Genomic DNA, 57,105 nt, shown 5'->3' on the forward strand with positions numbered 1-57,105 from the left:
ACCCTCCCGCCGCCCCACGTCTTCAGGGGCGGCCGGCCGCGGGGCGACGGGCCGCCGGTGGATCAGCCGATGTCCCGCCGCCGCAGGCCCGCCAGGCCCAGGACGGCGAAGAGGGCGGACAGCGCGAGCAGCCAGAGGAACGGGGCGGCGGTGACGTCGGCGCCGGGCAGCTTGGGCAGCTGGCTGTACGGCGAGAGATTCATCGCCCACGCGGGGAGCTCGAGCGAGGGTCCGAGCCAGCCGAGGGCCAGGCAGCCGCCGACGAGCGCCCAGACGGCGGGGGTGGCTTTCGGGAGCAGGCCGAAGACGAGCACCGCCAGACCGGTGAGCGTCCAGACCGCCGGGACCTGGGAGAGCGCCGCGGCCAGCACCGGGCCCAATTGGCCACCGGGGTCGTCGACCGAGAGGCCGTAGGCCAGGCCCAGGGCCAGTCCGCCGGCGGCCAGGATGACGACGGTGCCCCCGTACGCGAACGCCAGATGGCTGCCGGCCCAGCGGAGCCGGCCCACCGCACCGGCCAGCACCGGCTCCGCGCGCTCCGCGGTCTCCTCACCGCGCAGCCGGAGCACCGCACCGGCCGCGTAGAGCGCCGCGACCATGCCGAGCAGCCCGGTCATGGTGGCCAGGAAGGCTTCGGTCAGGCCCGGTTGGCCGCCCATCCGCTCGACGATCTCGCGGGTCTGCTGATTGCCGCCGACCAGGTCGGCGGCGCCCTTGGCGATCCCGCCGAACAGCGCGCCGACGCCCAGGAAGCCGCCCGTCCAGCCCAGCAGGGTGGTCCGCTGGAGGCGCCAGGCCAGGCCGAAGGGGCCGCTCAGGGAGCGCGGTGCGACAGCCGGTCCGGGACGGGCGGGCAGGAAGCTCATCCCGAGGTCGCGGCGGGCGGTCAGGGCGTAGGCGGCGGAGGCGGCCAGGGCGGTGGCCGCGAGGAACAGCAGGAGGATCCACCAGCGTTCGCCGGCGTACGGGCGGAGGTTCTCCGCCCAGCCGACCGGCGAGGCCCAGGTGAGCGGGGAGCCGGCCCCGGCTGTCGCGGCGTCGCCCGCGGCCCGCACCGCGAAAGCGAGGCCCAGGACCGCGCCGGTCAGCCCCTTCGCCAGCCGTGCGCTCTCGGTGAGTTGGGCGGCGACGGCGGCCAGCGCGGCGAAGAGCATGCCGGTGCCGCCGAGGGCCAGGCCGAGCGCGAGCGAGCCGGCGGCCGGCCGACCGGACAGCGCCGAGCCGCCCGCGATCAGCGCCGCCAGCAGGGCGTTGGCGAGCAGGGCGGTCAGCAGGGCCGCGGTCAGCGGCGCCCGGCGGCCCACCACGGCGGCGGAGAGCAGTTCCTGACGGCCCGTCTCCTCCTCCTCGCGGGTGTGCCGGACCACGATCAGCAGGCTCATCACCGCGGCGAGGACGGCACCGAAGCCGGCCATCCGCCAGGCGACCAGGCCGCCGACGGAGTCGCCGAAGACCGGCCCGTACAGCGCGCGCATCGAGCCGTTGTGATTCATCGAGGCGGCCAGTCCGGCGCGCTGGGCGGCGGTGTCGTAGACCGCCTCGAAGGACGCGCCCATCCCGGCGACGGACAGGCCCAGGGCCAGCACCCAGGCCGGGATCAGCAACCGGTCGCGGCGCAGTGCGAGGCGCAACAGGGCGCCGGTGCCCGCCAGATGACGGGGGCGGGCGGCGCGGACAGCCGGGGCCGCGGTCAGGGCGGTCATCGCGCGACCGTCCCGGCGGTGCGGGCGTCGTCCTGGTAGTGCCGCAGAAAGAGCTCTTCCAGGGTGGGCGGGGTGCTGGTGAGGCTGCGGACGCCGGTGGTGCCGAGCGAGCGGAGTACGGCGTCGAGCTTGTCGGTGTCGACCTGGAGGCGGACACGGTGCCCCTGGCTCCCCCGGAGCGGCCGGCTGGACAGGCCGTGGACGCCCGGGAGCGTGGCCAGCCCGTTGGGCGGGCCGGTGAGTTCGGCGGTGACCGAGGTGCGGGTCAGATGCCGCAGCTCGCCCAGGGAGCCGGCTTCGACGGTCCGTCCCTTGCGGATGATGCTGACGCGGTCGCAGAGCGCCTCGACCTCGGACAGCACATGGCTGGAGAGCAGGACCGTACGGCCGCGGTCGCGCTCCTCGGCGACACAGCTCTGGAAGACCTCCTCCATCAGCGGGTCGAGCCCGGAGGTCGGCTCGTCGAGGATCAGCAGCTCGACGTCGGAGGCGAAGGCGGCGACCAGGGCGACCTTCTGGCGGTTGCCCTTGGAGTACGTCCGCCCCTTCTTGGTGGGGTCGAGTTCGAACCGCTCCAGGAGCTCGGCCCGGCGCGCGGCGCCGCTCCTCCCCGCGCGCTTCGCGCCGCCGCCTTGATGCAGCCGCCCGTAGAGGTCGATGACCTCACCGCCGGACAGATTGCGCCACAGGGTCACATCGCCCGGCACATACGCGATCCGGCGGTGCAGCTCGACGGCGTCCTGCCAGGGGTCCTTGCCCAGCAGCCGGGCCGTGCCGCCGTCGGCGCGCAGCAGGCCGAGCAGCACGCGGATGGTCGTGGACTTGCCGGCGCCGTTGGGGCCGAGGAAGCCGTGTACCTCACCGGCCGACACCCGGAGATCGAGGCCGTCCAGCGCAGGGGTGCGGCCGAAGGACTTGCGAAGACCGTCGACCCGGATCACGGGGGCGGTGGAGATTGCCTTGGTCATGTTTTGAAAGCTACGCTAGTTTCACAAATTTGTGAAGTTAAGAAACCGTATAAACTTGGGTGGGTGGCTCTGAACAGGGGAGATGATGCGGATATGAGTGAGCAGCCAGCGCAGAGCGCACACCGGACCGACGACGCCCGCCGGGAGAGCGGCGAGGACACCCGTGACGACGGAGCGGTCTCGCAGTTCGTCGAGCGGTTCGCCTCCCAGCTGGTCGACGCCGGGATGCAGCGGATGTCCGCCCGGGTCTTCGCCTGTCTGCTGGCCTCCGACTCCGGTGTGCTGACCTCGGCCGAACTCGGCGAGCGCCTCCAGGTCAGCCCCGCTGCCGTCTCCGGCGCGATCCGCTACCTCTCCCAGGTCGACATGGTCAGCCGGGAGCGCGAGCCCGGCTCCCGCCGCGACCGCTACCGCGTGCACAGCGACCAGTGGTACGAGGCGCTGGCCCGCCGGGACAACGCCCTCACCCGCTGGGAGGGCACCCTGCGCGAGGGCGTAGAGAGCCTCGGCGAGGACTCCCCGGCCGGCCGCCGGATCACCGAGACGCTGGTCTTCTTCGAGTTCCTCCAGGAGGAGCTCGCCGGGCTGCTCCAGCGCTGGCGCGAGCACCGCGACCAGCTGCGGGCCGACCTGGAAAGCGCCGGCCGCTGAGCCTCAGCCCCGCGGGAGCTGGAGCCGCCAGGCGGCCGGCTGCACGGTCCACGTACGGGTCCTGACCGGCCCGCCGACCAGGGCGTCCGCCCGGTAGTGGAAGTCCGCGCCGGACACCGTCACGGCCCGGGCCCGGGCCCGCACCGGCCGGCCGCCGCCGGGCCAGTGCACCACGACCTCGGCCAGCTCACGGCCGTCCGCGGCACCCGTCCGCGGCGCCTGGGCGCCGGTCCGTCCGCCGGGCACCACCGACACCCCGCGCACCGGCCGGTCCAGATCCGCCAGCAGCACCCCGTCCGCCTCGATCCGCAGCCGCTGCCCCGGCACCCGGGCCCGCCGGGCGCCCAGTCCCGCCGCCGGCGCGGCCAGCATCGCCAGCGCCGTACGGGCCGTCTTGGCGGCGGGCTTCCACCACGGCCGGGGCCCGTCCAGGCCGTCCGCCGGACCACCCCGGCCGCCCAGCGCCTCGGCCGGGTCCACCGGGGCCGGCGGCGGGGCCGGGGCCGGCACATACGCCCCGTGGCCCAGCCGGGTCGCCGCGCTCCCGCAGGGGATGCGCAGGCCGCCCAGCACGATGCCGTCGCTGTCGTCCGTGAGCAGATCCATCGGCCGCTCCCCGCCGTCCAGGACGGCCCGCGCGGCGGCCACGGTGTCCGTGGGGACGCCCAGCGCGCGGCTCAGCGCGACCGCGGCCGGCGCCCCCACCGGGACCATCGACAGCGGCACCGCGGCCAGCTCGCGTTCCTTGTGCAGCAGGCCCACCACCCGCAGCAGCGTCCGGTCGTCACCGATCACCACCGGCCGCCGGTGGCCGCGCCGGGCGAGAATCCGGGCGAATTCCTCGGGCCCCTCGGGAAGGCAGATTTTCGCTCCCGCGCCCGCGCACAGGACATCCTTCGCGATCCGCACGGACTCGCCGTCCGTACTGCGGGCGACCGGGTCGATGACCACGAGCAGGGGGTACCCCCGTACGGAGTCCACGGGAGAGTGCCCAGAAGGCTGCGCCGACACCTCGGTCCTTCCTCAGGTAGCATCTCGGTGCAAGAGCCCCTTGCGCTATTGCGCCAGGGGCTTCGTCTATTCCGGGGCACCGGTCCGACGGCTCTAGCGATGACGTACGCGTGAACAGGCACGCCGACGCCATCCACGCACGTTGGACATGCCCCGCCCGGAAGGGGTGTACGCCTGTGCCCGCACTTGTGCTGCTCGGTGCTCAGTGGGGTGATGAGGGCAAGGGAAAGGCCACCGACCTGCTCGGTGGATCCGTGGACTATGTGGTGCGCTACCAGGGCGGCAACAACGCCGGCCACACGGTCGTCGTCGGCGACCAGAAGTACGCGCTGCACCTTCTCCCTTCCGGAATCCTCTCGCCGGGGTGCACCCCGGTCATCGGCAACGGTGTCGTCGTGGACCCGGCGGTCCTGCTCTCCGAGCTGAGCGGACTCAACGAGCGCGGCGTCGACACGTCCAAGCTGCTGCTCAGCGGTAACGCGCATCTGATCACGCCGTACAACATCACCGTCGACAAGGTGACGGAACGGTTCCTCGGCAAGCGGAAGATCGGCACCACCGGCCGCGGCATCGGCCCGACCTACGCCGACAAGATCAACCGCGTCGGCATCCGCGTCCAGGACCTCTACGACGAGTCGATCCTCATCCAGAAGGTCGAGGCGGCCCTCGAGGTCAAGAACCAGCTGCTGACCAAGCTCTACAACCGCCGCGCCATCGAGGCCGGCCAGGTCGTCGAGGAGCTGCTGGGCTACGCCGACCAGATCAAGGGCTATGTCGCCGACACCACCCTGATCCTCAACAAGGCGCTCGACGACGACAAGGTCGTGCTCTTCGAGGGCGGCCAGGGCACGCTGCTGGACATCGACCACGGCACGTACCCCTTCGTCACGTCCTCGAACCCGACCGCGGGCGGCGCCTGCACGGGCGCGGGCGTCGGTCCCACGAAGATCAGCCGCGTCATCGGCATCCTCAAGGCCTATACGACGCGCGTCGGCGCCGGTCCGTTCCCGACCGAGCTCTTCGACGAGGACGGCGAGGCGCTGCGCCGCATCGGCGGCGAGCGCGGCGTCACCACCGGCCGGGACCGCCGCTGCGGCTGGTTCGACGCGGTCATCGCCCGCTACGCCACCCGCGTCAACGGTCTGACGGACTTCTTCCTCACCAAGCTCGACGTGCTCACCGGCTGGGAGCAGATCCCGGTCTGTGTCGCGTACGAGATCGACGGCAAGCGCGTCGAGGAGCTGCCGTACTCGCAGAGCGACTTCCACCACGCGAAGCCGGTCTACGAGATGCTGCCGGGCTGGTCCGAGGACATCACCAAGGCCAAGACCTTCTCCGACCTGCCGAAGAACGCCCAGGCGTACGTCAAGGCGCTGGAGGAGATGTCCGGCGCCCCGATCTCCGCCATCGGCGTCGGCCCCGGCCGCGACGAGACGATCGAGATCAACTCGTTCCTGTCGTAGGACACCGGCCGGGGCCCGCAGCGGCCCCCGGCACCTCGCAGCCGCGCGGCTACTTCACCCTGGAGTAGCCGCGCGGCTGTTTGTCGTCGCCCAGGAACTCGCGGTGCAGGGTGCCGTCGCCGCCCAGGCTGAGCACGGAGGTGCTGCTCGGTGAGCATCCGGGCGCGGCCCGGTCGACGACCGACGGGCCGACGGTCAGCTTGCCGCCCTGGGCCGCATAGAGGGAGGCGTGTGCGGTGCAGCGGCCGCCGCGGCCCACGGCGACGCTGGTGAGGACCGTGCTGCCCGCCGGGGCCTGCCGGACGGTCAGCTGCTGGCTGCCGTAGCCGTCGTCGTTCGGCCGCCGCCAGGTGCCGAGGAAGCCATCGGGGACGGTGCCGTCGGACGGGGCGACGCGGTGCAGGGTCGCGGTGCGCCCGGCCGCGGACCAGGTCAGGGTGCCGGCGCCGCCCTCCTCCAGGGTGTGCTCGCCCAGCGCGGCGCAGCGGCCGGCCGGCACGGACCGGACGACCGTGGTGTCCAGCCGCAGCGCCGGGTGCCCGTCCTGCCGGGTCACCGACACCAGCTTGCCGTCGCTGCGGCATTCGTAGGTCGCGCCGAGGCTGGTGCTGTTCGCGACCACCTCGCCGACCTTGCCGCGGGTGATCACGAACCGCCGCTGCTGGCCGGTGGGTTCGCCGTCCCGCAGCACCGGCCCCGACCAGGTGCCGAGATAGCCGGCCGGGATGTCGGACGCGCTGTCCTCGGCGCCCGCGCCCTCGCTCAGCAGCGGCACCGCGGCGGCGGCCGTGGCGGCCGCGAACACGGCGGTGGCGATGACGGGCAGCCACCGGCGGCGGCGCCGCCGCTCGGTCGCGGTGGGCGGCGGGAGCACCGCCGGAGCGGGCGCGGCCCTGGTGGTCACCACCGTCGGCGACTGGCCTCCGGGCGGGGTGTCGGTGTCCAGGAGGAGGACGGCGTGCTGCCCCAGGCGCGCGATCAGCTCGGCCGGCAGCCAGGGCGCGGCCGGCCGGCCGCCGGGCACCGGCCCGAGGCGCTCGGCGAGCTCCCCGGGGGTGGGCCGCGCCGCCGGGTCCTTGGCCAGGCAGTCCAGGATCAGCCCGCGGATCCCGTCCGGTGTCCCGGTCAGATCGGGCTCCTCCTGCGCGATCTTGAACATCACCGCGTGCACGCCCGAGGCGGGATTGCCGAACGGCTGCCGCCCGGTGGCCGCGTACGCCAGCACCGAGCCCACACAGAAGACATCACTCGCCGGGCTCACGCGGTGCCCCTGGACCTGCTCGGGCGACATGAAGCTGGGCGAGCCGACCACCGTGCCGGCCCGGGTCTGGGTGTGCTCCCCGACCGCGTCCAGGGCCCGCGCGATCCCGAAGTCGATGACCCGCGGCCCGTCGATGGTGAGCAGCACGTTGGACGGTTTGAGGTCGCGGTGCACCAGCCCGACGCCGTGGATGTCCACCAGCGCGCAGGCCAGCCCGTACGCCAGCCGCCGCAGCGAGTCCTCCGGCAGCGGGCCGTAGTCGCCCTGGCGGACGTACGACCCGACCACCTGGCTCAGGGTCGGGCCCGCGATGTAGCCGGTGGCGACCCAGGGGACCGCGGCCTCGGTGTCGGCGTCCAGCACCGGCGCGGTCCACCGCCCGCCGACCCGCCGCGCGGCCGCGACCTCGGCGCGGAAGCGGTCCCGGAACTCCTCCTCCGCGGCGAGCTCGGCCTTCACCAGCTTCACGGCGACGGTCCTGCCGCCCTCGGAACGGGCGAGGTAGACCCGCCCCATCCCGCCACTGCCGAGACGGCTGAGCAGCCGGTAGTCCCCGATCCACGACGGATCGTCGGCGGTCAGCCCGCGCAGGCCGTCCATCGGTGCGCATCCCCCCGTCTCGTTGCTGTGCCTGTGGCGCTCTCCGGCGGCAGGCGTCCCGACCCACACGAGGGTAGGCGGCGCGGGCCGTGCAACGGGCGCCAGACCGTTACGAGGGGGGAACGATCTGGGTGGCTGCACGGGCCTGCACCGTCACCCCCGTCCTCCGGTACGACAGTGCTGAGACTGACCAGGGGGCCCGGGCTGATGTAGGTGACCGCCTGTGTAAAGCGGCCCCCGCCCCTGCGGACAACAGAGACGGGGCCGTCTATCTGTCTTCTGGTCAGCCGTGAACCCTCGTGCAGGCATAGTCGGCGTCCCTGGACTTTACGCCTGCGTTTTTCAAGAGCTTTATGCACGTATCGCGGCGATTGCCGTCAGCGGGGTCTCCCGCATAATCGCAAGCATTGATGGCCTTAGGGCCTATCGGGTAGCCCTTTTTGGAAAGCTTCTTTATGCACCAGTATGCGTTGTCAGAATCCGCTGCGACGGCCTTTGCTGACGTTGTCAGCGGCTTGAACTGCTGGTTTTCTGCCGCAGCGTTTCCAGCAGCCGCGACCGGAGTTGCGAGTGCGGTCACGGTAACTGCCACTGCGGCAAGTAAGCGCTTCGCCTTTGAACTATTCATGTTCGCCGCTCCTCGTGTGATGATGACGAATTGTCATACGCGGGCGATTCTAGCAGTGTTGTGACAGCCCCGGTCAGGCTTTTTGCTGATCGCTGACGCCGCGGTGGGTGTCGCCGAAGGAAAGCGGGGCGAACGTCTCGCATAATTCAAAGGAGATATCTCACCTCGCTGCAGTCATCATCTGGACCTGCAGTGACCGAAGAGGCAGTTGGCGCACCCGACCCTCAACTGGTTCCGGGGCGTCCTTGAACCGGCCGCTCCCAGCGTTCGTGGCCTGGCGATGACCCCATACGTCTTGACGTCCTACGGGTAGCTGGCGGGACGCCTGGCGAGACCATGAAAACCCACTTGGCCAGAGGGCGGACCGGGGGCGGTGGCCCCTTTAACTATGCGCTGGGGCTCGCTCAACCCGGCGGTCTCCACGTTCATGGTGTACCGGGAAGCGGCATTCTGCGGCCCGCCTCGAAATGGGCGATGAGGCGGTCCGAGCAGATCGCCTGCTCGCCCAGTGCGTCCTGGGTCAACCCGGCTTCCGCGCGCCGGAACTGGCGCTCATCGAGGGGTGACGGGTGAACGACGGACACGTGACCAGGAGGCACGGCCGAACTGCCGGCGCCGCCGCCGGACGCTGCGTCACCCTGGCGGCCATCACCCCGTCTTGTCGGCCGGTACCCCGGTCCTGCGGTACGTCAGCGCCTTCCCGTCGTCGGAGATGCGGCGCAGGGTGTCGCCCACCAGCTCCAGGGTGCTCGACTCGCCAGGGCTGCAGCCGCCCGGCCCGGACACCACCGTGGACGGGCCGAGGCGGACCGGGGGGCCCGCATTGGTCAGGGTGGCCGCGAAGGTGCAGCGGTAGTTCGCCCCGGTCGCCGTCATGGTCAGTACGGTGTCGCCGGTCGTGCCCTGGGTGAGCGTGAGGCGCCGGCCGTTGAGGGCGGAGCCGCCGACCGTCGTCTCCCAGGTGCCCAAGTAGGCCGCGGGAAGGCCCCCGTGCGCGGCGGACTGCGACGTGGCGTCCCCGTCCTCCGTCCGCAAGCCGTCACCGTCGTTGAGCACCGCATACGCGGTGACCGCACCGGTCCCGGCCAGCGCCAGCGCGACCGCGGTGACCAGCGCGGCCCGGGCACCCCGGCGGCGGCGCGGCGCCGCGGCGGATGCCGGGGCCGCTGCCGCGTGGTCGTGCGGCCCGTGGGAGCCCTGCGGCGAGTACGACGCCGACCGCGCCGCGACCGGCCCCGGCGCGCCGCGGTCCGCCGCGCCGGTACGCGAGACGGCGGTGGGCAGCGCATGCGCCCCGGGGGCCTCGGAGGCGGGCGACGGCGCTGCGGCCGCCGCGCCGTCCGCCGCCGTGAGCTCCTGCGGATCCTCCGCCTCCAGCAGCTCCACGGCATGCCGTCCCAGCCGGGCGATCAGCGCCCCCGGCAGCCAGGGCTCGCCGTCCGCGCACGGCCCGTCCGCGGCGCCGGCCTCCGCCTGTGCCACCAACTCCGCGGGCGTGGGCCGCCGTTCCGGATCCTTGGCCAGGCACCCGGAGATCAGCGCGCGCAGCCCCTCGGGCACTCCGGAGAGGTCGGGCTCCTCCTGGGCGATGCGGTACATCATGGCGGCCGCGATGCTGTCGGCCGTGCCGAACGGCTGCCGCCCGGTCGCCGCGTAGGCCAGTACGGACCCGAGGCAGAAGACATCGCAGGCCGGGGTCAGCGGCTTGCCGCGTACCTGCTCCGGCGACATGAAGCCCGGCGAGCCGACCGAGGCGCCGGTACGCGTCACCCCGCTGCCGGTGACCGCGTCCAGGGCCCGCGCGATCCCGAAGTCGATGACCCGCGGCCCGTCGATGGTGAGCAGCACATTGGACGGTTTGAGGTCGCGGTGGATGATCCCGGCCGCATGGATCGCGCTCAGCGCACGGGCCAGCCCGGCGGCCAGGATCCGCACACTCCGCTCGGGCAGCGGAGTGCCGCTGCCGCCGACGACCTGCTGGAGCGAGGGGCCCGCGATATACCCCGTGGCGACCCAGGGAGTCTCGGCCTCGGTGTCCGCGTCCAGGACGGGCGCCGTCCACTCCCCGCCGACCTGCTGCGCGGCCCGAACCTCCCGCCGGAAGCGGGCCCGGAACTCCTCCTGGCCGGCCAGCTCCGCCCGCACCAGCTTGACCGCGACCGTCCGGCCACGGTCCGAACGGGCCAGAAACACCCGGCCCATCCCGCCCTCACCGAGCCGCCCCAGCAGCCGGTAGTCCCCGATCCGCCCCGGATCCTGCGCCCGCAGCGGCCGCAGGCCCCTGGTCCGCCCGGCCCGTCCCTGCTGCTCTGCCCGTATCAGCCGTTCCATCGTCCCGTCGCCCTTTCCCCCGAAGCCGCCCCACGGGTGCGTGGACGCCGGTGCCTTTGCACCCGCTGCCCGCGACCCGCTCCCCCGCGGTGGAGGATACCGAGCGCCCCCCGCGCCCCCACAGGCCGTCGGCCCTTACGCCCCGGCGTCCGGCGGGAGTTCGGGCGCGCCGGACAGCTCGTCCAGCGCCGCCGACAGCTCCTCCAGCGCCGCCGTGACCCGCCGGAACCCGTCCGTCCCGCCGAGCTGTTCGCGCAGCCGGCCGGCGAACTCCGAGTGGCCGGGGGTGATCCGGGCGACGGCGGCCCGGCCCTCCTCGGTCGGGGCGAGGAGTTTGGCGCGGCGGTGCGCCGGGTTCGGCCGGTAGGCGGCCAGGCCACGGGCCACCAGGAGATCGGCGATGCGCTGCACGCTCTGGCGGGTGATGCCCATGACGCGGGCGATACCGGCGACGGGCAGCGGCTCGGGCAGCACGGCGCCCAGAACCTGCCACCAGGCCGCGGTCAGCCCCGCGGGACCGGCGAGACCGTCCGCGACCGAGAGGAACTGGCCGTTGAGCCGGAAGACGGTGAGGGCGGTACGGCTGAGGAGCTCCGGAGCCTGGGGACCCTCGGGCTCCGGGGACGCATCGGCCCCCCGGTTCCCGCTCATACGGACCCGGCCTCGGAGCCGTCCTCGGACCCGGCCGTTCCCGCCGTCATCAGAACGGGGAAGGCATCCGCGTCGGAGCGGGCGAACAGCCGGTACCAGGCGTCCAGGATCCGCGGCTCCATCACGTCGAGTTCGGCGAAGATCTCCCGGGCGAAGGCCACCGGCTCGGTCGGCCCCGCGGTGATCAGACCGCGGGCGCGCACCGCATCGGCCTCGCGGTAGTGCTCGCCGCCCTGGTAACCGGGCTGCGCGGCGAGGTACGGGGCGGCGCCGCTGGTGTGCGGACGGTCGTCCAGCAGCCCTTCCCGGGCCAGCCCCGCGGTCGCGCCGCAGATCGCCGCGACCGGCACCCCGGCGGCCAGGAATTCCCGGGCCTTGGCGGCGAACGGCAGCAACTCCACGCCGGAGTCCCACAGTTGGGCGCCCGGAAGGATCAGCAGCGCACTGTCCTCGGGACGCAGGGCGTCGAGCGCGAGACCCGGCACGATCCGCTGCCCGCCCATGGTCGTCACCGGCCGTCCGGTGGTGGCCGCGACGGTGACCACGTCGTACGGGCCCTGGGCTGCACGGAAGTAACTGCCGCTGCGGAGATGGCTGATGGCGTGGCCGCACTCCCAGTCCGCAAGCGTGTCGTAGGCGGCGAGATGCACGGTGCGCGGATTCATGAGAGCTCCCTCGGCCGACGGCGGACACCCGGCCCACCGTTCCCTGTTCTCTATTCCCTCTACGACAGCATCCTGTCCTTACGACAGCATGCTGTCAACAGGAACCCGAAGCGCACCATCCCGACTTTGGCCGGGATGCACCGCCCCGATGGATGTCCCTTTCCACGACCCGGAACTTCCCGGAGGTACAGCACGTACAACGCCTACCGAGCCACCCACCCAAGGAGCCCGTGTGATCCCCGCCGTACGTGCCCTCGCCCGTGCCGCCATGGCCGCGCGCCCCGTGCCGCTCGCCGAGGTCCAGGCCCGCGCCGAACTCCGCACCCGCTTCGACCGCAGCTACCTCGTCCCATTCGAGGTCTTCACCGCCTTCGCGGCCGAACTCACCGGCCGCCGCGGGCCGGACGGCCCGTTCGCGGCGCTGTGCATCAACGGACGCCGCTGGTTCCGCTACCACTCCGTCCACTACGACACCCCCGATCTGCGCTCCTTCCACGACGCCCGGCAGGGCCGCGGCCGGCGCTACCGGATCCGTGAGCGGCGCTACGCGGACACCGGGGAGCGGCAGTTCGAGATCAAGCTGACGGGGCGGCACGGCGAAACGGTCACCCACCGGCAGCCGCTGCTGCCGGACGCCGGGGCCCTCGACGCGGCCCCGCGCGGCTTCCTCGCCGCCGTACTGGACCGCTACGGCTTCGCGGCCCCCGCCCACCTGCTCCGCACCGTCGAGACCGAGTACCTCCGGGCCACCTTCGTCGCGGACGGCCGGCGCATCACCTGCGATGCCGCGCTGCTCTGCCGGGATCCGGCGACCGGCCGGACGTTACGGGCCGACGGCGGGCTGCTCCTCGTCGGGACCCGGACCGCCGGCCGGCCGACGGAGGCGGACCGGCTGCTGGCGGGCCTCGGCATACCGGCCGCCGGATTCACCAAGTACTGCGGGGGGTTGTCGGCGCTGCGCCCGGATCTGGTCGACGGGCAGTGGCCGAGCGCGGTACGGACGGCGTTCCCGGCCGCGGCCCGGCGGCTGCCGCCCGGAGCGCCCCCTGGAGTTTCCTCCAGCCCGTAGACACTCTGTCCGTGCGCGTGGTGAGCGCCATACACACTGTCGGTACCGGGCGCCGGGGCCCGCTCCCTAGGCTGAGGAGCGTTCGCCGCGACCGTCCCGCGGCGGCCCCGAGCGACCCGATCCGAGGTACTGACCGTGACCACGACGCCCTCCGCTTCCGCCGCCGACCCCATTGCCGGGGCCGCCGTGAAGGCCGCCGACCGCGCGCACGTCTTCCACTCCTGGTCCGCGCAGGGCCTGATCGACCCGCTGCCGATCGCCGGCGCCGAGGGGTCGTACTTCTGGGACTACGACGGCAACCGCTACCTCGACTTCTCCTCGCAGCTCGTCAACACCAACATCGGCCACCAGCACCCCAAGGTCGTCGCGGCGATCCAGGAGCAGGCCGCGAAGCTGTGCACCATCGCGCCCGGATTCGCCGTGGACGTGCGCTCGGAGGCCGCCCGGCTGGTCGCCGAGCGCACCCCCGGCGACCTCGACAAGATCTTCTTCACCAACGGCGGCGCGGAGGCCGTGGAGAACGCGGTCCGGATGGCCCGGCTGCACACCGGCCGCGCCAAGGTGCTGTCCGCGTACCGCTCGTACCACGGCGCCACCGCCACCGCGATCAACCTGACCGGCGACCCCCGCCGCTGGCCCTCGGACACCGCCTCGGCGGGCGTGATCCACTTCTGGGGCCCGTTCCTCTACCGCTCCGCCTTCCACGCCGAGACCGAGGAGCAGGAGTGCGAGCGCGCCCTCGCGCACCTGGAGCAGACCATCGCCTTCGAGGGCCCGCAGTCGATCGCGGCGATCATCCTGGAGACCGTCCCGGGCACCGCCGGGATCATGGTCCCGCCGGCCGGCTACCTCGCCGGGGTCCGCGAGATCTGTGACCGCCACGGCATCGTCTTCATCCTCGACGAGGTCATGGCGGGCTTCGGCCGCACCGGCCACTGGTTCGCCGCCGACCACTTCGGCGTCACCCCCGACCTGCTGACCTTCGCCAAGGGCGTCAACTCCGGCTATGTCCCGCTGGGCGGCGTCGCGATCAGCGCCGAGATCGCCGCCACCTTCGACCAGCGCCCCTACCCGGGCGGTCTGACCTACTCCGGCCACCCGCTGGCCTGCGCCTCCGCCGTCGCCACCATGAACGCGATGGCCGAGGAGCGGATCGTGGAGAACGCCGCCGACATCGGCGAGCGGGTCATCGGCCCCGCGCTGCGCGAGATCGCCGAACGCCACCCGTCCGTCGGCGAGGTCCGCGGCCTGGGCGTCTTCTGGGCCCTGGACCTGGTCCGCAACAAGGAGACCCGCGAACCGCTGGTCCCCTACAACGCCTCCGGCGCCGCCAACGCTCCGATGGCCGAATTCGCCGCGGCCTGCAAGCGCGGCGGCCTGTGGCCGTTCGTGAACATGAACCGGACGCATGTCGTCCCGGCCTGCACGGTCACCGAGGCCGAGGCCAAGGAGGGCCTGGCCGCCCTCGACGAGGCCCTGACGGCAGCCGACGCCCACACCGTCTGACCGTTCGGCCGGCGGACGGAAGTGCAGGTCACAGACGTGCCATAGGGCATGCTCACGGCAACCTCGGGCAGCGAACCGGAGCGGCCCTCGCCTATCGTGGGCGGGGGCCGCACCCACCTGCGCGGTCAGGCACGTCGAAGGAGACGCACACGATGGCCGCCGGCGGAGACAGCTCAGTCATACGACGCAGCACCCTGCGCCAGCAGATCGCCGACGCCCTGCGCGACGAGGTCCTGGCCGGCCGGCTGCCGTCCGGCCACCCCTTCACCGTCAAGGAGATCGCCGAGCAGTACGGCGTCTCCGCCACACCGGTGCGCGAGGCGCTGCTCGACCTGTGCGCCCAGGGCCTGCTCGACGTCGAACAGCACCGCGGCTTCAAGGTGCACGCCTTCACCGCCGACGACTTCCGGGCCATGGTCGAGGCCCGCACCCTGATCATCGAGGGCATCTTCCGCAGCGGCGCCGACCAGGCCCTGCGCGCCACCGCCGCCGGGGTGCTGATCTCCATCCGGCGCCGCGCCGACGAGGCCGAACGGGCCGCGCGGGCCGGCGACCTGGACGTGCTGATCGGCTACGACCTGCGCTTCTGGCGTGAGCTGAGCGGCATCGTGAACAACGCCTACATCAGCGACTTCCTCGACCGGATCCGCGTACAGACCTGGATGTTCGCGGTCCCGCTGCTGCGCCGCGAAGCCGACCTCAAGGGGCTGCTGTGGCACGACCACAGCGCGCTCGCCGACGCCCTGATCCAGCACGACCTGGCCACCGCCCAGCGGCTGATCGCCGAGTACAACGAGCACTCCCTCGCTCTCGTCGGAACGCGCGGCTAGCACTACGCTGTCTCGACCATCGGCCGTAATGGGCCGTACCCGTAGCTGTACGTGCGCCGGTGTCCCCGTCCCCGACCGGAAGCGAGCCCACACTCGTGGCATGTGACCTGTGGCTGGTACCCCTCGTCGATGTGCTGTGCCACAGCCCCGACAACCCGTTCTCCGAAGAGATCGCCGCCTACGACAAGGCCCTGACGGAAGCGGGCCTGCCACCGGTCCCGGTCTTCAGCTATATGCCCGGCCTCTCCGGCGACGTCGCCCCCGTCGCCGGCTTCGACTACGACGCCCTGCACTTCCTGCGCCGCGCCTACCTGCTGCGGCTGTGCGGCCTGGAGGTGACCCCGGTCGACGAACTGGGCGGCGACTACGAGCAGTTGCTGGAGATGTTCGAGGCCACCGCCCAGCAGTCCCACCTGGTGTGGCACTACGACCACGCGGGCGCGTACGTCCCGGTCGACTTCCCGCACCCCCTGGCCAACGACGAGCTCCTGGAGGGCGGCGGCCCGCTCGGCTCCTCACACGGCCTGCTGCGCGACCTGGAACTGGTCGCGCCATCCCTGGGCATCGATCCGGCCAATCCCCCCGCCGCCCCCGCCCCACCGGCCGGCCCCACCTCCCTGGAGGAACGGGCAACCGCCACCCCCCAGGACAACAGCCCCTTCGCCCGCGAACGCCACGTCTGGCTGGGCCTCCACGCCGCCGCCACCCGAAGCCTCGGCCAAGGCTCCATGATCGTCTTCAGCTAGCACCAGGCTCATTCCTCAACCGACCCCCCGTACCCACCCCACAACCGCCACCACCCACCACGCATTTCCCCACCCACCCACGGGAGGGGACGGGCCGGAGGGGCCTGGTGTGTGGACGTAAAGCGAAGCAGTCCACACACCAGGCCCCGCAGGCCCGTCACCGCACCCCAACAGCCCCGCGCGGCGGCAACGCGCGCCGCAGGCGCAACGGCGGGTGCACCGCGCAAGCGGGCATCAAACGGCGAGCAACACCCACGGCGGGAAAGCCGAAAGCGCGGGCCGAACGCAAAGCGCAGCGGCATTCACTCCGGCGGCCGCTGCCGAGGCATATTCGGCCGCGCCCGATGCGGCACCGCGAACCGCCCGGCCGGAGGCGCCCCCTCCGGCCGGGGAGAAACGGCGGCAGAGCCGCCCCCGTGCGCCGCGGCAAACCGCAGCGAATCCCCCCGGAACTCCGCCATCCAGTCGGCCGTTTCGCCCCGCACCAGCTCGCCGAGGTCCTCGTTGAAGCGCCGCAGGACGCCCAGACAGCGCTCCGCCGCCTCGCCCGCGGTGCCCTCGGCCGGCCCGAGTACCTCCCGTACGCTCTCCGTCGCCCAGTCGAACTGGAGCGCCTCCAGCCGCCGGTGGATCGCCTGCGCGGTCGCCAGGTCCCGCATCCATCCGGCGGTCACCCCGAAGTACCGGTCGCCGCCCACGCACACCGCCGCCAGCAGCAGCGACAGACAGCCCCAGGACGCGCCGCCTTCCCAGACCCCGGCGAGGTCCAGCAGCGGCAGCGCCCCGCCGACCGTCACGGCGGCCGCGGCGCCCAGCCGCAGTGCCCGTGCGCCGCGGCGTTTGGCGACCCGGTCGTGCAGGTACCAGTCGGCGGCGCGCAGCGCGCCCTCCTCGGTCCAGAGATACAGCGCGTCCAGACGGTCGGCCGGTTCGCCCCAGTCGCCGAGCGGGAAGACCCGTCCGGCGAGGTCCCGGCGGCCGGGCCCCCGGCCGCCGCTCTCCCGTTGGGGGCGGCGGCTCTCCCGAGGGGGCCCCTCGGGCTGCATCTCCGGCTGACTCACCCGTGCACTCCCTCTCTACGTTCTTCACAGATACGTGCGGTGCACGCGTGACATCCGGGACGGCCGTTGCGCGCAGTCCCCCTTCCTACCGCCGAACGGCTGGCGTCGGCCGCACGTTCACGCGCTTTCCGCCCGGAAGTGGTGCGGGATCGGGTATAAGGCCGCCGGGCGTCTCACCCGAAAGAGTGGCCAACGCGGTGACGCACAGTTTCCGGCCGCCTCGGCCCCGCCCCGCCCCCGGGCCCGGCCGACGTCGGGACGGCCGCGGCTCTCGTCTAGGCTGCCACCGTGAAGGTCCTCGTCATCGGCGGCGGCGCCCGCGAACACGCCCTGTGCCGCTCTCTGTCCCTCGACCCCGACGTCACCGCGCTGCACTGCGCTCCCGGCAACGCCGGCATCGCCGAGGTGGCCGAATTGCACGGGGTCAATGCCCTCGACGGCCAGGCCGTCGCCGAACTCGCCGCCGGCCTGGAGGCCGATCTGGTCGTGGTCGGTCCGGAGGCCCCCCTGGTGGCGGGCGTCGCGGACGCCGTACGCGACCGCGGCATCCCGGTCTTCGGCCCCTCGGCCCAGGCCGCCGAGCTGGAGGGCTCCAAGGCCTTCGCCAAGGACGTGATGGCCACCGCGGCCGTCCCCACGGCGCGCAGCTATGTCTGCACCACCCCGGAAGAGATCGACGAGGCCCTGGACGCCTTCGGCGCGCCGTACGTCGTCAAGGACGACGGTCTGGCGGCCGGCAAGGGCGTCGTCGTCACCGAGGACGTCGCGGCCGCCCGCGCGCACGCGCTGGCCTGCGACCGGGTCGTCATCGAGGAGTTCCTCGACGGCCCCGAGGTCTCCCTCTTCGCGGTCACCGACGGCGAGACCGTCGTCCCGCTCCAGCCCGCCCAGGACTTCAAGCGGGCCTACGACGGCGACCAGGGCCCCAACACCGGCGGCATGGGCGCGTACAGCCCGCTGCCCTGGGCCGACCCCAAGCTGGTCGACGAGGTCATGGCCACCGTGCTCCAGCCCACCGTCGACGAGCTGCGCCGCCGCGGCACCCCGTTCTCCGGGCTGCTCTACGCGGGCCTGGCGATCACCTCGCGCGGGGTCCGCGTGATCGAGTTCAACGCGCGCTTCGGCGACCCGGAGACCCAGGTCGTCCTCGCCCGCCTCAAGACCCCGCTCGCCGGCCTGCTGCACGCCGCGGCCACCGGCACCCTCGCCACCTTCCCGCCGCTGCGCTGGAGCGACGGCGCGGCGGTCACCGTCGTCATCGCGTCCCACAACTACCCGGACACCCCGCGCACCGGCGACCCGATCGACGGCCTCGCCGAGGTCGTGGCGCAGGACGCCCCCAAGGCGTACGTCCTGCACGCCGGCACCAAGCGCGACGACTCCGGCGCGGTGCTCAGCGCGGGCGGCCGGGTGCTGTCCGTCACCGCCACCGGCTCCGACCTCACCACCGCCCGGCAGCGCGCCTACCGCGCCGTCGGCCGGATCTCCCTGGACGGCTCCCAGCACCGTACGGACATCGCCGCCAAGGTCGCCGACGAGGCCGCGGGCGCCTAGGGCGCAGCGCTGCGACGGCGCGTGGGGCGCCCGGACGTGCCCCTCGCGCCCGTCGCGGCCGGTGACATCTCCCCTGGGACACATGGCACATACCGTGGCATATGCCTCAGGTCTGTGGGCGCAGCCCGGGCCGCGTCATCCATGGCCGGTGAGTGCAAACCGGGCCGAATCGCCCGCGGCCCGCACCCTTCCGACACCGGTTCCCGGCTTTGCCCAAAGCCATTCCATCGAGTGATCGCACCAAGCAACCGGCTGACGAGACGAAAACCCCCAACTAGGGTGCCGCGCAAGCGTCCTGTGGTGGCCGTGCCGGATTCCGGCACGGTGATCACGGCGGCGTCCGGCAAGTGGCTCACCGGCATTGCGATGTCAGTGGCCGGTGCCACAGTGGGTGGGGAGTGAGCTCGCTCCGCACACCGCGCAATTTCTCGTACGTCCGTCCCGTGTTCTCTCCGTCCGGCTCCTTCAGGACAGCAGGGGGTGTACAGGCTCGTGGCAAGTCCGGAAACAGGCGTCCTGGCGGCGCGTGCCCGCGCCCTCGCCGTGCTGCGGATCCGCAGCACCGCATTGGCTGTGGCACTGCTGCCCGCGGCCGTGGCCGTGGTGCTGCTCGCCGGCCGGGCGACCGGCCATCTCGGCGCGGGCCCGGGCTGGGACCTCGCCCGCTGGATCGCCGGCGGCCTCGCGGTGCTCAGCCTGCTGCTGGCCGCGCTGGTCGCCGTGGTCGTCGCGCGCGCCAGACCGGCCCTCAGCCCGTCCGTCCCGATCTCCGAGAAGTCGGCCCCTGATCTCTACCGCCTGGTGCGCGACCTCGCCGACCGCCTGGAGGTCCCCGCGCCCTCCGCCATAGCGCTCACCCCGGACTGCGACAGCTGGCTGGAGGACCGGACACACCGCGCCCACGGCCCGCCCCGCCGCACCAAAGGACGGGCCGACGGGGAACGCCGGGAGCCCGAGGCGCCGGTCCTGGTCATCGGCTCGCCGTTCCTGTGGTGGATGCGGGTCGCCGAGCTGCGCGCCCTGCTGGCCCCCGTCGTCGCGGGCACCGGCCCGTCCGCGCACCCCGACATAGCGGCCGCCCGCCGCTTCATCCGCGGCCTGGACGCCGCGGTCGCGGTCTCCGCCCGCGCCCGGCGGCCGGTGCGGGGCCTCCCGCTCCGCTTCGTCGGCCGAGTGGCGCGGCTGCTGCTGCGAGCCGGCCGCGAACACGCCACGATCATGGAACGGGCCGTCGCGGCCGCCGCCTCCGAGCGCGCCCAGACCGTGGACTACGGCCTGCGGATCGTCGCCCAGGAGCAGGTCGGGCTCGCCTACGCGGGCTGGGACCGGCTGCTGACCCGGGTCGCGCTGCCCGCCTGGCGGATGGGCCGCTGGCCGTCCCGGCTGGACGCCGGGGTGGTCTCCGCGCTCACCGAGCTCTCCCGCCGGGACCGCCTCGCCGACGGCTTCGCCTCCCGTCTCGGCGAGCGCCCCGCCTGCGACCTCCTGGAGGAGCCGGGCGCCATCGACCGCGCCGCCTCGCTGCTGGCCGCCCGCCTCTTCCACGGCGGCCCGGCCGAGCCGGGACCCGACTGGTCACCGGTCGGCTGGAACCAGTACCCGGAAGAGGTCGTGGACCGGAAATGGCGCCTGGAGGCCGCCCGCCTCCACCGCGTGCTCGACAACCTCCCGGCGACCGCGCTCCCGGTGGCCCCGCCCGCACCGGCGGCCCCGGACCCGGCCCCCGCCCCGCCCCTCTCGTACGCCCGCACCGCCGCTCGCACGCCCGTCCACCACCCGGCGGAGCGCCCGCCCGCCGACGAGCCCGCCCTGGGCCCGCCCGCCAGCGGCCGCCGCGACGAGCAGCCGCTGGCCCCGGCCCCCGGCCCGACCCTGGCCCGGGTCATCGACCGGCTCACCCATGACGCGTGCGCGGGCGATCTCGTCGCCGCCCGGCTGGGCGCGGAGGTCGAGCGCGAGGAGCGGGAGGAGGCGGCCCGCCAGGCCGCCCGCGGCACCTCGCCGCAGGACGCCGCCATCGGTGTGGCCTGGGGCGACGGCATGGCCGAGGGCGGCCTCCCGCTGTTCCCGCTCCAGCCGCCCCGTACGGGCCGCGAGCTGCTCGCCGACCACGTCACCGCCATGGTCTGCTGCGCCGCCGTCGACACCGCCGGGGCCACCCCCGGCCTGGACTGGCTCGACGGCCCGGCGCTGCTGGTCGACGGCGCCCGCCGGTCCGACCTGGGCCGCCCGGTGCTCAGCCTGGTCGACGACGGCGATGCGGAGCCGCTGCGCGGCTGGCTGACGACGATCGGCGTACGCCCGGAAAAGCCGGTCCGGCTGGTATGACACCGGTCCGCGGCGGCCGGCGGAGCGCCGGGCGTCCCGGGCGGCTCGCTCCATCGGCTGAATGTTCCCTTCCAGTTCGCATTTCGGGGGCGGTTGCATCTAAATTCACGACGAAGGGTGACGGAGTGGGTGCGTAATGTGATGTGCTGGGGGACGGCCGGCCGGGTTCGTCCCGCCGGCGCAGCACCGGCCCGAGGGGCCGCGGCCGATGGGGGACGCGGGAGGGGAGTGGAAGGTGGCGACGGATCAGATCAGGCGCTGGGAGTCGGGCGCCCTCGCCCACGCGGTCACGGACCCGTTCGGGCAGGGCCCGCTGCCCTGGCTGCGCGGCAGCGAGAACTACTTCGACTCCGGCCACATCATCCCCTGGTACGTCGACCCCGCCGTCGCCCAGGGTGATCTGAGCGTGCCCGCACCCCACAAGCACAACGGCCCGCGCACCGCCGATGACGTCCACCGCCAGATCAAGGGCTTCGCCGGCCCCGGCGCGGTGGCCCCCGGCGAGGCCATCGACTTCCGGGTCTCGGTCGACCCGCCCCAGCCGTTCAGCATCGACATCTACCGCATCGGCCACTACGGCGGCACCGGCGCCCACAAGGTCACCACCAGCCCGCGGCTGGCCGGCATCGTCCAGCCGCCCCCGCTGACCGCCGAGCGCACGGTCTCCTGCCATCACTGGTGGCTCTCCTGGCGCCTCCAGGTCCCCACCTCCTGGAACCTCGGCGCCTATGTCGCCGTGCTCACCACCGCCGACGGCCGCTACCGCTCCCACATCCCCTTCACGGTCCGCGACCACGAGCCCGCCGATCTCCTCCTGCTGCTGCCCGACATCACCTGGCAGGCCTACAACCTCTACCCGGAGGACGGCCGCACCGGCGCCAGCCTCTACCACGCCTGGGACGAGAAGGGCGCCCTGCTCGGCGAGCGGGACGCCGCTACCACCGTCTCCTTCGACCGCCCCTACGCCGGCGCCGGCCTGCCCCTCCATGTCGGCCACGCCTACGACTTCATCCGCTGGGCCGAGCGCTACGGCTACGACCTCGCCTACGCCGACGCCCGCGATCTGCACGCCGGCCGCGTCGACCCGTCCCGCTACCGCGGCCTGGTCTTCCCCGGCCACGACGAATACTGGTCGGTGCCCATGCGCCGCACGGTCGAGGCCGCCCGGGACACCGGCACCTCCCTGGTCTTCCTCTCCGCCAACACCATGTACTGGCAGGTCGACCTCTCCCCGTCGCCCTCCGGCCCGGACTCCCTGCTCCACTGCCGCAAACGCCAGGGCCCCGGCCGCCCCGCCCTCTGGCGGGAGAACGGCGACCCCGAACAGCGGCTGATGGGTATCCAGTACGCCGGCCGGGTCCCCGAACCGGCCCCCCTGGTCGTCCGCAACGGCGGCCACTGGCTGTGGGAGGCCACCGGCGCCCACGAAGGCGATGAGCTCCCCGGCCTGGTCGCCGGTGAGGCCGACCGCTACTTCCCGCGCACCAGCCTCCCCAAGCACACCGAACGCATCCTGCTCGCCCACTCCCCGTACCGCGACAGCGAGGGCACCCGCCGCCATCAAGAGACCTCCCTCTACCGCGCCCCCAGCGGCGCCTGGGTCTTCGCCTCCGGCACCTTCGCCTGGTCACCCGCCCTCGACCGCCCCGGCCACGTCGACCAGCGCATCCAGCGCGCCACCGCCAACCTCCTCGACCGCATCTGCAAACGCGACTGAGCCCGCCGCCGTATGCCCGGGGTGCGGCGGGCGGCGTGCGGCGTGCGGCGTACGGCCCCAACTCCGGTCACGGTCCTGCTCGCCACGGTCCTGCCCGCCGCGATGCTCCTCGCCACGGTCCTGCCCGCCACGGTGCTGCTCACCGCGGTCGTCCCGGCCGCGGCCGGCCTTCGCGCTGATCGCCCGCCGGGGCACCCGCCGCGCCGGCCGGCCACCGGGCTCCGGGGGCGCACCCGGCCCCCGTCCGTCACCTCCGGCGCGCGTGAGGGAGAATCGGTAGGACTCCTGGATCAACCTACGCGGAGGAAGCGTGCCCGGTTTTGTAGAAAAGCCTGAGCCGGTGGAGGTCCCCGGGCTCACCCACCTCCACACCGGCAAGGTGCGCGACCTCTACCGCAACGCCGCCGGTGACCTGGTCATGGTCGCCAGCGACCGGACCTCGGTCTACGACTGGGTGCTGCCCACCGAGATCCCGGACAAGGGCCGCGTCCTCACCCAGCTGTCCCTGTGGTGGTTCGATCAGCTCTCCGACCTGGTCCCGCACCACGTCCTCGGCACCGACGTCCCGGCCGGCGTCCCGGCCGACTGGGCGGGCCGCACCCTGGTCTGCAAGTCGCTGGACATGGTCCCCGTGGAGTGTGTGGCCCGCGGCTACCTCACCGGCTCCGGCCTCGCCGAATACCGGCAGACCCGCACGGTCTGCGGGCTGGCCCTCCCCGAGGGTCTCGTCGACGGCTCCGAGCTCCCGGCGCCGATCTTCACCCCGGCCACCAAGGCCGCCGTCGGCGACCACGACGAGAACGTCTCCTACGAGGAGGTCGCCCACCAGGTCGGCCCGGAGGTCGCCGCCGAGCTGCGGCAGACCACCCTCGCCGTCTACGGCCGGGCCCGCGACGTCGCCCGCGAGCGCGGCATCCTCCTGGCGGACACCAAGTTCGAGTTCGGCTTCGACGGTGGGCAGCTGACCCTGGCCGACGAGGTCCTGACGCCCGACTCCTCGCGCTTCTGGCCGGCCGACCTGTGGCAGCCGGGCCGCGCCCAGCCGTCCTTCGACAAGCAGTTCGTGCGCGACTGGCTGACCTCTCCCGCCGCGGCCTGGGACCGTACGGGCGAGGAGCCGCCGCCCGCCCTCCCGCACGAGATCGTGGAGAGCACCCGCGCCAAGTACATCGAGGCCTACCAGCGCCTCACCGGCCTCAGCTGGGCATAACGGAAAGGACCCCGGTCACCGACCGGGGTCCTTCTTCCTTGAGCGGACGACGAGGCTCGAACTCGCGACCTCAACCTTGGCAAGGTTGCGCTCTACCAACTGAGCTACGTCCGCAGGCTCCGCGCAAAGCTCCTGGAATCAGGCGCCGCCGCGCGGTGCGGAGTCCACTATAGCCAACCCCGCTCGCGGGCGAGGCGCGCCGCCGCATGGCGGTTCTCCGCGCCGAGCTTCGCGGTCGCCGACGAGAGATAGTTCCGCACGGTCCCCGGCGACAGCGACGTCCGCGCCGCGATCTCCGTGACCGGCGCCCCGGCCTCGGCGCATTCCAGGACCTCCGCCTCCCGGACCGTCAGCGGTGACTCCCCAGCGCTTATCGCGTCGGCCGCCAACTCCGGGTCCACATAACGGTTTCCGGCATGCACCGTGCGGATGATCTCCGCCAGCCGCTGCGCCGACACGGTCTTCGGCACGAACCCCCGCACCCCCGCCTCCAGTGCCCGCTTCAGATGCCCGGGCCGCCCGTGACTCGTCACGATCATCGCCCGGCACCCCGGCACCTCACCCCGCAACGATGTGGCCACCGCCACACCGTCCGCCCCCGGCATCTGGAGATCCAGCACCGCCACATCCGGCTCATGCGCCCGCGCCATCGCCCGCGCCTCCGGCCCCGTCGCCGCCTCCGCCACGACCAGCAGATCGTCCTCCAGCGACAACAACGCCGCCAGCGCCCCACGGATCAGATGCTCGTCATCCGCGAGCAACACCCGGATCGCCCGCTCACTCACCCCGCCACCCCGACTCTCCCTCCACCCCGACTCTCCCTCCAACACGGCCCCTTCCGGCACGCTCCCCGCCCCGTCTGCGCTTACCCACTCACCGCCCCCACCGGGAGCTCGACCGTCAGCCGGAAGCTGCCGTTCGGGACCCGGCCCGACGTCAGGCTCCCGCCCAACGGGCGGAGACGTTCCCGGAGTCCCTTGAGGCCGCTGCCGGGGACCGACCCGGCGACCGCCGAGTCCGGCGGGTGGGTGACGCCGTCGTTCTCCATGGTCATCACGAGCACCGCGCGCTGCGGATCGATCCGGGTCCGCACCGCACAGTTCCGCGCCTCCACCGCATGCCGCAGAACGTTGGTGGTGCCTTCGCGGACGACCCAGCCGAGCGCCGACTCCACCTCCGGCGAGAGCTGTGCCCCCTCCTCGCCCTCGATACGGCAGTCCACCCCCGCCGCCCGGAGTATGGAGCGGGCCCCCGCCAACTCCGCCTGGAGATCGGCCTTCCGATAGCCGCGTACCACCTCCCGGACCTCCCGCTGGGCCTCCTGGGCGATCCGCTGCACCTCCACCATCTGGTCCACGGCCTCCGGCCGCTCCCGTCGCGCCAGCTGGACCGCCAGCTCGCCCTTGAGGGCGATCACCGCCAGATTCCGGCCCATCACATCGTGCAGATCCCGGCTGAACCTCAGCCGCTCCTCGGCGACCGCGAGCTGTGTCTCGGTGCTACGGGCCGCATCCAGCTTCCAGATCACGCCGAGCAGCCAGCCCGTGGGCCGCGCCAGCCCGAAGCTCCACAGACCGGCGAAGAGCAGCAGGACCGCCATGGCCCCCGAGCTCAGCCAGGAGTGCGTGACCAGGAAGAGCAGCCCCACGGACGCCACGGCGCTGCCGGCCAGCACGGCCAGAAACTTCCGCTTGGACACCACCAGGCTGTGAGCCATGAAGAACGGTGTGAGGGTCGCGCCGATCGCCAGCCCCGTCGAACCCACACTGTCCTTGCCGGCCGGCCCGTTGACGGTGACCAGCGCGAACAACGCGACCTCGGCGACGAGGGTCAGCACCCCCGAGACCAGCAACAGGGTGCGCGGTGTCGCCCCCCGTTCCAGATACCGGTTCAGCGCGCGGTTCAACAGCGGTACGGCCAGCGCTGCCTGAGTCACGTTCAGCCCCATGGCCACACCTGCCAAGGTGACCGCCAGCGGGCTGCTGCCCGCCCTGCCCATGATGGGCGCCACCCCGCTGAGCACGGGAAGCCAGGGAAGGAGGTACAGACTGCCCCGGAAGTAGGCGTCGATCACGGCCATCTGGCCCCGCCGCCGCCATATCGCCCGTAGCTTGCCGATCATCCGCTGCCCGCCCCCGTCGTCCCGATCGTGCTGCGCTGCTAGCGCCTCGGCTCCCAGCGGAACCACCGCTGGACAGCAAACAACGCGAGCCCGCTCCAGGCCAAGCCGGTGATCAGCTGCCCCACCGTCTCCTTGAGGCCCTCGCCCCCGGTCCAGCCGGCCCGTATCAGCTCCATCGCCGGTGACAGCGGCAGCAGTTCGAGCACGGAGGCCACCCGCTCCGGAAGGATGTCCAGCGGGACCACCATCCCGGACCCGGCCAGCGACACCATCATGAAGGGGAGCACGGCGAGCTGAGCGCCCTCGGCCGACTTGGCGAGAACGGAGGACGCCGCGGCGAACCCCACGGTCGCGGCCATGCCGAGCACCACCCCGGCGATCAGGAGATGCGGCGCGGTCGGCGTTCCGGCATCCAGGAGCAGGCCGCCCAGGACCACTAGAAGGACACACTGCACCAGCCCGAGCAGTACCGCCGGAAGCGCGGTGCCCGCCAGTATTTCCAGGTCCCGCAGCTCACCGGTACGCAGCCGTTTCAGGACCAGTTCCTCACGCCGTGCGGTGTACGCGCCGGTGAGGCTGGAGTAGACGGCGAAGACCAGCACATACCCGAGGGTCGCGGGCAGGAGAGCGGCCCCGACCGACATCCCGGTGCCGGTCACCATGTTCTCGACCGCCCCTTTCATGGCGAACGCCAGGGCGACCGGGATGATCAGCGAGGTCGTCAGCGCGGCCTTGTTGCGGCCGAGAAGGGTCAACTCGGCCCGTCCCAGGGCAAGGAGACGCGCCGCGGCGCCGGTCTCCGCGGGTGTTCCGGCGGGCTCGATACCGGCGGCTTCCCGCACGCTTGCACTCATGAGTTCTCCAGCCCCTTTGCGATGTGCAGAAATGCCTCTTCCAGGGATGCCGACCTGACATCCAGATGGCCCAGCGCTATCCCCTTGTCCCGCGCCCAGACCAGGACGCCGGTCGCGGCCCGCTGGAGGTCGTCGGTCCGCAGCCGGACCGTGCGCCCGTCCGTCTCATGGCCGAGGATGCCCAGCTCTCCCAGCGGCGGGAGATCACCGAGATGGAATCCGTTGGGCAGCTCGAAGGAGAGGTGCGAGGGGTGCGCGGCGACCACGTCCGCGACATGCCCCGCCGCCGCGATCCGCCCCTCGTGCAGGATCGCCAGCCGGTCCGCCAGCTCCTCGGCCTCTTCGAGATAGTGCGTGGTCAGCACGATCGTGGTCCCGGAGTCCCGCAGCTCGCGGACCAATTCCCACGTGGCATGGCGCGCTTCGGTGTCCAGACCGGTCGTCGGCTCGTCCAGGAACAGCACCTCGGGCCTCCCCAGCAGCGCCAGGGCGAGATCCAGCCGCCGGCGCTCGCCGCCGGACAGCTGCTTGACCCGCACATCCCTGCGCCGCTCCAGCCCCACGGAGCCCAGGGCTTCGTCGACCGGGCGCGCCCCGCTGGTGCATCCCGCCCACATCCGCACGGTCTCCGCGGGCGTCAGCTCGGCGGGGAAGCCGCCCTCCTGGAGCATGACGCCCACCCGGGGCCGCACCTTGCGCCGCTCCCGGAACGGGTCATGGCCAAGGATCCGGACCTGCCCGGCCGTGGGCGGGGCCAGGCCCTCCAGCAGTTCGAGAGTGGAGGTTTTGCCCGCCCCGTTGGTCCCCAGAAGCGCGAACAGCTCCCCGCGTTCGACGGAGAAGTCGATACCGCGCACGGCCTCGAAGCTCCGCTGAACGCTCCGCCCCTTTTCCCCGCCGCGGTCCCGCGGACCGCCCGTGCGCCGCCCGTCGGCGCCGTAGCTCCTGCGCAGGCCGGTGACTTCGATCACATCGGCCCCGGAACCGGCGCTCCGTGCGCCGCCGCGGCCGACACCCCCGATGGTTTTCTCCCCGATGTTCATGAGACCAGCGTTCCGCCGGATCAAGGTTCCGGGCAGTGCGGGCTGTCATCACAGCTGATGACAAATGTCAGTTGCCCCCGCGCGGAAGAGGGGAAGGGGGAGAGGCGATGTCACAGAAAGAAGGCCCCGGTCGCAATGACCGGGGCCTTCTTTATCTGAGCGGACGACGAGGCTCGAACTCGCGACCTCAACCTTGGCAAGGTTGCGCTCTACCAACTGAGCTACGTCCGCAGGCATCCACTCGGCTTTCACCGAGCGGCGCGACAGCTACTCTACCTGATCCTTTAGGAAGGTCGAGCAGTCAGAGCGGGTGACAGGGATTGCACACTGCGCCTCCCCCTTGGAAAGGGGGCGCTCTACTACTGAGCTACACCCGCGTGACTCCGTGAGGTCCGGCCTTTCGGCCTCGCCCCTCGGCGTGCTCCAGACTCTAGCTGATCAGTAGGGGTGCTGTGCAAGTCGGCTGCGCGCGGGCCGAGGGATGCCGGCAACTCCGTCAGTGATTGGCGGCGTTGAAGGCCTCGTACACCTTCTTCGGGATCCGGCCGCGCGGCGGGACGTCCATCTGGTTGGAGCGGGCCCAGGCGCGGACGGCCGCGGGGTCAGGGTTCACCGCGGTCCGGTGGTAGGCCTTGCCGGACTTGGCCCGCTTGCGGCCGGCCTCGACGAACGGAGCGAGGGCACCGCGCAGTTTCTTCGCATTGGCGGGATTGAGGTCGATCTCGTACGACTTCCCGTCCAATCCGAAGGTGACCGTCTCTGCGGCTTCTCCTCCGTCGATGTCATCGGAGAGCGTTACTACTACGCGCTGCGCCACGGATATCGGTCCTTTCGGGGAGCAACCCCTTGCTGACATGGGGTGATGCTCCGGATCCGGCTGATTGGGATCAATGCTTTTTCATTTGTACAGCGATGGGCATTGCATTGTGAAGCCCAGTTAATTTCGTCAGCGTGTCTTCCCGCAATCCGGACCCCGGATCTTTTCGAGAATTTTTCCTGCGGTGCACTCCCGCCGATACCGGACCGTGATCCGGGACACTGTATATCTATGCGCGTAGATTTTCGAACACGGTACTGTGAGGACACCGCCTTACGCACCACACCACCGGGAGTGCCAGTGGCACGCGTCGTAGTCGACGTCATGCTCAAGCCGGAGATCCTCGACCCGCAGGGGCAGGCGGTGCAGCGCGCACTGCCACGCCTGGGCTTCGAGGGGATCGCCGACGTCCGTCAGGGCAAGCGTTTCGAACTTGAGGTGGAGGGTCCGGTCGACGAAGCCGCCCTCGCTCGCATCCATGAGATGGCCGAGACCTTCCTCGCCAACACCGTCATCGAAGACTTCACCGTGCGGGTCGACTCATGACCTCGCGGATCGGAGTCATTACCTTCCCCGGCACGCTCGACGACCGCGACACCCAGCGCGCGGTCCGGGTGGCCGGCGCCGAAGCGGTGCCGCTGTGGCACCGTGACAAGGACCTCAAGCAGGTCGACGCCGTGGTGCTGCCCGGCGGCTTCTCGTACGGCGACTATCTGCGGGCCGGGGCCATCTCCCGTTTCTCGCCGGTGATGGAGTCCGTTATCGAGCAGGCCAAGGCCGGTATGCCCGTCCTGGGTATCTGCAATGGCTTCCAGGTGCTCACCGAGAGCCACCTGCTGCCCGGCGCGATGCTGCGCAACAACCATCTGCACTTCATCTGCCGCGACCAGAAGCTGCGGGTGGAGAACGCGGAGACTTCCTGGACCGTGGACTACGAGTCCGGCCAGGAGATCAGCGTTCCGCTGAAGAACATCGACGGCCGGTACGTCGCCGACGAGCGCACGCTCGACATGCTCGAGGCCGAGGGCCGGGTCGCCTTCCGCTACCTGGACGGCAACCCCAACGGTTCGCTCCGCGATATCGCCGGCATCACCAATGAGGCGGGCAATGTCGTCGGCCTCATGCCGCACCCCGAGCACGCCGTGGAGCCGCTGATCGGTACGGGCCGTACCGACGGCCTCGGATTCTTCACCTCGATCCTGAAGAAGCTGGTCAACGCATGATGGCCGAGCGAAGCGAGGGCACCATTAAGCACAGCCTCGACACCGTCAAGCACGCAGCCGAGACGCCGGACACCGACCAGCCGTGGGCCGAACTCGGCCTGAAGCAGGACGAGTACCAGCGCATCCGGGAGATTCTCGGCCGCCGTCCCACCGGCGCCGAACTCGCCATGTATTCGGTCATGTGGTCCGAGCACTGCTCCTACAAGAGCAGCAAGGTCCATCTGAAGCAGTTCGGCGAGAAGGCCCCCGAGAACGACGCGATGCTCGTCGGCATCGGCGAGAACGCGGGTGTCGTCGACGTCGGCCAGGGCTACGCCGTCACCTTCAAGGTGGAGTCCCACAACCACCCCTCGTACATCGAGCCCTACCAGGGCGCGGCCACCGGCGTCGGCGGGATCGTCCGCGACATCCTCGCCATGGGTGCCCGCCCGGTCGCCGTCGTCGACCCGCTGCGGTTCGGCGCCGCCGACCACCCCGACACCAAGCGCGTCCTGCCGGGCGTGGTGGCCGGAATCGGCGGCTACGGCAACTGCCTGGGTCTGCCCAACATCGGCGGCGAGGTCGTCTTCGACGCCTGCTACCAGGGCAACCCGCTGGTGAACGCCGGCTGTATCGGCGTCATGAAGCACGAGGACATCCACCTGGCCAAGGCGTCCGGCGCGGGCAACAAGGTCATCCTCTACGGCGCCCGCACGGGCGGCGACGGCATCGGCGGCGTCTCCGTGCTGGCCTCGGAGACCTTCGACGACTCCAAGCCCACCAAGCGCCCCGCCGTGCAGGTCGGTGACCCCTTCCAGGAGAAGCTGCTCATCGAGTGCACCCTGGAGATCTTCAAGGAAGACCTGGTCGACGGCATCCAGGACCTCGGCGGCGCCGGGCTGTCCTGCGCCACCAGCGAGCTGGCCTCGGCCGGTTCCGGCGGCATGCGCGTCGAGCTGGACACCGTGCCGCTGCGCGACTCCTCCCTCTCGCCCGAGGAAATCCTCATGAGCGAGTCCCAGGAGCGCATGTGCGCGATCGTCGAGCCCGGGAACGTCGACCGCTTCCTGGAGATCTGCGAGAAGTGGGATGTCATCGCGACCGTCATCGGTGAGGTGACGGACGGCTCCCAGCTGGAGATCTTCTGGCACGGCGAGCAGATCGTGGACGTGCCGCCGCGCACCGTCGCCCACGAGGGCCCGGTCTACGAGCGCCCGTATGCCCGGCCCGACTGGCAGGACGCCCTCCAGGCCGACGACGCGGCCAAGCTGGCCCGCCCGGCGACCGCGGAGGAACTGCGGGCGCAGGTCCTGCGGCTGGTGGCCTCGCCCAACCAGGCCTCCAAGGCGTGGATCACCGACCAGTACGACCGGTTCGTGCAGGGCAACACCGTCCTCGCGCAGCCGGAGGACGCCGGTATGGTCCGCATCGACGCCGACAGCAACCTCGGTGTCGCGCTCGCCACCGACGGCAACGGGCGCTACGCCAAGCTCGACCCCTACACGGGCGCGCAGCTGGCGCTGGCCGAGGCGTACCGCAATGTCGCCGCGTCCGGTGCCAAGCCGCTGGCGGTATCCGACTGCCTGAACTTCGGCTCGCCCGAGGACCCGGCCGTGATGTGGCAGTTCGCCGAGGCCACCCGTGGTCTCGCCGACGCCTGCCAGACCCTGGGCACGCCCGTCACCGGCGGCAATGTCTCGCTCTACAACCAGACCGGCGAGGTGGCGATCCACCCGACCCCGGTCGTCGCGGTGCTCGGTGTCATCGACGATGTGAACCGCCGTACGCCGATCGCCTTCGCGGAGGAGGGCCAGCTGGTCTACCTCCTGGGTGACACCCGCGAGGAGCTCGGCGGCTCGGCGTGGTCGCAGGTCGTGCACGACCACCTCGGCGGTCTGCCGCCGAAGGTGGACCTGGAGCGCGAGCGGCTGCTGGCGGAGGTGCTGATCTCGGCCTCCCGTGACGGCATGATCGACGCCGCGCACGACCTCTCCGACGGCGGTCTGATCCAGGCGCTGGTGGAGTCCTGCCTGCGCGGCGGCAAGGGCGCCCGTCTCGTCGTTCCCGACGGGCTGGACCCCTTCGTCCTGCTGTTCTCCGAGTCGGCGGGCCGTGCGGTCGTCGCCGTCCCGCGCAGCGAGGAGCTCCGCTTCACGGACATGTGCGGTGCCCGGGGGCTGCCGGCCACCCGGATCGGTGTGATCGACGGCGCGGAGATCGACGTCCAGGGGCAGTTCAGCATCCCGCTGAGCGAGCTGAAGGAGTCGCACGAGGCGACGATCCCCGGCCTGATCGCCTGAGACCGGACGGGCGGTGCGCACCGCCCCCGTATGACGGTCCGACGGCCCGTCCCCACCACCAGGGGGCGGGCCGTCGCCCTTTTCCCGTAGTGGGCAGCAGCGAAAAACGCCATTGCCAAGAATTACGTAATTACGTAATCTCTCGTCATGGATCTCGAACAGCGGGTGGCCGAGCTGGAGCGGCGGCTGGCCGTTTTGGAGCAGGCCGCCGACCGGCCGGCACCCCCGCCCGAGCGTGAGCCGGACGACGAGCTGTGGGCCCTGCGGGGCCTGAAGTCCCAGCTCGCCGAACTGGGCGCGGACAACGGCGGAGTGCTCTTCACCGGTGCGGTCCGCATTCCGGCCGGGCAGCGCTACGAGTGGCAGTACGGCCTGGTCACCGACACCGTGCTGGACCGTGACTGGGGCGCCGCCGCCGAGTCGTTCGCGGCCCTCGGGCAGCCCGTACGGCTGCGGCTGCTGCGCGAGATCCTCGGTGGCCGCTGCACCGCCGCCGAACTCACCGAGCTCGACGGCACGGGCACCACCGGCCAGATCTACCACCACCTGCGGCAGCTGACCGCCGCCGGCTGGCTGCACACGGCCGCCCGCGGCCGCTACGAGGTACCCGCCGACCGCGTCGTACCGCTGCTGGTGATGCTGACCGCCGCCGGGCGCTGAACACCCGCCCGAGCCGACCCCAGGGGGACCCCATGCCGTCCACGTCCATACGGAAGCTCTCCGCACTCGCCGCCCGCCTCTGCCTGCTGGCCTTCCTCGGGCTGGTCGTCGCGCAGTTCTTCGTCGACCTCTCGTACTGGTGGGCCTGGATTCCGCTCGCCCTGTGGGTGGTGATCGGATTCGGGGTCAACCGCCCGGCGTCCCGCGCACGGTCCGAGGGCGCCACCGGCCCCGCGTCCGAGCCGGTGATGACCGCCGCCCCGGTCACCGGCCGCTGGAAGGCGCAGAACAGCCCCGCCGACAAGGTGCCCAGCCACGGCACCCGGGCCTACGGGCAGGCGTACGCCATCGACATCGTGGCCGAGCCGGCGTCCGGCGCCCGGCCCGGCTTCGGCTGGTGGCCCCTCGCCCGCCGCGGTGCGGACTTCCCGGCGTTCGGCGCGCCGCTGCTCGCCGTCGCCGACGCCACCGTCGTCCGCGCCGACGACCGTCAGCGCGACCATCTCAGCCGTACGTCCTGGCTCGCGCTGGCCTACTTCCTGGTCGTCGAAGGTCTCGTGCGCTCCCTGGGCGGCGCCCGGCGGGTCATCGGCAACCACGTGATCCTCGACCTGGGCGGTGGCACCTACGCGCTCTACGCCCATGTCCGCCGCGGCTCGCTCACCGTCCGTACGGGGGACCGGGTACGGGCCGGGCAGCCGATCGGCCAGTGCGGCAACTCGGGCAACAGCACCGAGCCGCATGTCCACTTCCAGCTGATGGACGCCGCCGACCCGGACGCCGCCGACGGGCTGCCCTTCACCTGGCGGGGCCTCGGCGTCCCGGCCAACGGCAAGATCTTCGAGGCGGCCGCGGCGCCGGTGACGGACTCCGAGGGCGTTGTCAGTGGTCCCGCCTAGGCTGATCACCATGCCTCCCGCCGCCCGGAAGCCGCGCCCCCGTCAGTACGACCCGAAGAAGACCCGCGCCGCCGTCACGGCCCAGCTCGATCACGTCCGGGAGGCCGTACGCGGCCTCCCGCCCGAGCAGTTCGCGCTGCCGACCCGGCTCGGCGACTGGACGGTGCGGGAGCTGGTGGCACATCTGGCCATGGCAGTGGGCGCGGTGGCGCGCAGCCTCGCGCAGCCGGCCCCGCCGCAGCCGGAGGCCACCCTCCTGGAGTGGCCCTCCGCATCCGCCCCGCTCGCCTCCTCGGTCGACGAGCGCACCCGCGCCCTGTCCGCCGCCCACGAGCCCGTGGACCTGCTGGAGCGCACCGCGGCGGAGTACACCGAGGTCGTCGGGCCGGAGCCCGACGACCGGGTGATGGCCGTCGTCCCTGGCGCGATGCGGCTGTCCGACTTCCTGGTCACCCGCTGCCTCGAACTCGTCGTGCACAGCGATGATCTGGCGGCGGCGACCGGCCGGGAGATCCCGTACGACCGCCAGGCCCTGGCCACCACGACCCGGCTGCTGGCCGATGTGCTGGCCGCTCGCGCGCCCGGCGGCTCGGTCGAGGTCCGGGTGCCGCCGTTCGCCGTGGTGCAGTGCGTCGAGGGGCCGCGGCACACCCGCGGCACCCCGCCGAATGTCGTCGAGACCGACCCGCTGACCTGGATACGGCTGGCCACCGGCCGGATGACCTGGGCCGAGGCGGTGGACGCGGCGCGCGTCAGCGCCAGCGGCGAGCGGGCCGACCTCGGCGGCCGGCTGCCCGTCATGAGCTGACCCGGGCGACGGACCGGGCCGGTTTCCGGCCGCGAAGGGCACGTCGCGTATCTCACACGGGAGGGAGAGCACCGACGAGCGACAAATCCGGTGAAAGCGACGCCATGACCGCACAACGGCGGGTGGCGGAGCCACGGGAAGTGGAGCGCCGCAATCCGCTCCGCGGTGAGAAAGCGCAGTTCAGCGGGGCGGCCGTGGTGCCGCACGGCCCCAGGAGGGGGGACGTCCCGGCCGCGCGCCCGCCGGCCCGGTGCCCGCGGCCGCCTCGCGCACTACCGGGGGCGCATTCATGCACTTCTCCAGTTCCGCGGCCATCCCCGGTTCGGATGAATGCGCGACCTGCCCTAGACTCGGTGCCGTGCCACGTGGTGACGGACGACTCAACCACGACCTGCTCCCCGGCGAGAAGGGCCCCCAGGACGCTTGCGGCGTCTTCGGTGTCTGGGCTCCGGGTGAAGAGGTCGCCAAACTCACCTATTTCGGGCTGTATGCGCTGCAGCACCGTGGACAGGAGTCCGCGGGCATCGCGGTGAGCAATGGCTCCCAGATCCTCGTCTTCAAGGACATGGGCCTGGTTTCCCAGGTCTTCGACGAGACTTCGCTCGGCTCCCTCCAGGGCCATATCGCCGTGGGCCATGCCCGCTACTCCACCACCGGTGCCTCGGTGTGGGAGAACGCCCAGCCGACGTTCCGTGCGACCGCGCACGGCTCGATCGCGCTCGGCCACAACGGCAACCTGGTCAACACCGCCGAGCTGGCGGATCTGGTCGCCGCGCTCCCCCGCGAGGGCGGCCGCGCGACCCAGGTCGCGGCCACCAACGACACCGATCTGGTCACGGCCCTGCTGGCCGGCCAGGTCGACGAAGAGGGCAAGCCGCTGACCGTCGAGGAGGCCGCCCCGCGCGTCCTGCCGAAGGTCAAGGGCGCCTTCTCGCTCTGCTTCATGGACGAGCACACGCTCTACGCCGCCCGCGACCCGCAGGGCATCCGCCCGCTGGTCCTCGGCCGCCTGGAGCGCGGCTGGGTGGTGGCCTCCGAGTCCGCCGCCCTGGACATCTGCGGCGCCAGCTTCATCCGGGAGATCGAGCCCGGCGAGATGGTCGCCATCGACGAGGACGGGCTGCGCAGCACCCGCTTCGCCGAGGCCCGCCCCAAGGGCTGTGTCTTCGAGTACGTCTACCTGGCCCGCCCGGACACGGACATCGCCGGCCGCAATGTGTACCTCTCCCGTGTGGAGATGGGCCGCAAGCTGGCCGCCGAGGCGCCGGCCGACGCCGACCTGGTGATAGCGACCCCGGAGTCCGGCACCCCCGCCGCGGTCGGCTACGCCGAGGCCAGCGGCATCCCCTACGGCTCCGGCCTGGTCAAGAACTCCTACGTCGGCCGGACCTTCATCCAGCCCTCGCAGACCATCCGCCAGCTCGGTATCCGCCTCAAGCTCAACCCGCTCAAGGAAGTCATCCGCGGCAAGCGCCTGGTGGTCGTCGACGACTCGATCGTCCGCGGCAACACCCAGCGCGCCCTGGTCCGGATGCTGCGCGAGGCCGGCGCCGCCGAGGTCCACATCCGGATCTCGTCCCCGCCGATCAAGTGGCCGTGCTTCTTCGGCATCGACTTCGCCACCCGCGCGGAGCTGATCGCCAACGGGCTGAGCGTGGCGGAGATCGGCAAGTCTCTGGGCGCCGATTCCCTCGCGTACATCTCCATCGACGGCATGATCGAGGCGACCACGATCGCCAAGCCGAATCTGTGCCGCGCCTGCTTCGACGGCGAGTACCCGATGGAGCTGCCCGACCCGGAGCTGCTGGGCAAGCACCTCCTGGAGCCGGGGTCCAAGGCACCGGCGAAGTCCGACGTCGACGGCGTCCAGACGCTCACGGCCGGGGTCGGCGGCGCCGACGCGCTGCGTCGCCCGTAGAGCTCGTACACACACGACACGAAGGTTCTCAGCATGTCCGCTGAATCATCTGAGCGTGCTCCGCACGCGGGCACTGGTGCCAGCTACGCGAGCGCGGGCGTCGACATCGAAGCCGGCGACCGCGCCGTGGACCTGATGAAGGAGTGGGTGAAGAAGGCCACCCGCCCCGAGGTCGTCGGCGGGCTCGGCGGCTTCGCCGGCCTCTTCGACGCCTCGGCGCTGAAGCGGTACGAGCGCCCGCTGCTGGCCTCCGCCACCGACGGCGTCGGCACGAAGGTCGACATCGCCCGCAAGATGGGCGTCTACGACAGCATCGGCCACGACCTCGTCGGCATGGTCGTCGACGACCTGGTCGTCTGCGGCGCCGAACCGCTGTTCATGACCGACTACATCTGCGTGGGCAAGGTCTACCCGGAGCGGGTCGCCGCGATCGTCAAGGGCATCGCCGAGGGCTGTGTGCTGGCCGGCTGCGCGCTGGTCGGCGGCGAGACCGCGGAGCACCCGGGGCTGCTGGGCGCGGACGAGTTCGATGTCGCCGGTGCCGGTACGGGCGTCGTCGAGGCGGACCGGGTCCTGGGCGCGGATCGCATCCGTACGGGGGACGCGGTGATCGCCATGGCGTCCTCCGGCCTTCACTCGAACGGGTACTCGCTGGTCCGCCATGTGCTGTTCGACCGCGCGGGAATGGCCCTGGACCGGGAGATCCCGGAGTTCGGCCGCACCCTGGGCGAGGAGCTCCTGGAGCCCACCAAGATCTACTCGCTGGACTGCCTGGCGCTGACCCGTACGACCGAGGTGCACGCCTTCTCGCACATCACCGGCGGCGGTCTGGCCAACAACCTCGCCCGGGTGATCCCGGACGGTCTGCACGCCACGGTCGACCGCTCGACCTGGACCCCGGGCCCGGTCTTCGACCTGGTCGGCTCGGCCGGCTCGGTCGAGCGCCTGGAGCTGGAGAAGACCCTGAACATGGGCGTCGGCATGATCGCCGTCGTCCCGCAGGGTTCGGTGGAGGCCGCCCTGACCACCCTCGCCGACCGCGGGGTGGACGCCTGGGTCAGCGGCGAGATCGTCGAGCGCGGTGACCACGCCGAGGCAGTGACCCTGACCGGTGACTACGCGAGCTGACGGAGCGAGCCGTCCCCCTGGTCCGGAGCGGGCCAGGGGAGCTGCCGCCCGCGGCGGACAGCCGGCTGGGCGGCGGGCCCGCCCACGGTCATCCGGACAGGCATCCGGGCAGCACAGAACCCGGTCCGGGTATGCCCAGGACCGGGTCCGTGATGCTGTTATGGGTGCCGCGAGCGCACAGCGTGGTCAAGCGCGACGACGCTGGTCCGACGAGTCGCCCTCGTCCTCTTCGTCGTCGTCGCTGTTGTACAGATCTGCGTACCGTGCGTACGGGTCGTCGTCCTCGTCCTCCTCGAACGGCTCTGCGTTCGGAGGCTGCTGGTTCGACGGTGATGCACCCAGCTCGTCGGCCAGTCGTGAGAGATCCGTCCCACCGCTGCTGTACTTCAGCTGGCGGGCGACCTTTGTCTGCTTGGCCTTGGCCCGGCCGCGCCCCATGGGTCGACCCCCTCAATGACGGGGCTCGGTGGCCCCAGAGTCTTGACACGCGTTCATGGATCAGAGCGGGCTCTCGACAGAGAGACCGGCCCGTAGGGCTTTAACGGTACCTGCTTCCGCGGCCATACGGTACGTCGCCCGCATCACCCGCCGCTCGGCACGACCGGCAAGGTGCCCCGTCCCCGCTGGTCAACTGCGATTTTAACCTGTCCTGTACGGCGACCCGCCGACGGGTGGTGAGGGATGTCTCCCTGATCACCCGTGACGGGCCGCGCAAGGCACGCTTTCCGGCCGACAAGGCCGCATTTCCGGCTGCGTCAGGCGCGCCGGGCCTCCGCCATCCGCTGCTCGGCCAGGCGATCGGCGGCCGCGGCGGGCGGAATGCCGTCGGCCTTCGCACGAGCGAATATCGCCAGGGTGGTGTCGAAGATCTTCGCCGCCTTGATCTTGCAGCGGTCGAAGTCGAAGCCGTGCAGCTCGTCGGCCACCTGGATGACACCGCCCGCGTTCACGACGTAATCGGGGGCGTAGAGGATGCCGCGGTCGGACAGATCCTTCTCGATGCCGGGGTGGGCGAGCTGGTTGTTGGCCGCGCCGCACACCACCTTCGCGGTCAGCGCCGGCACCGACTCATCGCTCAGCGCCCCGCCCAGCGCACAGGGCGCATAGACGTCCAGGCCCTCGGTGCGGATCAGCGCCTCGGTGTCCGCGACCGCGGTGACCTGCGGGTACTTGGCGCGGACCCGGTCCACCGACTCGGCCCGGACGTCCGTGATCACGACCTCGGCACCGTCCTGGAGAAGGTGCTCGACGAGGAGGTGGCCGACCTTGCCGACGCCCGCGATGCCCACCTTGCGGCCGCGCAGCGTCGGGTCGCCCCAGGCGTGCTGGGCGGAGGCGCGCATGCCCTGGAAGACGCCGTAGGCGGTCAGGACGGAGGAGTCGCCGGCGCCGCCGTTGGCGGGGGAGCGGCCGGTGGTCCACTTGTTCGTACGGGCGACGACGTCCATGTCCGCGACGTACGTGCCGACGTCGCACGCGGTGACATAGCGGCCCCCGAGGGAGGCCACGAACCGGCCGTAGGCGAGCAGGAGTTCCTCGGTCTTGATCAGGTCGGGGTCACCGATGATCACGGCTTTGCCGCCGCCGTGGTCCAGCCCGGCCAGGGCGTTCTTGTAGGACATGCCGCGCGCCAGGTTCAGAGCGTCCAGCACGGCCTCCTCCTCGGAGGCGTAGGCATGGAAGCGGGTACCGCCGAGGGCGGGGCCCAGGGCGGTGCTGTGGATGGCGATCACGGCCTTCAGGCCGCTGGCACGGTCCTGGCAGAGAACGACCTGCTCATGGCCCCCCTGCTCCGACCGGAACAGGGTGTGCAGAACGCCGCCGTCGGTGCCGGCGGAGGCCGGACGTACGTCAGTCACTGTGGTGACTCCCATAAGTCGCGAAGGGACGCCCTCCTAACGGGTGGGGAGGGCCGGTTGACAAGAGCGTAAGACCTGCCGGGCCGGTTGATCCGTCGGGTGCCGAGGATCACCCTCTCCCGGGGGACGGGCATGGGACGATCTGGTCGTATCGCAGGCCGGCGGGGGCCCTCGGGATCTTCCGGCGGTGACTTCCCGTGGAAGGAGCGGGCGTGGCCCTGGCGTCGTCGGTGAAGGTCCCGTACATGGCATATCTACGGGTCTACGAGCCGCTGGCTGCGTTCCCCGAGCCGGAGCGCTCCCACTGGGCCCGCTATGCCAAGCGGGCGAAGACCCCTACCGCCCAGGACGAGCAGCGCCGGGCCCTGGCGGATCTGCTGCCGACCCCGCCGGTGCCGGTGCCGGTCCACGAGAGCGCGGACGCCTTCGTCGCCGTGGTGGACGAGGTGACCTGCGTCTGCCCCTGGCGCACCCGGCTGCGCGGCTGGCAGGCCCTGGAGTCGCTGGACGAGCTGCTGCCGGCCTCGGTGCTGGACGCGGCGCTGCCCCCGGTGGTGCGCCGGCAGGCGGTCACCGACTACGAGCAGTGGCGGGAGCGCAACCCGGACGCCCGGCCCTGGATCCGCGGGGCGGCCTGGCACGTCCCGGTCCGCTGGTTCGTGCTGTTCTCCGACGGCGAGCGGGAGTACACGAAGGGTGAGCAGGAGCCGGTGATGCGCTACCGGACGCCGATGGTGCAGGCGCGGAGACGGGTCGCCCGGGGGCTGCGGACGCTGCGGGACGCCCTGGAAGAGGGGCCCTTGATCGACGGCCTGGTAGATGTGGGGCGCTGGCTCGAAGAATTCCATCCGCGTTCGCTCGTGGAGCTGGACTACGGAGGGCTGGTGCACGCGGTGCCCGAAGCGCAGCTCGCCGAGGACCGTTCCGCCGCCGAGGTGGCGGAGGGGCTGGCGGCGCTGAGCGAGGGGGACGGCGAGCGGGCCGGAGTCGCGTACGAGAAGCTTTCCGAGCGGTGGCGTGCGGTGCGGGAACGCCAGTTCTCCAGCTGAGGCGCCGGTGCGGTGCGGCAGATCGTGGCGTGGAAGCGTCGTATTCGCTTTTCGGTGGTGGGCCGGTAAGGGACGTAGGTCCTGATCCGGGCGATTGCCTCAAGCGTGACCTAAAGCACTGACATCGGGTCTTGCTCCCAAGCCATACCCTCGTGCCAAAATAGGACAAGGAGCCCGACCTGGGCTCCTTCCGTCCAACTAAGGGCGGATAGATCGGTATTGCGTTCCTTGAGGGGTCTCGTGGCGGCTGATCACGCTGTGACTGATCGTCACGGACGGGTGACTGTCCGCTATGGCACGGTCCATCGGCATCCGCCGAGGTTGAACACCTGAGAGGGCAATTCCATCGGTTTGGCCGACGTGGCTGGACAGATGGTGTAGTTGTAGTGCCGAGGACAAGCCGTTCGTCCTATAACCGACTCGGCCCGCGTCCGCCATTTCGGGCAACGTGGGTCAAGGTGCAGAATTTAGAGGAAAGAACCGTGATGGTTCGGTTCTCCCGAGGAGGCCGCTCATGACCGCTCGCACCCCTGACGCCGAGCCGCTGCTTACCCCTGCTGAGGTCGCCACGATGTTCCGCGTGGACCCGAAGACGGTGACCCGCTGGGCCAAGGCAGGCAAGCTCACGTCCATCCGCACGCTCGGAGGACACCGGCGTTACCGCGAGGCTGAGGTCCGCGCACTGCTCGCGGGCATTCCGCAGCAGCGCAGCGAGGCCTGAACAACCGCATAACCAGGACGTTTTCGGGGCCCCCAACCCGAAAGCGCCCGCTTTGCGCCACATAGCTCGACCGCTCCACCACGCTTCACACAGCTTCATACGACGCGGCGCCTGCCCCACAGGCCCTACGCCCGCTCCCTTTGGGTACGTCGTCGATCGCGCTGGACTCCGCCGGGTCCAGCGCGATTTTTTTGTGTGCGCCCGCTTCAGGGCCCGTCAGGGCGCTCGGGCCGGCCTGGCGCCGGCGCTGTCCCGGACGGCGGCCAGGGGGTCTTCACGGGCCCTGTGAGGGGCTTTCCGCGCAGACCCCGAGCCCCCTCCCGGAAGTCCCCTCGGGGGAGGTGCAATTGCACATATTAAATTGACCGGTTGTAGGGCGGTTGTAAGTTCCTCATCGCGCCAAACTTGTTCGGTGACACCCGTCACACGACGTGGCGCTTGAAGACGATACGTCCGCTGCGATAGAGAACTCCGCCCGCCACACCCAACAGCCTGTCACCGCGCCGCTGGTGACGCAGGCGCCGGTGGTCACCGGTCGGCGGGACCTTCGTCCTCGTCCGCCGGCGGCTCGCAGACGGCCCCGGACGAGGCGGAGGCGGACGCGGGCGCCGCAGGCCCGGAGCGGGCCGTGTGCGGCTCCATGACGAGCCGTTGCAGCTGATGGCAGACAGGGCAGTGCCGCGTCAGATGGCGATAGCCCGTGGCGGCTGACAGATGGGCCCGCAACAGCGCCCTGGTCTCGTGCCGTACCGCAGTCGTCATGCGTATACCTCCCCGGCCCCCACGCCTTCCTCCAGTGAGTACCCGCGGTACGTGCCGCCGTCAATACAGCGGGCGGCAATCCGGCTACGGTCCGCATCCGCCGGGGCCGGAACCGGCCGGTGCTCGGCCGGTGCTTCGGCCGGCGTGCGGCGGGGGGTGGGGAGGGCCGGAAGGTGATCGGCGCCACGCTCCCCGCCGGCGCGCGCCAGGGGCGTGCGGCGTGATCTGACGGGGTGTGGGGGTGCCGGTGGCGGTTCGCGCGAGACGCGGCGTGGTCCGGACAGCAGAACGGCCCGCATCCGATGGGGATGCGGGCCGTTCTCTATGCGGTCCTGACGGGATTTGAACCCGCGGCCTCCACCTTGACAGGGTGGCGAGCACTCCAAACTGCTCCACAGGACCTTGCGTTTCGCTTTCCGCTTGCGGCGGGCTGCGAAGCAAGACTGTACAGCAGGTCAGGGGGTGCGGTCGAACTCGATACCGGCGGGCCGGGTTCCTACGGCGCGGCGGCGTCGACCGCCTTCACGATGCGCTTGTCGGAGACCGGGTACGCGGTCCCCAGCGCGTGGGCGAAGTAGCTCACCCGGAGCTCCTCGATCATCCAGCGGATCTCCAGGGCCGCGGCCGGCACCGGGCGGCCCGGCGGGAACTGCTCCAGCAGCCAGGCGTATTCGTCCTGCATCTCCTTCACCTTCGCCATCCGGGTGCGGTCCCGCTCGGCGTTGGTGGGCAGCTGCTGGAGACGGCGGTCGGCGGCCACCAGATAGCGCATCAGGTCCGGCAGCCGCTTGGCGCCGTGCGCCGTCACGAAGCCCGGCTTGATCAGCGCCGCCAGCTGCTCCCTGATGTCCGTGAGGGACGGCAGCAGCGAGGGGAACGCCGTCTCCTTCAGCCGGCGCTCGCACGCCTGCCAGGCGGCCAGCACCTCCTGGACCTGCTGGATGGTCTTCAGGGTGACGTCCACCAGATCCGCGCGGACCTGGTCGAACAGCTTCCGGAAGGACTCCTCGTCCCAGGCCGGGCCGCCCCGGGCCGCGATCAGCCGGTCCGCGGCGGCGGTGACGCAGTCCTCGAAGAGCGCGGCGATGGAGCCGTGCGGATTACGGGACAGCGCGAGCTTCTGCTGGTTGCTCAGCTTGTCCTGGGCGAACTTGGCCGGATTGGACGGGATGTTGAGCAGGATGAGCCGGCGGGTGCCCGCCCACATCGCCGTGAGCTGTTCGGCCTCGGTGTCGAAGAGGCGTACGGCGACGCTGCTGCCCTCGTCGACCAGCGCCGGGTAGGCCTTGAGCGGCTGGCCCGCGCGGCGGGTCTCGAAGGTGCGCGGCAGCGTGCCGATCGTCCAGGACGTCAGCCCGGTCCGCTGCTCGGGGCCGGCCGCCCCCGGGCTGCCGTCCGCGCCGCCCTTGCGGTCCCTGGCCGGCCGCTCGGCGGCCTGCTCGAAGGCCTTGGAGATGGCCGCCCGGGTCTTCGGCTTGAGCTTCAGCCGCAGCGCCTCCAGGTCCTTGGCCTCGGCGAGCTTGCGGCGCCGCTCGTCGACCACCCGGAAGGTGATCTTGAGGTGGTCCGGGACCTTGGCCGGTTCGAAGTCCGCGGCCTCCACGGGCACGCCCACCATCCGCTGGAGCCCCGCGGCCAGAGACGTCGTCAGGGCGCCCTGAAGGGGGACCGTGGAGTCCAGGAAGCGGGCCGCGAAGTTCGGTGCCGGGACGTAGTTGCGCCGGATCGGCTTGGGCAGGGACCGGATCAGCTCCGTCACCAGTTGCTCGCGCAGGCCCGGGATCTGCCAGTCGAAGCCCTCGGAGGAGACCTGGTTGAGGACCTGGAGGGGGATGTGGACGGTCACACCGTCCGCGTCCGCGCCCGGCTCGAACTGGTAGGTGACCTTGAACTTCAGCTTTCCCTGCCGCCAGGAGTCCGGGTAGTCGTCCTTCGTGACGGCCTCGGCGGACTCGTTGATGAGCATCGAGTGCTCGAAGTTCAGCAGCTCCGGCTCGTCGCGGTGCTTCGTCTTCCACCAGGCGTCGAAATGCGCGCCGGAGACCACGTCCGCCGGAAGGCGCTGGTCGTAGAAGTCGAAGAGGGTCTCGTCGTCGACGAGGATGTCGCGGCGCCGGGCGCGGTGCTCCAACTCCTCGACCTCGCCGAGGAGTTTGCGGTTGTCATGGAAGAACTGGTGATGGGTGCGCCAGTCGCCCTCGACCAGGGCGTTGCGGATGAACAGATCGCGCGAGGTCTCCGGATCGATCCGGCCGTAGGTGATCTTTCGCTGGGCGACGATCGGGACGCCGTAGAGCGTCACCCGCTCGTACGCCATCACCGCGGCCATCTTCTGTTCCCAGTGCGGCTCGCTGTAGGTGCGTTTGACCAGGTGCTGGGCGAGCGGCTCGATCCACTCCGGCTCGATTTTCGCGTTCACCCGCGCCCATAGGCGGGACGTCTCGACCAGCTCGGCGGACATCACCCAGCGCGGTGGCTTCTTGAAGAGCGCGGAGCCGGGGAAGACCGCGAACTTGGCGCTGCGGGCGCCCAGATACTCGTTCTTGGCGTCGGTGTCCTTGATGCCGATGTGCGAAAGCAAACCAGAAAGCAGGGAGGTGTGGATGGGGTCCGGCGCCGCATCCTCCTCGCTGAGGTGGATGCCCATGGTCTTGGCGACCGAACGCAGCTGCGAGTAGATGTCCTGCCACTCGCGTATCCGGAGGTAGTTCAGGAACTCACTGCGGCACATCCGGCGGAAGGCCGAGGAGGACAGCTCTTTCTGCTGTTCGCGGACATAGCGCCAGAGGTTGAGGAAGGCGAGGAAGTCGGAGGTCTCGTCCTTGAAGCGGGCGTGCTGCTGATCGGCCTGCTGCTGCTTGTCCGCGGGCCGCTCGCGCGGGTCCTGGATGGACAGCGCCGCCGCGATGACCATGACCTCGCGGACACAGCCGTTGCGGTCCGCCTCCAGCACCATCCGTGCCAGCCGCGGGTCGACCGGCAGCTGGGAGAGCTTGCGGCCGAGCGGGGTGAGCCGCTTCTTGGGGTCCTTCTGCTGGGTGTCGAGCGCGCCGAGCTCACTCAGCAGATCGACGCCGTCCTTGATGTTGCGGCGGTCCGGCGGGTCGATGAACGGGAACTTCTCGATGTCGCCGAGACCGGCCGCGGTCATCTGGAGGATGACGGAGGCGAGGTTCGTCCGGAGGATCTCCGCGTCCGTGAACTCGGGGCGGGTGAGGAAGTCGTCCTCCGAATAGAGGCGGATGCAGATGCCGTCGCTGGTACGGCCGCAGCGGCCCTTGCGCTGATTGGCGCTGGCCTGCGAGACCGGCTCGATGGGCAGCCGCTGGACCTTGGTGCGGTAGCTGTAGCGGGAGATCCGGGCCATGCCCGGGTCGATGACGTACTTGATGCCCGGGACGGTCAGCGAGGTCTCGGCGACGTTCGTGGCCAGCACGATCCGTCTGCCCGTGTGCCGCTGGAAGACGCGGTGCTGCTCGGCGTGCGACAGCCGCGCGTACAGGGGGAGGACCTCGGTGAACGGGAGGGCCTTCTTGTTGAGCGCGTCGGCGGTGTCGCGGATCTCCCGTTCGCCGGAGAGGAAGACCAGGATGTCGCCGGGGCCGGCGGACTGGAGCTCGTCCACGGCGTCGCAGATCGCGGTGATCTGGTCGCGGTCGGCGTCTTGGCCGCCCTCCTCCAGCAGCGGGCGGTAGCGCACCTCCACCGGATAGGTCCGGCCGGAGACCTCGACGATCGGTGCGCTCGGTTTCGTCTCTTCCTCGCTCCCGGAGGCGCCGTCCCGGGAACCGTCGCGGTCCGGCGCCGCCCCTACGGACGCGAAGCTGCCGAAGTGCCGCGCGAAGCGCTCCGGGTCGATGGTCGCCGAGGTGATGACGATCTTGAGGTCCGGGCGCCGGGGCAGCAGCTGGGCGAGATAGCCGAGGATGAAGTCGATGTTGAGACTGCGCTCGTGCGCCTCGTCGATGATGATCGTGTCGTACTGGCGCAGCTCCCGGTCCGTCTGGATCTCGGCGAGCAGGATGCCGTCCGTCATCAGCTTGACGAGGGTGTCCCCGCCGACCTGGTCGGTGAAGCGGACCTTCCAGCCGACCGCCTCGCCCAACGGGGTCTTCAGCTCCTCGGCCACCCGCTCGGCGACCGTACGGGCCGCGATCCGGCGGGGCTGGGTGTGCCCGATCAGGCCCCGGATACCCCGGCCGAGCTCCAGGCAGATCTTGGGGATCTGGGTCGTCTTGCCGGAGCCGGTCTCCCCGGCGACGATCACGACCTGGTGGTCGCGGATCGCGGCGAGGATCTCGTCCTTCTTCTGGCTGACCGGCAGCTCTTCCGGATACGTGATCTCGGGGACCGCGGCGCGCCGCTGCTCGACCCGCAGCTCCGCCTCGTCGATACCGCCGGCGATCTCCGAGAGCACCGCGGCGCGGGCCTCGGGCTTACGGATACGGCGCGCGCCGTCGAGCCGGCGCCCCAGCCGCTGCTGATCGCGCAGCATCAGCTCGGGAAGACGTTCCAGCAGGTCGGAGAGGCCGGGAGCGGCGGTGCCGGGCAGCGCGGGAGCAGAGCCGTCGGGCAGGGCGGAGGCAGGCTGACTGGACATACGTCCCCCAGGATCTCACCTCGTGCAAACGACTGGCGAACCATTTGCCCGCGCGGGCGCCGTGCGGTGCGGCCCGGCAATGCTTCGGCTGTCCCGGCCGGTTCTCGCACCCACCGACTTCCCGACCGGGCGCCACCGCCATCCGGGTGGCCGCGAGGGGGCGTGCGAGCCGGCGCGGGGGAGTGCGCAGGCGCCCGAAAATGGACCCTGAAGCCCGCGCGCATCCACGAGAATGCCCCTATGGACAAGGGAATACGACGGATCGCGGGCATCGTCATGATGGTCGCCGGTATCGCGCTGGGCGCCTGGCTGGTCTTCGGTGCGCCGCACGACTGGGAAGGCAATGTGCGGCTGGTGAAGATGGCGATGGGCCTGGCGGCGACGGGGATGATCACCGGCGGTGCCCGGCTGATCTTCTGGCAGCCCGAGGGCGGGCCCGCCGAGGCCGTCGGGGAAGCCGGCGTCGGATAACGACGAAGAAGGCCCCGATTCGAGGAATCGGGGCCTTCTCCCAAAGGGTGTGGCTGGGGCCGGGGTCGAACCGGCGACCTATCGCTTTTCAGGCGATCGCTCGTACCAACTGAGCTACCCAGCCGCAGCGGTCCTGACGGGATTTGAACCCGCGGCCTCCACCTTGACAGGGTGGCGAGCACTCCAAACTGCTCCACAGGACCTTGCATTGTGCGAAAGCGGCGTGAGCCAGTCTCGCACACGGTGTTGCGTGCCCCCAACGGGATTCGAACCCGTGCTACCGCCTTGAAAGGGCGGCGTCCTGGGCCACTAGACGATGAGGGCTGGTGGCCACCTTGGCGTCGTTACCGGCGCCGTCGGGGACGTGAGAAGCATATGGGATGGGAGGACCGTTCGCCAAAACGGTTCAGCGGGGGTGGTCGGACGGGCTCCTGGCCGGGGGCGCGGAAGGGTGGGACGAGGGCCCGGAGGACGGGCCGGAGGAGGACGGTGAACCGGACGGCGAAGGCGTGGCGCCGGGTTGGTTCTCATGGGGGAGATGGCGGCTGACCTCGGCCCGGGACAGGCCCAGTCCGCCGAGGGTGATCTCGTCCCACGCCTGGAGCCGTTTCGTCCTCCGGTCCAGATAGAGCACCGAGGCCAGGACCGGCTCGGGCTTCTTGTTGTGCACCGCGCGCAGCCCGCCGCCGCCCGTCGAGCCCTCGACCATCAGCCGGGTGCCCTGGGGGAGCAGGGTGTTCTCCCGGTGGTGGACATGGCCGGCCAGCGCCAGCGGGGCCAGGCCGTCCGCCTCGGTCACCGCGGCGGGGTTGTGGGCCAGCGCGAGGTCGACGGGGGTGCCGGCCAGCCGCTGGGTGCGCAGCGCGTCGGCGAGGCGGCCGCCGGCGGTGCGCTCGGCGGGGTCGCCGGCCGCCACCACGGAGCGGTCCGGGGTGAACTGCGGGTCGCCGACGCCCGCGATACGTACCCCTGCGACCTGGGTGACCTTGCCGTGGTCGAGGACGGTGACATGGCGGCGGCCGGACAGGTACTTCTGCGTGCCCCGGGAGTCGTGGTTGCCGCGTACCCATACGTAGGGGGCGCCGAGGGTGGAGACCGGGTCCAGGAAGTGGTTCTCGGCGGCCGAGCCATGGTCCATGGTGTCGCCGGTGTCGACGATCACGTTGATCCGGTACTGCTTCACCAGGGAGGCGATGATCCGCCAGGCGCCGGGGTTGAGGTGGATGTCGGAGACGTGCAGGACGCGGATGGTGGTGGGGTCCGGCTGGTAGACGGGCAGCGTCGAGGTGGCGTCGTAGAGCTTGGTGACGTTGGTCACCAGGCGCGCCAACTCCTGCTGGTAGACGTTGAATTCGCTGACGATGCTGCGGGCGTTGCCGACCACCGAGGGCGCCGAGGTGAGCAGGCCGGAGAACTTCGGCTCCAGTACGGACTCCGGGTTCCAGGTGGCGTACGCGGTGCCCGCGGAGGCGCCGAGCAGGGTGAGCGCCAGACCGCCGGCGGCCAGTGCGCGCCGCGGGCGGCGGTAGACGGCCAGGCCCAGCGCGGTGGCGCCGGAGGCCACGGCGGCACAGGAGTGCAGCGCGAGGCCCAGGGCGCCGCGGGTGACGTCGTGGGTGACCTCGGCCTGGAGACCGGCGAACCGTTCGGGGTGGTCGACCAGCGCCTGGGAGCGGACCGGGTCCAGCCGGTCGACGCCGACATCGAGCCGTACGGGCGCGTGGTGGCTGCTCAGTTCCAGGTCGCCGAGCGGCGCGACCTCGATCCGGGTGCCGCCGGACAGTGAGGGGCGCAGCGCCATGCTGGTGTCCATCGGGCCGACGGGGACACGGAGGCTGCCGATCAGCAGCAGCCCCAGCCAGGCGCCCGCGACGGTGACGGCCATCAGACCGAGGGCGGACGCCAGGGGGCGGTGCGGCGCGCCGTCGAGAAGGGTGGCGGTGGGGGCCGTACGGCGGGAGCGGTAGCGGCGGCGGACGGCTGCCGGGAGGGCGCGTACGCCGTCGAGGCCGGTATGGAGCAGCCGGTGCGGGTGGCTTTGCGGGGCGTCGGGGTTCGGTGTCCGGGAGCGCGCTGCGCGGGCCATTGGTCCCGTATGCCCGGCCGTGGCGCCGTTAAGCGAGGAGCGGCCGCTTCCGGTTGGGCTGCGGTGCGGCGGGCGGGCCGCGACGATCGGTGGGGAGGCGCCGTGGCGGAGAATGGTGGTGTGCTGGAAATGACGCGCGAGGAGTTCGAGGAACTGGTCGCCGAGGCGCTGGACCGGATCCCGCCGGAGCTGACCCGGCTGATGGACAACGTGGCGGTCTTCGTCGAGGACGAACCACCCGCCGACGACCCCGACCTGCTCGGGCTCTACGAGGGGACGCCGCTGACCGACCGGGGGGAGTGGTACGCCGGTGTGCTGCCGGACCGGATCACCGTCTACCGGGGGCCGACGCTGCGGATGTGCGACACCCGCGAGGACGTGGTCGCGGAGACCGAAGTGACGGTCGTTCATGAGATCGCGCACCACTTCGGGATCGACGACGAGCGGCTGCACGCGCTGGGCTACGGCTGAGGGTGCTCCCGTAGGGGCTGCCGGGCACCCGAAGGGCCACGGCCGGGCGGGAGTGCGTCCCGGAAGGCGCGCCCGGCGCGATCGGCCGGGCCCGGTGCGTGTCCTCAGGTGGGGGGCGGGAGTTGGGCAGGGCGTCCGTGCCGCCGTCCCTGCGTTCCGGATCCGGAGGTCCCGCCGTGCGCCCGAGCCCACATCGCCCGTCGTCCCTGACGCCGACACCGTCCCCGTCGTCGTCCCCCGCCCCTTTGTCGCGCCCTCCGTCGGGGGTGCGCTCCCGCGCCGCCGCGGCGGCCGTGGCTGTCTCCGCGCTGGCCGCGGCGCTGGCCGGCTGTATGAGCGTGAGCGACCCGGAGGAGCCGAAACCGTCCAACAGCACCGCGCGGCACGACGGGAAGGACGGCTGGTCCGGCCCCAACGGGGTGACCGTGGACGGGCGCGGCGACGGCCCGCGGCGGATGGGGCGCACCGGCGGGGCGCATCCGGCCGACGGCAAGGGCAAGAAGGCGGGCAAGGCGTCGAAGAGTGCGGCACCGGAGCCGTCCGAGCCCGGTACCCCGTCCCGGCCGGTGCAGCCCTCGGGCCCCGAGCCGGGCGCGGGCGCCGGCCACGGCGGCTCCGGCGGCCATGGCGGGCGGCCCCGTCCGGAGCCCTCGCCGTCCCGCCCCGACCGCCCGGCCACCCCGCCGGCCTCGTCCGCGCCCAGTACGCCCCCGGCGCAGCCGACCCCGGCGCCGAGCAGCCCCCCGCCACCGCCGAGCTCCCATGCCTCCGGCCCGTCCCCCGTCTCGCCGGTGGCGTCGGAGTCGGAGTCCTACGACGAGGAGGCGTGAGGGGTTCCGGGCGGAGCGGGTAGCTTTGTCCGGGGGCGCGGAGGGCCTGGCCAGAAGGTCATTTGCCATCCGGGGGGCGGAGTGCGTATGGTGGTAGATCGTTTGATCCCATTTGCCCGGCGCCAGAACAGAAGCGCGCCGCGTGGCGCGTTCTCTCCCTTGCCGTGGCTGACCGCATAGAGGCGGTCTTGTGAAACACACGGAGTTTGGGCGCGTGCCGAGACTCCGGAAGGTTTCGCATTTCGCATGTCCATTTCCACTGAGCAGTCCGTCATGCCCGCAATCGATGAGCAGACGGACCCCGAGGTGACGGCGGTCGACGAGTCGCCCGAGACCGACACCGTCACCTTCGCCGACCTCGGACTGCCCGAGGGCGTCGTCCGCAAGCTCGCGCAGAACGGCGTCACCACCCCCTTCCCGATCCAGGCCGCGACCATTCCGGACGCGCTGGCCGGCAAGGACATCCTCGGCCGCGGCCGTACCGGCTCCGGCAAGACGCTCTCCTTCGGTCTGCCGACCCTGGCGCAGCTCGCCGGCGGCCACACCGACAAGAAGAAGCCGCGCGCCGTCATCCTCACCCCGACCCGTGAGCTCGCGATGCAGGTCGCGGACGCCCTCCAGCCCTACGGCGACGTCCTCGGCCTGAAGATGAAGGTCGTCTGCGGCGGTACGTCCATGGGCAACCAGATCTACGCCCTGGAGCGCGGCGTCGACATCCTCGTCGCCACCCCGGGCCGGCTGCGCGACATCATCAACCGTGGCGCCTGCTCCCTGGAGAACGTCCAGGTCGCGGTCCTCGACGAGGCCGACCAGATGTCCGACCTGGGCTTCCTGCCCGAGGTCACCGAGCTGCTGGACCAGGTGCCCGAGGGCGGCCAGCGGATGCTGTTCTCCGCCACGATGGAGAACGAGATCGGCACCCTGGTCAAGCGCTACCTGACCAACCCGGTCAGCCACGAGGTCGACAGCGCCCAGGGCAACGTCACCACCATGACCCACCACGTCCTGGTCGTGAAGCCGAAGGACAAGGCGCCGGTCACCGCCGCCATCGCCGCCCGCAAGGGCCGCACCATCATCTTCGTCCGCACCCAGCTGGGCGCCGACCGCATCGCCGAGCAGCTCGTCGAGTCCGGTGTGAAGGCGGACGCGCTGCACGGCGGCATGACGCAGGGCGCGCGCACCCGGGTGCTCGCGGACTTCAAGGACGGCTACGTCAACGCGCTGGTCGCCACCGACGTCGCCGCCCGCGGTATCCACGTCGACGGCATCGACCTGGTCCTGAACGTCGACCCGGCCGGTGACCACAAGGACTACCTGCACCGCTCGGGCCGTACCGCCCGCGCCGGCCAGTCCGGCACCGTCGTCTCGCTGTCGCTGCCGCACCAGCGCCGGCAGATCTTCCGGCTGATGGAGGACGCGGGCGTGGACGCCTCGCGCCACATCGTCGGCGGCTCCGGCGCCTTCGACGAGGACGTCGCCAAGATCACCGGTGCGCGCTCGCTCACCGAGGTCCAGGCCGACGGTGCCAACAACTCCGCCAAGCAGGCCGAGCGCGAGGTGGCCGAGCTCACCCGTGAGCTGGAGCGCCTTCAGCGCCGCGCCACCGAGCTGCGCGAGGAGGCCGACCGGCTGACCGCCCGGGCCGCCCGCGAGCGCGGTGAGGACCCGGCCGAGGCGCTCGCCGCCGCTGCCGAGACCGCCGCCGCCGAGGTGGCCGAGGCCGCCGTTCCGGCGCAGGCCGGCGCGGCCGACGAGCGCCGCGACGACCGGGGCAACTTCGAGCGCCGCGACCGCCGTGACGACCGCTCCGGCGGCCGTTCCTTCGACCGTGACCGCCGTGACGACCGGGGCGGCTTCAACCGTGACCGCCGCGATGACCGTTCCGGTGGCCGTTCCTTCGACCGTCGTGACGACCGTTCCGGCGGCGGTTTCAACCGTGACCGTCGTGACGACCGGGGCGGTTTCGGCCGTGACCGTCGTGACGAGCGTTCCGGTGGCGGTTTCAACCGTGACCGTCGTGACGACCGTTCCGGCGGCGGCTTCAACCGCGACCGCCGTGACGACCGTTCCGGTGGCCGTTCCTTCGAGCGCCGTGACGACCGTGCCGGTGGCGGCTTCAACCGCGACCGCGGCGACCGTCCGAGCCGCCCGTTCAACCGCGACGACCGCTCCGGCAGCCGTACCACGGGCCGTCCGGCCACCGGTGGCTACCGCTCCGCCGGCGGCGACCGCCCGTTCAACCGTGACGACCGCTCCGGCGGCCGTCCGTCCACCGGTGGCCACCGCTCCGGCGGCGACCGCCCCTACGGCCGTCGTGACGACCACCGTGGCGCCCCGACCGGCTCCTTCGGCCGTCGCGAGGACAAGCCGCGCTGGAAGCGCAACGGCTGATCACCGACGCTGATCCGCGGGGCCCGTACGCACACAAGTGCCGTGCGGGCCCCGCGCGTTGTACGGCCCGCCGCAGGCCCCGCCGGGCCCTTCGGCCGGCCTCGTGGCACCCCGCCGGATGGCTTGATCCGTAATGCCTTCGGGCTGCGGCACCTCCTCGGGCTATGCTGCTCGGTGCGGGCCATTAGCTCAATTGGCAGAGCAGTGGACTTTTAATCCATTGGTTCAGGGTTCGAGCCCCTGATGGCCCACCAGAAGCGGGACGGGAAGACCGTCCGGCCGGATGCGGTGCCCCGAGGGCCCGGGCCGTTCGCGGTCCGGGCCCTCGGGCGTGAGCGGGTGCCGGGCGGTGCTCAAATGCCCTTGAGCGCCCCGCGCTTGGGGGCGCGGGGCGGCCCCTGTTTCCTCCTGGGCTTCCCGCGCCGCCCGCGCGCCACCTCCTCCCGGCTGGTCCCGTGACCCGTCCGGACCCCGATGAGTCGCCGTCCCGGCCCGTACCGGCAAGCCTGGGGACGTCGAGGCGACCGGCACGACGGTCCCGTACGGACGGGCGGGAGGGGGAAGAGGCCGGTGCGGATGCTCCGAGGTGAGGCGCCCTCCGAGGGCGACGGGGAGCGCCGTGCCCGGCTGGTGTCGTCCGGCCGGCTGCTGGTGCGCCGGCTTCCCGTCCTCCTGATCGGCGGCGGCGTCGCCTTCGGCACGGTGACGCCCGCCGGTTACACCGCCGCCCCCTTCTTCTCGGCCGCCCCACTGGTCGCCGCGCCGCTCTTCGCGCTGCGCGGCACCGTGCTCACGGCCCTGGCCGCCGTGCTCGGCGAGATCTGGGTCGTCCTCTATCGCGGCGGCGCCGCGCACGACCACGTCGAGTCGGTGACGGAGACCGTCATGGTCCTGCTCGTCGCTCTGACGGCCCTCGGCATCAACCGGATCGTCCGGAGCGCCGACGTCCGCCCGGCTTCCCCGGGGGACGTCTCGGCGGCCGCCCAGCGCGCCGTCCTGCCCACGCCGCCCGAACGGCTCGCCGGGTTCGCCATCGCCGCCCGCTATGTGGGCGCGCGGGTGGCGGACCGGAGCGGCGGTGACCTGTATGCCGTGCAGGAGACCCCGCACGGCGTACGGCTGCTCGTCGGCGATGTACGGGGCAAGGGGCTGGACGCGGTGCGGACCGCGGTGATCGTCATCGGCGCCTTCCGTGAGGCGGCGGAACAGGAGCGCACCCTGGGGGCGGTGGCGGGCCGGCTGGAGCGGGCGCTGCGGCGGGAGGGCGGGCGGCGCGAGGGGGTGGAGCAGACCGAGGGGTTCACCACTGCCGTCCTGGCCGAGATCCCCGCCAACGGGCAGTCCGTTCTGCGGGTGCTCAACCGGGGCCACCCGTCCCCGCTGCTGCTCACCCCGGACGGCGGGCTGCGTGAGCTGCTGCCCGAGGCGCCGGCGCCGCCCCTCGGGCTGGGCGAGATGGCGAGCCGGCCGGACCGGCCGGACGAGACGTTCTTCCCGGCCGGGGCCCTGTTGCTCTTCTTCACCGACGGGGTGACCGGCGCCCGGGACCTCCTCGGCCGCTACTACAGCCCGTCGGGCAAACTGCGCGGCTGCCGCTTCCCCGGCCCGGACGTCCTCGTGGACACCCTCGTCGAGGATGTGGCACGGCATACGGGCGGGGCGCCGGCCGACGACATGGCGCTGCTGGCGGTGCAGCGGCCCATGGGGGCGTAGGCGGGGGACCGTAGGGGGCTTGGCGGGGGCCTATTGGGGGCGGGCCGGTGTAGGGGGGACAAGCGGGCGTACAGGGTGCCGTACGGGAGCCGGGCCGTCCCCCGGCCCCGCTCAGCGCCCCGGGCCGCCCCTCGCGCCGGAGAGGCTGTGCAGGCTCCGGCCGTGCGGGCCGGTGAGCGCGACCGGGCGTCCGTCGAGCGCGAGGGTCAGGTGCAGGGCGTCGTCCGGGCGGGGCGCGTGGGGTGCGGAGTCGGTGATCCACGGCAGCACGGAGTGGTGCTCGTTGGAGATCCAGTGACCGCCGCCGGGCCGCCCGTCGAGCAGCGACCGTACGAGACGCGCGAACTCCTCGCGGCGGGCGGGCGGGAGATAGCCCAGCACGGCGCTGTGGAAGATGACCAGCGTCGCCCCGGACGGTGCCTCGGCGGCGAGCGCGGGCAGCTCGTCGATCAGGTCGCCGCGCACCATCCGCGGCCGCGGCGCCGGCCGCACCGCCTCGACGGCGGCGGACAGCCGTGCCGCACGCTCCCCGTCGCCCGGCCATACGAGCGCCTGGAGCCAGCGCAGATCGTCCGGTTCGCGGGCCGGGTCGAGCGGGTCCAGGTCGATACCGGCCCGCCAGACGATCTGCGGCATCCGTTCGGGCAGCTCGTCGGCCGCCCCTCCCGTACGGCAGGTGAACATCAGCGGGCTCTCCGGTGCCCCCAGCTCGGCCCGGCGGGGCGGCCCGTCCTCGCCTCTGGCCTCGTAGCGGTAGCGATAGCGGTCGGGGTGCAGACACAGCCCCGCGGACGCGCCGGCCTCCAGCAGCGCCAGCGGCTGCGGCAGACGGGCGAGCAGCGGCAGCAGGGTGGCGCAGCGGGCCGGTTCGTTGGTCTGGGTGGCGCGCTGCATGATCACCGCGCGCACCTCGTCCCAGTGCCGGATCGTCCACTCGCGCCAGCGCCCGTACGCCGCCGCACCGCGCGGGCCCGTCTCGGCGTGCGGGCCGTCGAGATAGCGGACGGCGGCGAGCAGGAGGTCCGGCTGCTGCTTGTTGCCGGCGGGCAGCGAGCCGGACAGCAGATCGCAGAACTCCGCGTCCTGGCTGATCCGCGCGCTCAGCTCCTCGTGCGCGGCCGACCGGCCGCGCGCCTCCCGCCAGGAGAACTCCCCGTACCGCTCCGCCACTCCCCACGCGTTACCGGCAGCCCGTCCGGCGTTCCCGGTGTTCCCGACGTTGACGACCATGATCCGACGTTACTGCTCTCACCCTCCGTAGCTGAGGGGCACCCCTGCGCATAACGACTGGCACACAATCCGCGAAAGATCGTTTAGGGCCGGCGGGCAACTCGCCCGGATTGCTGCACTGCTGGCCGAAAACGTCGCGCGGCGGCTTGCCCGGAGCGCATACGGATTCGTGGGAACGCTTGGAATTCGGTCGCCGTCTCTATTACTGTCCGATAACGCAGCGCGGTCGTCCCAGCCGTCGCCCGAGGCGGCACCGCGCGCCGACGCCGAATCCCGCACGCGCTTTTCACGCACCCCCAAGCACTTCGAACTGCACCTAGGGAACCGGGGAACCACTTCCTTGGGGTGAATCGGACGCCCTCCGCCAGTGGGCGTCCGTAGGAGACCTTCCTGCTCCGAACCCGTCAGCTAACCCGGTAGGCGAGAAGGAAGGAAAGGAGTGCGCCCCCGTGGCGTCCAACAGGCCTACCCCCGAGGACCCGTTCGCCTACGAGCTCGATGACCGAGGTGCCTTCCCCGGCCCCGGTGCCGAGGACGGCGACGGACCGTGGGAGGAATGGAATCCCACCGAGGAATCCACCCGTTCCGTTCGAGGCAAGCACCGCGTCGCCAAGCAGCGCGGCGGCGGCTTCGCCCGCAGCGGCACCGTCCTGGGTGTCGGTGTCATCGCGGCGGTTGGCGCGAGCGGCATGGCCTCGGCCGAGGGCCGTCCGCCGGTGCCGATCTCGATGCCCGACATCGGCGGCATGGCGGACGACCTCTCCGAGAAGCTGCCGGACGCCAAGGAGCTTCCCGGCATCGGCGACCTGATATCCGACGACGACTCCGCGGCCACCGACGCCGCCTCGGCTCCCGACGGCGGTGCCGTCACCGCCGCTTCCACGGGCGCGGACACGGGTAACGCCGCGGGCGCCGGTGAGGCGCTGCGCAGCCGCATCCTCCAGCAGGCCGACGCGCAGCAGGGCTCCGCCGAGCAGGACGCGCGCGAGGCCGCCGAGAAGGCCGCCGTCCAGCAGGCCGCAACGGCAGCCGCCGCCCACCAGAAGTCGGCCGAGAAAGCCGCAGCAGCCAAGAAGGCGGCCGAGATGGAGGCCAAGCGCAAGGCGGAGGAAGCGGCCCGGCGGAAGGCGGAGGCCGAACGCCTCGCCAAACTGGCGAAGAGCTTCATCGCCCCCGTGTCCTCCTACACGCTCACCGCCGGCTTCGGCCAGGCCGGCG

Annotated in this window: 46 protein-coding genes, 8 tRNA genes and 1 riboswitch (1 of these 55 only partly in view); of the genes, 27 read left to right on the top strand and 27 right to left on the bottom strand. The window is 71.9% G+C overall.

Annotated elements, in window-relative coordinates:
- Window positions 1-62 precede the first annotated feature (62 nt).
- On the bottom strand, window positions 63-1,703 hold the full coding sequence (locus AC3EUV_RS29335) for an ABC transporter permease (RefSeq protein WP_432144358.1): 1,641 nt from the start codon (window positions 1,701-1,703) through the stop codon (window positions 63-65).
- A complete protein-coding gene (locus AC3EUV_RS29340) occupies window positions 1,700-2,671 on the bottom strand; it encodes an ABC transporter ATP-binding protein (protein ID WP_432144359.1) in 972 nt (323 codons plus the stop codon). The genes AC3EUV_RS29335 and AC3EUV_RS29340 overlap by 4 nt, the downstream gene beginning before the upstream one ends.
- A gap of 93 nt (window positions 2,672-2,764) precedes the next feature.
- Between AC3EUV_RS29340 and AC3EUV_RS29345 the strand changes: the two genes are divergently transcribed.
- Window positions 2,765-3,322 carry a GbsR/MarR family transcriptional regulator gene (locus tag AC3EUV_RS29345; RefSeq protein WP_432144360.1) on the top strand — a complete coding sequence of 186 codons (558 nt, stop codon included), beginning with the start codon at window positions 2,765-2,767 and terminating at the stop codon, window positions 3,320-3,322.
- Window positions 3,323-3,325: 3 nt separating this feature from the next.
- On the opposite strand, the gene AC3EUV_RS29350 is transcribed toward AC3EUV_RS29345, so the two are convergent.
- Window positions 3,326-4,303: a diacylglycerol kinase family protein gene (locus AC3EUV_RS29350; RefSeq protein ID WP_432144361.1), complete on the bottom strand. Its 978-nt coding sequence runs from the start codon at window positions 4,301-4,303 to the stop codon at window positions 3,326-3,328.
- Between the two features lie 206 nt (window positions 4,304-4,509).
- Here AC3EUV_RS29350 and AC3EUV_RS29355 point away from each other — a divergent pair, with 206 nt between their 5' ends.
- Entirely contained in the window at window positions 4,510-5,796 is a 1,287-nt protein-coding gene (locus AC3EUV_RS29355; protein WP_432144362.1) for an adenylosuccinate synthase, read from the top strand.
- Between the two features lie 49 nt (window positions 5,797-5,845).
- Here AC3EUV_RS29355 and AC3EUV_RS29360 read toward each other — a convergent pair whose 3' ends face one another.
- The 5 genes from AC3EUV_RS29360 to AC3EUV_RS29380 form a co-directional block, all read right to left on the bottom strand.
- Window positions 5,846-7,657, bottom strand: a complete 1,812-nt coding sequence (locus tag AC3EUV_RS29360) for a serine/threonine-protein kinase (RefSeq protein WP_432144363.1) — start codon at window positions 7,655-7,657, stop codon at window positions 5,846-5,848.
- 283 nt (window positions 7,658-7,940) lie between these two features.
- On the bottom strand, window positions 7,941-8,285 hold the full coding sequence (locus AC3EUV_RS29365; protein ID WP_432144364.1) for a hypothetical protein: 345 nt from the start codon (window positions 8,283-8,285) through the stop codon (window positions 7,941-7,943).
- A 648-nt stretch (window positions 8,286-8,933) separates the two neighbouring features.
- Window positions 8,934-10,616: a serine/threonine-protein kinase gene (locus AC3EUV_RS29370; protein WP_432144365.1), complete on the bottom strand. Its 1,683-nt coding sequence runs from the start codon at window positions 10,614-10,616 to the stop codon at window positions 8,934-8,936.
- A gap of 135 nt (window positions 10,617-10,751) precedes the next feature.
- Window positions 10,752-11,267, bottom strand: a complete 516-nt coding sequence (locus tag AC3EUV_RS29375) for a MarR family winged helix-turn-helix transcriptional regulator (RefSeq protein ID WP_432144366.1) — start codon at window positions 11,265-11,267, stop codon at window positions 10,752-10,754.
- Window positions 11,264-11,932 carry a DJ-1/PfpI family protein gene (locus tag AC3EUV_RS29380; RefSeq protein WP_435604244.1) on the bottom strand — a complete coding sequence of 223 codons (669 nt, stop codon included), beginning with the start codon at window positions 11,930-11,932 and terminating at the stop codon, window positions 11,264-11,266. Before AC3EUV_RS29380 ends, AC3EUV_RS29375 begins: the two co-directional genes overlap by 4 nt.
- 232 nt (window positions 11,933-12,164) lie before the next feature.
- Between AC3EUV_RS29380 and AC3EUV_RS29385 the strand changes: the two genes are divergently transcribed.
- From AC3EUV_RS29385 to AC3EUV_RS29400, 4 genes are all read left to right on the top strand, one after another.
- Entirely contained in the window at window positions 12,165-13,001 is an 837-nt protein-coding gene (locus AC3EUV_RS29385) for a VTC domain-containing protein (RefSeq protein ID WP_432144368.1), read from the top strand.
- A gap of 135 nt (window positions 13,002-13,136) precedes the next feature.
- The gene (locus AC3EUV_RS29390) at window positions 13,137-14,507 is read left to right on the top strand and encodes an aspartate aminotransferase family protein (RefSeq protein ID WP_435604245.1); all 1,371 of its coding nucleotides are present in this window, start codon (window positions 13,137-13,139) and stop codon (window positions 14,505-14,507) included.
- Window positions 14,508-14,659: 152 nt separating this feature from the next.
- A complete protein-coding gene (locus AC3EUV_RS29395; protein ID WP_432144369.1) occupies window positions 14,660-15,337 on the top strand; it encodes a GntR family transcriptional regulator in 678 nt (225 codons plus the stop codon).
- 95 nt (window positions 15,338-15,432) lie between these two features.
- Entirely contained in the window at window positions 15,433-16,083 is a 651-nt protein-coding gene (locus tag AC3EUV_RS29400) for a hypothetical protein (protein ID WP_432144370.1), read from the top strand.
- Between the two features lie 302 nt (window positions 16,084-16,385).
- Here AC3EUV_RS29400 and AC3EUV_RS29405 read toward each other — a convergent pair whose 3' ends face one another.
- Complete coding sequence (locus AC3EUV_RS29405) at window positions 16,386-17,144, bottom strand: SLATT domain-containing protein (RefSeq protein WP_435604246.1); 759 nt, start codon at window positions 17,142-17,144, stop codon at window positions 16,386-16,388.
- Window positions 17,145-17,432: 288 nt separating this feature from the next.
- Between AC3EUV_RS29405 and purD the strand changes: the two genes are divergently transcribed.
- The 4 genes from purD to AC3EUV_RS29425 all read left to right on the top strand — a co-directional run bounded on the left by purD (window position 17,433) and on the right by AC3EUV_RS29425 (window position 23,953).
- Window positions 17,433-18,698: a phosphoribosylamine--glycine ligase gene (gene purD, locus AC3EUV_RS29410; protein WP_432144372.1), complete on the top strand. Its 1,266-nt coding sequence runs from the start codon at window positions 17,433-17,435 to the stop codon at window positions 18,696-18,698.
- Window positions 18,699-19,190: 492 nt separating this feature from the next.
- The gene (locus AC3EUV_RS29415; RefSeq protein WP_432144373.1) at window positions 19,191-21,026 is read left to right on the top strand and encodes a hypothetical protein; all 1,836 of its coding nucleotides are present in this window, start codon (window positions 19,191-19,193) and stop codon (window positions 21,024-21,026) included.
- Window positions 21,027-21,261: 235 nt separating this feature from the next.
- On the top strand, window positions 21,262-22,743 hold the full coding sequence (locus AC3EUV_RS29420) for a N,N-dimethylformamidase beta subunit family domain-containing protein (protein WP_435604247.1): 1,482 nt from the start codon (window positions 21,262-21,264) through the stop codon (window positions 22,741-22,743).
- A 310-nt stretch (window positions 22,744-23,053) separates the two neighbouring features.
- Window positions 23,054-23,953, top strand: coding sequence for a phosphoribosylaminoimidazolesuccinocarboxamide synthase (locus tag AC3EUV_RS29425; RefSeq protein WP_435604248.1), 900 nt, complete (start codon window positions 23,054-23,056; stop codon window positions 23,951-23,953).
- A gap of 41 nt (window positions 23,954-23,994) precedes the next feature.
- On the opposite strand, the gene AC3EUV_RS29430 is transcribed toward AC3EUV_RS29425, so the two are convergent.
- From AC3EUV_RS29430 to AC3EUV_RS29465, 8 genes are all read right to left on the bottom strand, one after another.
- Window positions 23,995-24,067 (bottom strand) — tRNA-Gly (locus AC3EUV_RS29430).
- 53 nt (window positions 24,068-24,120) lie between these two features.
- Window positions 24,121-24,723 carry a response regulator transcription factor gene (locus AC3EUV_RS29435; protein WP_432144409.1) on the bottom strand — a complete coding sequence of 201 codons (603 nt, stop codon included), beginning with the start codon at window positions 24,721-24,723 and terminating at the stop codon, window positions 24,121-24,123.
- A gap of 95 nt (window positions 24,724-24,818) precedes the next feature.
- Window positions 24,819-26,141 (bottom strand): sensor histidine kinase, encoded by a 1,323-nt coding sequence (locus tag AC3EUV_RS29440; RefSeq protein WP_435604249.1) that lies wholly within the window; start codon window positions 26,139-26,141, stop codon window positions 24,819-24,821.
- Window positions 26,114-26,929, bottom strand: coding sequence for an ABC transporter permease (locus AC3EUV_RS29445; RefSeq protein WP_432144377.1), 816 nt, complete (start codon window positions 26,927-26,929; stop codon window positions 26,114-26,116). The genes AC3EUV_RS29440 and AC3EUV_RS29445 overlap by 28 nt, the downstream gene beginning before the upstream one ends.
- Window positions 26,926-27,972 (bottom strand): ABC transporter ATP-binding protein, encoded by a 1,047-nt coding sequence (locus tag AC3EUV_RS29450; RefSeq protein WP_432144378.1) that lies wholly within the window; start codon window positions 27,970-27,972, stop codon window positions 26,926-26,928. The genes AC3EUV_RS29445 and AC3EUV_RS29450 overlap by 4 nt, the downstream gene beginning before the upstream one ends.
- A 158-nt stretch (window positions 27,973-28,130) precedes the next feature.
- A tRNA-Gly gene (locus AC3EUV_RS29455) sits at window positions 28,131-28,203 on the bottom strand.
- Between the two features lie 74 nt (window positions 28,204-28,277).
- A tRNA-Gly gene (locus tag AC3EUV_RS29460) sits at window positions 28,278-28,349 on the bottom strand.
- Window positions 28,350-28,468: 119 nt separating this feature from the next.
- Window positions 28,469-28,789: a histone-like nucleoid-structuring protein Lsr2 gene (locus tag AC3EUV_RS29465; protein WP_030086195.1), complete on the bottom strand. Its 321-nt coding sequence runs from the start codon at window positions 28,787-28,789 to the stop codon at window positions 28,469-28,471.
- Between the two features lie 300 nt (window positions 28,790-29,089).
- Between AC3EUV_RS29465 and purS the strand changes: the two genes are divergently transcribed.
- The 8 genes from purS to purM all read left to right on the top strand — a co-directional run bounded on the left by purS (window position 29,090) and on the right by purM (window position 37,704).
- Window positions 29,090-29,335: a phosphoribosylformylglycinamidine synthase subunit PurS gene (gene purS / locus AC3EUV_RS29470; protein WP_042151546.1), complete on the top strand. Its 246-nt coding sequence runs from the start codon at window positions 29,090-29,092 to the stop codon at window positions 29,333-29,335.
- Window positions 29,332-30,012, top strand: coding sequence for a phosphoribosylformylglycinamidine synthase subunit PurQ (gene purQ, locus AC3EUV_RS29475; protein WP_432144379.1), 681 nt, complete (start codon window positions 29,332-29,334; stop codon window positions 30,010-30,012). Before purS ends, purQ begins: the two co-directional genes overlap by 4 nt.
- The gene (purL, locus tag AC3EUV_RS29480; protein ID WP_435604268.1) at window positions 30,012-32,291 is read left to right on the top strand and encodes a phosphoribosylformylglycinamidine synthase subunit PurL; all 2,280 of its coding nucleotides are present in this window, start codon (window positions 30,012-30,014) and stop codon (window positions 32,289-32,291) included. The genes purQ and purL overlap by 1 nt, the downstream gene beginning before the upstream one ends.
- A 147-nt stretch (window positions 32,292-32,438) precedes the next feature.
- Window positions 32,439-32,951, top strand: a complete 513-nt coding sequence (locus AC3EUV_RS29485; RefSeq protein WP_330317432.1) for an ArsR/SmtB family transcription factor — start codon at window positions 32,439-32,441, stop codon at window positions 32,949-32,951.
- Between the two features lie 32 nt (window positions 32,952-32,983).
- Window positions 32,984-33,850, top strand: a complete 867-nt coding sequence (locus AC3EUV_RS29490) for a M23 family metallopeptidase (protein ID WP_435604250.1) — start codon at window positions 32,984-32,986, stop codon at window positions 33,848-33,850.
- Between the two features lie 10 nt (window positions 33,851-33,860).
- Window positions 33,861-34,658, top strand: a complete 798-nt coding sequence (locus tag AC3EUV_RS29495; RefSeq protein WP_432144381.1) for a maleylpyruvate isomerase family mycothiol-dependent enzyme — start codon at window positions 33,861-33,863, stop codon at window positions 34,656-34,658.
- 358 nt (window positions 34,659-35,016) lie between these two features.
- Window positions 35,017-36,576, top strand: coding sequence for an amidophosphoribosyltransferase (gene purF, locus AC3EUV_RS29500; RefSeq protein WP_432144382.1), 1,560 nt, complete (start codon window positions 35,017-35,019; stop codon window positions 36,574-36,576).
- Window positions 36,577-36,609: 33 nt separating this feature from the next.
- Window positions 36,610-37,704: a phosphoribosylformylglycinamidine cyclo-ligase gene (purM, locus tag AC3EUV_RS29505; protein WP_432144383.1), complete on the top strand. Its 1,095-nt coding sequence runs from the start codon at window positions 36,610-36,612 to the stop codon at window positions 37,702-37,704.
- 186 nt (window positions 37,705-37,890) lie between these two features.
- On the opposite strand, the gene AC3EUV_RS29510 is transcribed toward purM, so the two are convergent.
- On the bottom strand, window positions 37,891-38,142 hold the full coding sequence (locus tag AC3EUV_RS29510) for a DUF3073 domain-containing protein (RefSeq protein WP_018092657.1): 252 nt from the start codon (window positions 38,140-38,142) through the stop codon (window positions 37,891-37,893).
- Between the two features lie 317 nt (window positions 38,143-38,459).
- Entirely contained in the window at window positions 38,460-39,578 is a 1,119-nt protein-coding gene (locus AC3EUV_RS29515; protein WP_432144384.1) for a Leu/Phe/Val dehydrogenase, read from the bottom strand.
- Window positions 39,579-39,775: 197 nt separating this feature from the next.
- Between AC3EUV_RS29515 and AC3EUV_RS29520 the strand changes: the two genes are divergently transcribed.
- Together AC3EUV_RS29520 and bldC are read left to right on the top strand one after the other, a co-directional pair.
- Entirely contained in the window at window positions 39,776-40,612 is an 837-nt protein-coding gene (locus AC3EUV_RS29520) for a DUF8083 family protein (protein WP_432144385.1), read from the top strand.
- A 514-nt stretch (window positions 40,613-41,126) separates the two neighbouring features.
- Complete coding sequence (gene bldC / locus AC3EUV_RS29525; RefSeq protein ID WP_003949541.1) at window positions 41,127-41,333, top strand: developmental transcriptional regulator BldC; 207 nt, start codon at window positions 41,127-41,129, stop codon at window positions 41,331-41,333.
- A 528-nt stretch (window positions 41,334-41,861) separates the two neighbouring features.
- Here bldC and AC3EUV_RS29530 read toward each other — a convergent pair.
- The 3 genes from AC3EUV_RS29530 to hrpA all read right to left on the bottom strand — a co-directional run bounded on the left by AC3EUV_RS29530 (window position 41,862) and on the right by hrpA (window position 46,695).
- On the bottom strand, window positions 41,862-42,095 hold the full coding sequence (locus AC3EUV_RS29530; RefSeq protein WP_432144386.1) for a DUF6274 family protein: 234 nt from the start codon (window positions 42,093-42,095) through the stop codon (window positions 41,862-41,864).
- Window positions 42,096-42,422: 327 nt separating this feature from the next.
- Window positions 42,423-42,497: transfer RNA gene (locus AC3EUV_RS29535), tRNA-Asp, on the bottom strand.
- Window positions 42,498-42,591: 94 nt separating this feature from the next.
- Window positions 42,592-46,695: an ATP-dependent RNA helicase HrpA gene (gene hrpA, locus AC3EUV_RS29540; RefSeq protein ID WP_435604251.1), complete on the bottom strand. Its 4,104-nt coding sequence runs from the start codon at window positions 46,693-46,695 to the stop codon at window positions 42,592-42,594.
- A gap of 240 nt (window positions 46,696-46,935) precedes the next feature.
- On the opposite strand from hrpA, the gene AC3EUV_RS29545 reads away from it, so the two are divergent.
- On the top strand, window positions 46,936-47,166 hold the full coding sequence (locus AC3EUV_RS29545; RefSeq protein WP_435604252.1) for a hypothetical protein: 231 nt from the start codon (window positions 46,936-46,938) through the stop codon (window positions 47,164-47,166).
- 50 nt (window positions 47,167-47,216) lie between these two features.
- On the opposite strand, the gene AC3EUV_RS29550 is transcribed toward AC3EUV_RS29545, so the two are convergent.
- From AC3EUV_RS29550 to AC3EUV_RS29565, 4 genes are all read right to left on the bottom strand, one after another.
- A tRNA-Phe gene (locus AC3EUV_RS29550) sits at window positions 47,217-47,290 on the bottom strand.
- 4 nt (window positions 47,291-47,294) lie between these two features.
- Window positions 47,295-47,369, bottom strand: a tRNA-Asp gene (locus AC3EUV_RS29555).
- 48 nt (window positions 47,370-47,417) lie between these two features.
- Window positions 47,418-47,490, bottom strand: a tRNA-Glu gene (locus AC3EUV_RS29560).
- Window positions 47,491-47,572: 82 nt separating this feature from the next.
- Entirely contained in the window at window positions 47,573-49,252 is a 1,680-nt protein-coding gene (locus AC3EUV_RS29565) for a metallophosphoesterase family protein (RefSeq protein WP_432144389.1), read from the bottom strand.
- A gap of 120 nt (window positions 49,253-49,372) precedes the next feature.
- On the opposite strand from AC3EUV_RS29565, the gene AC3EUV_RS29570 reads away from it, so the two are divergent.
- The 5 genes from AC3EUV_RS29570 (at window position 49,373) to AC3EUV_RS29590 (ending at window position 54,657) form a co-directional block, all read left to right on the top strand.
- The gene (locus AC3EUV_RS29570) at window positions 49,373-49,723 is read left to right on the top strand and encodes a metallopeptidase family protein (protein WP_432144390.1); all 351 of its coding nucleotides are present in this window, start codon (window positions 49,373-49,375) and stop codon (window positions 49,721-49,723) included.
- Between the two features lie 266 nt (window positions 49,724-49,989).
- Entirely contained in the window at window positions 49,990-50,553 is a 564-nt protein-coding gene (locus AC3EUV_RS29575; RefSeq protein ID WP_432144391.1) for a hypothetical protein, read from the top strand.
- Between the two features lie 246 nt (window positions 50,554-50,799).
- Window positions 50,800-52,944, top strand: coding sequence for a DEAD/DEAH box helicase (locus tag AC3EUV_RS29580; RefSeq protein ID WP_435604253.1), 2,145 nt, complete (start codon window positions 50,800-50,802; stop codon window positions 52,942-52,944).
- Window positions 52,945-53,122: 178 nt separating this feature from the next.
- Window positions 53,123-53,198 (top strand) — tRNA-Lys (locus tag AC3EUV_RS29585).
- Window positions 53,199-53,520: 322 nt separating this feature from the next.
- Window positions 53,521-54,657, top strand: a complete 1,137-nt coding sequence (locus AC3EUV_RS29590) for a PP2C family protein-serine/threonine phosphatase (RefSeq protein WP_435604269.1) — start codon at window positions 53,521-53,523, stop codon at window positions 54,655-54,657.
- A gap of 111 nt (window positions 54,658-54,768) precedes the next feature.
- Here AC3EUV_RS29590 and AC3EUV_RS29595 read toward each other — a convergent pair whose 3' ends face one another.
- Window positions 54,769-55,887, bottom strand: a complete 1,119-nt coding sequence (locus AC3EUV_RS29595) for a DUF2332 domain-containing protein (RefSeq protein WP_435604254.1) — start codon at window positions 55,885-55,887, stop codon at window positions 54,769-54,771.
- A gap of 283 nt (window positions 55,888-56,170) precedes the next feature.
- Window positions 56,171-56,325, top strand: a riboswitch (cyclic di-AMP (ydaO/yuaA leader).
- A gap of 11 nt (window positions 56,326-56,336) precedes the next feature.
- Here AC3EUV_RS29595 and AC3EUV_RS29600 point away from each other — a divergent pair.
- A protein-coding gene (locus tag AC3EUV_RS29600; RefSeq protein WP_432144394.1) for a M23 family metallopeptidase crosses the window boundary here: on the top strand, window positions 56,337-57,105 show its 5' portion. It continues 335 nt past the right edge of the window; only the first 769 of its 1,104 coding nucleotides appear in the window; its start codon is at window positions 56,337-56,339; its stop codon lies beyond the right edge, outside the window.

Source organism: Streptomyces sp. bgisy130 (assembly GCF_057708345.1).

What these genes read in the sequence shown, in the direction of transcription:
- AC3EUV_RS29335 (WP_432144358.1), bottom strand. Translation starts at nt 1,703, where the DNA reads ATGACCGCCCTGACCGCGGCCCCGGCTGTCCGCGCCGCCCGCCCCCGT.
- AC3EUV_RS29340 (WP_432144359.1), bottom strand. Translation starts at nt 2,671, where the DNA reads ATGACCAAGGCAATCTCCACCGCCCCCGTGATCCGGGTCGACGGTCTT.
- AC3EUV_RS29345 (WP_432144360.1), top strand. Translation starts at nt 2,765, where the DNA reads ATGAGTGAGCAGCCAGCGCAGAGCGCACACCGGACCGACGACGCCCGC.
- AC3EUV_RS29360 (WP_432144363.1), bottom strand. Translation starts at nt 7,657, where the DNA reads ATGGACGGCCTGCGCGGGCTGACCGCCGACGATCCGTCGTGGATCGGG.
- AC3EUV_RS29365 (WP_432144364.1), bottom strand. Translation starts at nt 8,285, where the DNA reads ATGAATAGTTCAAAGGCGAAGCGCTTACTTGCCGCAGTGGCAGTTACC.
- AC3EUV_RS29370 (WP_432144365.1), bottom strand. Translation starts at nt 10,616, where the DNA reads ATGGAACGGCTGATACGGGCAGAGCAGCAGGGACGGGCCGGGCGGACC.
- AC3EUV_RS29375 (WP_432144366.1), bottom strand. Translation starts at nt 11,267, where the DNA reads ATGAGCGGGAACCGGGGGGCCGATGCGTCCCCGGAGCCCGAGGGTCCC.
- AC3EUV_RS29380 (WP_435604244.1), bottom strand. Translation starts at nt 11,932, where the DNA reads ATGAATCCGCGCACCGTGCATCTCGCCGCCTACGACACGCTTGCGGAC.
- AC3EUV_RS29395 (WP_432144369.1), top strand. Translation starts at nt 14,660, where the DNA reads ATGGCCGCCGGCGGAGACAGCTCAGTCATACGACGCAGCACCCTGCGC.
- AC3EUV_RS29445 (WP_432144377.1), bottom strand. Translation starts at nt 26,929, where the DNA reads ATGAGTGCAAGCGTGCGGGAAGCCGCCGGTATCGAGCCCGCCGGAACA.
- AC3EUV_RS29450 (WP_432144378.1), bottom strand. Translation starts at nt 27,972, where the DNA reads ATGAACATCGGGGAGAAAACCATCGGGGGTGTCGGCCGCGGCGGCGCA.
- purQ (WP_432144379.1), top strand. Translation starts at nt 29,332, where the DNA reads ATGACCTCGCGGATCGGAGTCATTACCTTCCCCGGCACGCTCGACGAC.
- purL (WP_435604268.1), top strand. Translation starts at nt 30,012, where the DNA reads ATGGCCGAGCGAAGCGAGGGCACCATTAAGCACAGCCTCGACACCGTC.
- AC3EUV_RS29485 (WP_330317432.1), top strand. Translation starts at nt 32,439, where the DNA reads ATGGATCTCGAACAGCGGGTGGCCGAGCTGGAGCGGCGGCTGGCCGTT.
- AC3EUV_RS29490 (WP_435604250.1), top strand. Translation starts at nt 32,984, where the DNA reads ATGCCGTCCACGTCCATACGGAAGCTCTCCGCACTCGCCGCCCGCCTC.
- AC3EUV_RS29495 (WP_432144381.1), top strand. Translation starts at nt 33,861, where the DNA reads ATGCCTCCCGCCGCCCGGAAGCCGCGCCCCCGTCAGTACGACCCGAAG.
- purM (WP_432144383.1), top strand. Translation starts at nt 36,610, where the DNA reads ATGTCCGCTGAATCATCTGAGCGTGCTCCGCACGCGGGCACTGGTGCC.
- AC3EUV_RS29510 (WP_018092657.1), bottom strand. Translation starts at nt 38,142, where the DNA reads ATGGGGCGCGGCCGGGCCAAGGCCAAGCAGACAAAGGTCGCCCGCCAG.
- AC3EUV_RS29515 (WP_432144384.1), bottom strand. Translation starts at nt 39,578, where the DNA reads ATGGGAGTCACCACAGTGACTGACGTACGTCCGGCCTCCGCCGGCACC.
- bldC (WP_003949541.1), top strand. Translation starts at nt 41,127, where the DNA reads ATGACCGCTCGCACCCCTGACGCCGAGCCGCTGCTTACCCCTGCTGAG.
- AC3EUV_RS29530 (WP_432144386.1), bottom strand. Translation starts at nt 42,095, where the DNA reads ATGACGACTGCGGTACGGCACGAGACCAGGGCGCTGTTGCGGGCCCAT.
- hrpA (WP_435604251.1), bottom strand. Translation starts at nt 46,695, where the DNA reads ATGTCCAGTCAGCCTGCCTCCGCCCTGCCCGACGGCTCTGCTCCCGCG.
- AC3EUV_RS29545 (WP_435604252.1), top strand. Translation starts at nt 46,936, where the DNA reads ATGGACAAGGGAATACGACGGATCGCGGGCATCGTCATGATGGTCGCC.
- AC3EUV_RS29565 (WP_432144389.1), bottom strand. Translation starts at nt 49,252, where the DNA reads ATGGCCCGCGCAGCGCGCTCCCGGACACCGAACCCCGACGCCCCGCAA.
- AC3EUV_RS29580 (WP_435604253.1), top strand. Translation starts at nt 50,800, where the DNA reads ATGTCCATTTCCACTGAGCAGTCCGTCATGCCCGCAATCGATGAGCAG.
- AC3EUV_RS29590 (WP_435604269.1), top strand. Translation starts at nt 53,521, where the DNA reads ATGCTCCGAGGTGAGGCGCCCTCCGAGGGCGACGGGGAGCGCCGTGCC.
- AC3EUV_RS29595 (WP_435604254.1), bottom strand. Translation starts at nt 55,887, where the DNA reads ATGGTCGTCAACGTCGGGAACACCGGGAACGCCGGACGGGCTGCCGGT.